The 57,671-nt window shown below is 45.2% G+C and carries 51 protein-coding genes, 6 tRNA genes, 3 rRNA genes and 3 riboswitches (2 of these 63 running past the window's edge); of the genes, 48 read left to right on the forward strand and 12 right to left on the reverse strand.

Annotated elements, in window-relative coordinates:
- A protein-coding gene (locus RUMAL_RS06675; protein ID WP_013498001.1) for a hypothetical protein crosses the window boundary here: on the forward strand, window positions 1-1,369 show its 3' portion. Its footprint begins 74 nt before the window's first position; 1,369 of the gene's 1,443 nt are visible here — the last part of the coding sequence; its start codon lies beyond the left edge, outside the window; its stop codon occupies window positions 1,367-1,369.
- Window positions 1,370-1,436: 67 nt separating this feature from the next.
- Here RUMAL_RS06675 and RUMAL_RS06680 read toward each other — a convergent pair whose 3' ends face one another.
- The 3 genes from RUMAL_RS06680 to RUMAL_RS06690 form a co-directional block, all read right to left on the reverse strand.
- Window positions 1,437-2,216 (reverse strand): ZIP family metal transporter, encoded by a 780-nt coding sequence (locus RUMAL_RS06680; RefSeq protein ID WP_013498002.1) that lies wholly within the window; start codon window positions 2,214-2,216, stop codon window positions 1,437-1,439.
- A 68-nt stretch (window positions 2,217-2,284) separates the two neighbouring features.
- On the reverse strand, window positions 2,285-2,542 hold the full coding sequence (locus tag RUMAL_RS06685) for a heavy-metal-associated domain-containing protein (RefSeq protein WP_013498003.1): 258 nt from the start codon (window positions 2,540-2,542) through the stop codon (window positions 2,285-2,287).
- A 14-nt stretch (window positions 2,543-2,556) separates the two neighbouring features.
- Window positions 2,557-2,925 carry a metal-dependent transcriptional regulator gene (locus RUMAL_RS06690; RefSeq protein WP_013498004.1) on the reverse strand — a complete coding sequence of 123 codons (369 nt, stop codon included), beginning with the start codon at window positions 2,923-2,925 and terminating at the stop codon, window positions 2,557-2,559.
- Between the two features lie 258 nt (window positions 2,926-3,183).
- On the opposite strand from RUMAL_RS06690, the gene RUMAL_RS06695 reads away from it, so the two are divergent.
- The 6 genes from RUMAL_RS06695 to RUMAL_RS21260 all read left to right on the forward strand — a co-directional run bounded on the left by RUMAL_RS06695 (window position 3,184) and on the right by RUMAL_RS21260 (window position 7,575).
- A complete protein-coding gene (locus RUMAL_RS06695; protein ID WP_013498005.1) occupies window positions 3,184-3,765 on the forward strand; it encodes a DUF3793 family protein in 582 nt (193 codons plus the stop codon).
- A 19-nt stretch (window positions 3,766-3,784) separates the two neighbouring features.
- A complete protein-coding gene (locus tag RUMAL_RS06700) occupies window positions 3,785-4,189 on the forward strand; it encodes a flavodoxin (protein ID WP_013498006.1) in 405 nt (134 codons plus the stop codon).
- Between the two features lie 285 nt (window positions 4,190-4,474).
- Window positions 4,475-4,687, forward strand: coding sequence for a FeoA family protein (locus tag RUMAL_RS06705; RefSeq protein WP_013498007.1), 213 nt, complete (start codon window positions 4,475-4,477; stop codon window positions 4,685-4,687).
- Between the two features lie 13 nt (window positions 4,688-4,700).
- Window positions 4,701-4,919 (forward strand): FeoA family protein, encoded by a 219-nt coding sequence (locus tag RUMAL_RS06710; protein ID WP_013498008.1) that lies wholly within the window; start codon window positions 4,701-4,703, stop codon window positions 4,917-4,919.
- Between the two features lie 49 nt (window positions 4,920-4,968).
- Window positions 4,969-7,383, forward strand: a complete 2,415-nt coding sequence (gene feoB / locus RUMAL_RS06715) for a ferrous iron transport protein B (RefSeq protein WP_013498009.1) — start codon at window positions 4,969-4,971, stop codon at window positions 7,381-7,383.
- Window positions 7,384-7,398: 15 nt separating this feature from the next.
- Complete coding sequence (locus tag RUMAL_RS21260) at window positions 7,399-7,575, forward strand: FeoB-associated Cys-rich membrane protein (RefSeq protein WP_013498010.1); 177 nt, start codon at window positions 7,399-7,401, stop codon at window positions 7,573-7,575.
- 118 nt (window positions 7,576-7,693) lie between these two features.
- Here RUMAL_RS21260 and RUMAL_RS06720 read toward each other — a convergent pair whose 3' ends face one another.
- Complete coding sequence (locus tag RUMAL_RS06720) at window positions 7,694-7,975, reverse strand: DUF2325 domain-containing protein (protein WP_013498011.1); 282 nt, start codon at window positions 7,973-7,975, stop codon at window positions 7,694-7,696.
- Window positions 7,976-8,367: 392 nt separating this feature from the next.
- Here RUMAL_RS06720 and iorA point away from each other — a divergent pair, with 392 nt between their 5' ends.
- The 10 genes from iorA (at window position 8,368) to RUMAL_RS06770 (ending at window position 17,639) form a co-directional block, all read left to right on the forward strand.
- Window positions 8,368-10,104: an indolepyruvate ferredoxin oxidoreductase subunit alpha gene (iorA, locus tag RUMAL_RS06725; protein WP_013498012.1), complete on the forward strand. Its 1,737-nt coding sequence runs from the start codon at window positions 8,368-8,370 to the stop codon at window positions 10,102-10,104.
- 15 nt (window positions 10,105-10,119) lie between these two features.
- On the forward strand, window positions 10,120-10,536 hold the full coding sequence (locus tag RUMAL_RS06730; protein WP_013498013.1) for a hypothetical protein: 417 nt from the start codon (window positions 10,120-10,122) through the stop codon (window positions 10,534-10,536).
- Between the two features lie 175 nt (window positions 10,537-10,711).
- The gene (locus RUMAL_RS06735) at window positions 10,712-11,125 is read left to right on the forward strand and encodes a hypothetical protein (protein ID WP_050793311.1); all 414 of its coding nucleotides are present in this window, start codon (window positions 10,712-10,714) and stop codon (window positions 11,123-11,125) included.
- A gap of 61 nt (window positions 11,126-11,186) precedes the next feature.
- Window positions 11,187-11,762, forward strand: coding sequence for an indolepyruvate oxidoreductase subunit beta (locus RUMAL_RS06740; protein ID WP_013498015.1), 576 nt, complete (start codon window positions 11,187-11,189; stop codon window positions 11,760-11,762).
- 226 nt (window positions 11,763-11,988) lie between these two features.
- Entirely contained in the window at window positions 11,989-13,302 is a 1,314-nt protein-coding gene (locus RUMAL_RS06745; protein WP_013498016.1) for a phenylacetate--CoA ligase family protein, read from the forward strand.
- Window positions 13,299-13,802 carry a DUF1877 family protein gene (locus tag RUMAL_RS06750; protein ID WP_013498017.1) on the forward strand — a complete coding sequence of 168 codons (504 nt, stop codon included), beginning with the start codon at window positions 13,299-13,301 and terminating at the stop codon, window positions 13,800-13,802. The genes RUMAL_RS06745 and RUMAL_RS06750 overlap by 4 nt, the downstream gene beginning before the upstream one ends.
- Before the next feature lie 49 nt (window positions 13,803-13,851).
- The gene (locus RUMAL_RS06755; protein ID WP_013498018.1) at window positions 13,852-14,286 is read left to right on the forward strand and encodes an ACT domain-containing protein; all 435 of its coding nucleotides are present in this window, start codon (window positions 13,852-13,854) and stop codon (window positions 14,284-14,286) included.
- 79 nt (window positions 14,287-14,365) lie between these two features.
- Entirely contained in the window at window positions 14,366-15,331 is a 966-nt protein-coding gene (locus tag RUMAL_RS06760; RefSeq protein WP_013498019.1) for a hypothetical protein, read from the forward strand.
- A 360-nt stretch (window positions 15,332-15,691) separates the two neighbouring features.
- On the forward strand, window positions 15,692-15,862 hold the full coding sequence (locus RUMAL_RS06765; RefSeq protein ID WP_013498020.1) for a DUF362 domain-containing protein: 171 nt from the start codon (window positions 15,692-15,694) through the stop codon (window positions 15,860-15,862).
- A gap of 272 nt (window positions 15,863-16,134) precedes the next feature.
- Window positions 16,135-16,233: riboswitch (THF riboswitch) on the forward strand.
- A gap of 134 nt (window positions 16,234-16,367) precedes the next feature.
- On the forward strand, window positions 16,368-17,639 hold the full coding sequence (locus tag RUMAL_RS06770) for a bifunctional folylpolyglutamate synthase/dihydrofolate synthase (RefSeq protein WP_013498021.1): 1,272 nt from the start codon (window positions 16,368-16,370) through the stop codon (window positions 17,637-17,639).
- A 96-nt stretch (window positions 17,640-17,735) separates the two neighbouring features.
- Here the strand turns inward: RUMAL_RS06770 and RUMAL_RS06775 are convergent, their stop codons facing one another.
- Complete coding sequence (locus tag RUMAL_RS06775) at window positions 17,736-19,817, reverse strand: elongation factor G (protein ID WP_013498022.1); 2,082 nt, start codon at window positions 19,815-19,817, stop codon at window positions 17,736-17,738.
- Between the two features lie 346 nt (window positions 19,818-20,163).
- On the reverse strand, window positions 20,164-21,369 hold the full coding sequence (locus tag RUMAL_RS06780) for a cation:proton antiporter (RefSeq protein WP_013498023.1): 1,206 nt from the start codon (window positions 21,367-21,369) through the stop codon (window positions 20,164-20,166).
- A 40-nt stretch (window positions 21,370-21,409) separates the two neighbouring features.
- Window positions 21,410-21,484: riboswitch (Fluoride riboswitch) on the reverse strand.
- Between the two features lie 201 nt (window positions 21,485-21,685).
- On the opposite strand from RUMAL_RS06780, the gene RUMAL_RS06785 reads away from it, so the two are divergent.
- Genes RUMAL_RS06785 through aepY form a run of 3 tightly spaced genes read left to right on the forward strand, consistent with a single transcriptional unit; the run spans window position 21,686 to window position 25,045 of the window.
- Complete coding sequence (locus tag RUMAL_RS06785) at window positions 21,686-21,880, forward strand: hypothetical protein (RefSeq protein WP_013498024.1); 195 nt, start codon at window positions 21,686-21,688, stop codon at window positions 21,878-21,880.
- Between the two features lie 14 nt (window positions 21,881-21,894).
- Window positions 21,895-23,934, forward strand: a complete 2,040-nt coding sequence (aepX, locus tag RUMAL_RS06790; RefSeq protein WP_013498025.1) for a phosphoenolpyruvate mutase — start codon at window positions 21,895-21,897, stop codon at window positions 23,932-23,934.
- Window positions 23,924-25,045 carry a phosphonopyruvate decarboxylase gene (gene aepY, locus RUMAL_RS06795; protein WP_013498026.1) on the forward strand — a complete coding sequence of 374 codons (1,122 nt, stop codon included), beginning with the start codon at window positions 23,924-23,926 and terminating at the stop codon, window positions 25,043-25,045. The genes aepX and aepY overlap by 11 nt, the downstream gene beginning before the upstream one ends.
- Window positions 25,046-25,047: 2 nt before the next feature.
- On the opposite strand, the gene RUMAL_RS06800 is transcribed toward aepY, so the two are convergent.
- Window positions 25,048-25,590 carry an alpha/beta fold hydrolase gene (locus RUMAL_RS06800; RefSeq protein WP_013498027.1) on the reverse strand — a complete coding sequence of 181 codons (543 nt, stop codon included), beginning with the start codon at window positions 25,588-25,590 and terminating at the stop codon, window positions 25,048-25,050.
- Window positions 25,591-25,757: 167 nt separating this feature from the next.
- Here RUMAL_RS06800 and add point away from each other — a divergent pair, with 167 nt between their 5' ends.
- The 18 genes from add to RUMAL_RS06890 all read left to right on the forward strand — a co-directional run bounded on the left by add (window position 25,758) and on the right by RUMAL_RS06890 (window position 43,054).
- A complete protein-coding gene (gene add / locus RUMAL_RS06805; protein ID WP_013498028.1) occupies window positions 25,758-26,768 on the forward strand; it encodes an adenosine deaminase in 1,011 nt (336 codons plus the stop codon).
- Complete coding sequence (locus tag RUMAL_RS06810) at window positions 26,765-28,087, forward strand: ATP-binding cassette domain-containing protein (protein WP_013498029.1); 1,323 nt, start codon at window positions 26,765-26,767, stop codon at window positions 28,085-28,087. Before add ends, RUMAL_RS06810 begins: the two co-directional genes overlap by 4 nt.
- Window positions 28,087-29,025: an ABC transporter permease gene (locus tag RUMAL_RS06815; protein ID WP_013498030.1), complete on the forward strand. Its 939-nt coding sequence runs from the start codon at window positions 28,087-28,089 to the stop codon at window positions 29,023-29,025. Before RUMAL_RS06810 ends, RUMAL_RS06815 begins: the two co-directional genes overlap by 1 nt.
- Window positions 29,026-29,682: 657 nt before the next feature.
- Entirely contained in the window at window positions 29,683-31,149 is a 1,467-nt protein-coding gene (locus tag RUMAL_RS06820; RefSeq protein ID WP_013498032.1) for a DUF1846 domain-containing protein, read from the forward strand.
- A gap of 64 nt (window positions 31,150-31,213) precedes the next feature.
- Entirely contained in the window at window positions 31,214-31,888 is a 675-nt protein-coding gene (locus RUMAL_RS06825; protein WP_013498033.1) for a metallophosphoesterase, read from the forward strand.
- A 678-nt stretch (window positions 31,889-32,566) separates the two neighbouring features.
- Window positions 32,567-34,077, forward strand: a 16S ribosomal RNA gene (locus tag RUMAL_RS06830).
- A gap of 126 nt (window positions 34,078-34,203) precedes the next feature.
- Window positions 34,204-34,279: transfer RNA gene (locus tag RUMAL_RS06835), tRNA-Ala, on the forward strand.
- A gap of 79 nt (window positions 34,280-34,358) precedes the next feature.
- Window positions 34,359-34,432, forward strand: a tRNA-Ile gene (locus tag RUMAL_RS06840).
- A gap of 142 nt (window positions 34,433-34,574) precedes the next feature.
- Window positions 34,575-37,411, forward strand: a 23S ribosomal RNA gene (locus RUMAL_RS06845).
- 67 nt (window positions 37,412-37,478) lie between these two features.
- Window positions 37,479-37,595: ribosomal RNA gene (gene rrf / locus RUMAL_RS06850) — 5S ribosomal RNA — on the forward strand.
- Together the 16S, 23S and 5S rRNA genes with 6 tRNA genes alongside form the textbook arrangement of a ribosomal RNA operon.
- Before the next feature lie 34 nt (window positions 37,596-37,629).
- Window positions 37,630-37,702 (forward strand) — tRNA-Lys (locus RUMAL_RS06855).
- A 27-nt stretch (window positions 37,703-37,729) separates the two neighbouring features.
- Window positions 37,730-37,801: transfer RNA gene (locus RUMAL_RS06860), tRNA-Glu, on the forward strand.
- Between the two features lie 50 nt (window positions 37,802-37,851).
- Window positions 37,852-37,925, forward strand: a tRNA-Ile gene (locus RUMAL_RS06865).
- Between the two features lie 10 nt (window positions 37,926-37,935).
- Window positions 37,936-38,008: transfer RNA gene (locus RUMAL_RS06870), tRNA-Trp, on the forward strand.
- Window positions 38,009-39,001: 993 nt separating this feature from the next.
- A complete protein-coding gene (locus RUMAL_RS06875) occupies window positions 39,002-39,880 on the forward strand; it encodes a tyrosine-type recombinase/integrase (RefSeq protein ID WP_242843405.1) in 879 nt (292 codons plus the stop codon).
- Between the two features lie 73 nt (window positions 39,881-39,953).
- Entirely contained in the window at window positions 39,954-41,198 is a 1,245-nt protein-coding gene (locus tag RUMAL_RS06880; RefSeq protein WP_013498034.1) for an IS256 family transposase, read from the forward strand.
- A gap of 448 nt (window positions 41,199-41,646) precedes the next feature.
- A riboswitch (cyclic di-GMP riboswitch) is annotated at window positions 41,647-41,728 on the forward strand.
- Window positions 41,729-41,938: 210 nt separating this feature from the next.
- On the forward strand, window positions 41,939-42,643 hold the full coding sequence (locus RUMAL_RS20635; protein WP_013498035.1) for a hypothetical protein: 705 nt from the start codon (window positions 41,939-41,941) through the stop codon (window positions 42,641-42,643).
- A 57-nt stretch (window positions 42,644-42,700) separates the two neighbouring features.
- Window positions 42,701-43,054 carry a hypothetical protein gene (locus RUMAL_RS06890; RefSeq protein ID WP_013498036.1) on the forward strand — a complete coding sequence of 118 codons (354 nt, stop codon included), beginning with the start codon at window positions 42,701-42,703 and terminating at the stop codon, window positions 43,052-43,054.
- Between the two features lie 219 nt (window positions 43,055-43,273).
- On the opposite strand, the gene RUMAL_RS06895 is transcribed toward RUMAL_RS06890, so the two are convergent.
- The 3 genes from RUMAL_RS06895 to fic all read right to left on the reverse strand — a co-directional run bounded on the left by RUMAL_RS06895 (window position 43,274) and on the right by fic (window position 45,745).
- Window positions 43,274-43,483: a hypothetical protein gene (locus RUMAL_RS06895; RefSeq protein WP_013498038.1), complete on the reverse strand. Its 210-nt coding sequence runs from the start codon at window positions 43,481-43,483 to the stop codon at window positions 43,274-43,276.
- Between the two features lie 41 nt (window positions 43,484-43,524).
- Window positions 43,525-44,994, reverse strand: coding sequence for an IS5 family transposase (locus tag RUMAL_RS06900; protein ID WP_013483912.1), 1,470 nt, complete (start codon window positions 44,992-44,994; stop codon window positions 43,525-43,527).
- 145 nt (window positions 44,995-45,139) lie between these two features.
- Entirely contained in the window at window positions 45,140-45,745 is a 606-nt protein-coding gene (gene fic, locus RUMAL_RS06905; RefSeq protein ID WP_013498039.1) for a protein adenylyltransferase Fic, read from the reverse strand.
- Between the two features lie 491 nt (window positions 45,746-46,236).
- Between fic and RUMAL_RS06910 the strand changes: the two genes are divergently transcribed.
- From RUMAL_RS06910 to RUMAL_RS06950, 9 genes are all read left to right on the forward strand, one after another.
- Window positions 46,237-46,611, forward strand: coding sequence for a GntR family transcriptional regulator (locus RUMAL_RS06910; RefSeq protein ID WP_013498040.1), 375 nt, complete (start codon window positions 46,237-46,239; stop codon window positions 46,609-46,611).
- Between the two features lies 1 nt (window position 46,612).
- On the forward strand, window positions 46,613-47,491 hold the full coding sequence (locus RUMAL_RS06915; protein WP_013498041.1) for an ABC transporter ATP-binding protein: 879 nt from the start codon (window positions 46,613-46,615) through the stop codon (window positions 47,489-47,491).
- Window positions 47,491-48,258: an ABC-2 transporter permease gene (locus RUMAL_RS06920; protein ID WP_013498042.1), complete on the forward strand. Its 768-nt coding sequence runs from the start codon at window positions 47,491-47,493 to the stop codon at window positions 48,256-48,258. The genes RUMAL_RS06915 and RUMAL_RS06920 overlap by 1 nt, the downstream gene beginning before the upstream one ends.
- A gap of 1 nt (window position 48,259) precedes the next feature.
- Complete coding sequence (locus RUMAL_RS06925; RefSeq protein ID WP_013498043.1) at window positions 48,260-49,006, forward strand: ABC-2 transporter permease; 747 nt, start codon at window positions 48,260-48,262, stop codon at window positions 49,004-49,006.
- Entirely contained in the window at window positions 48,996-49,862 is an 867-nt protein-coding gene (locus RUMAL_RS06930) for a CPBP family intramembrane glutamic endopeptidase (RefSeq protein ID WP_013498044.1), read from the forward strand. Before RUMAL_RS06925 ends, RUMAL_RS06930 begins: the two co-directional genes overlap by 11 nt.
- A gap of 393 nt (window positions 49,863-50,255) precedes the next feature.
- A complete protein-coding gene (locus tag RUMAL_RS06935) occupies window positions 50,256-51,614 on the forward strand; it encodes an MATE family efflux transporter (protein WP_013498045.1) in 1,359 nt (452 codons plus the stop codon).
- 537 nt (window positions 51,615-52,151) lie between these two features.
- Window positions 52,152-53,615, forward strand: a complete 1,464-nt coding sequence (locus RUMAL_RS06940; protein WP_013498046.1) for a cellulase family glycosylhydrolase — start codon at window positions 52,152-52,154, stop codon at window positions 53,613-53,615.
- Between the two features lie 376 nt (window positions 53,616-53,991).
- A complete protein-coding gene (locus tag RUMAL_RS06945) occupies window positions 53,992-54,492 on the forward strand; it encodes a hypothetical protein (RefSeq protein ID WP_013498047.1) in 501 nt (166 codons plus the stop codon).
- A gap of 87 nt (window positions 54,493-54,579) precedes the next feature.
- The gene (locus RUMAL_RS06950; RefSeq protein WP_013498048.1) at window positions 54,580-55,200 is read left to right on the forward strand and encodes a hypothetical protein; all 621 of its coding nucleotides are present in this window, start codon (window positions 54,580-54,582) and stop codon (window positions 55,198-55,200) included.
- A 109-nt stretch (window positions 55,201-55,309) separates the two neighbouring features.
- Here RUMAL_RS06950 and RUMAL_RS06955 read toward each other — a convergent pair whose 3' ends face one another.
- Together RUMAL_RS06955 and RUMAL_RS06960 are read right to left on the reverse strand one after the other, a co-directional pair.
- Window positions 55,310-55,720, reverse strand: coding sequence for a ribosomal maturation YjgA family protein (locus RUMAL_RS06955; RefSeq protein ID WP_013498049.1), 411 nt, complete (start codon window positions 55,718-55,720; stop codon window positions 55,310-55,312).
- A 10-nt stretch (window positions 55,721-55,730) separates the two neighbouring features.
- Entirely contained in the window at window positions 55,731-56,204 is a 474-nt protein-coding gene (locus RUMAL_RS06960) for a hypothetical protein (protein ID WP_013498050.1), read from the reverse strand.
- A gap of 454 nt (window positions 56,205-56,658) precedes the next feature.
- Here RUMAL_RS06960 and RUMAL_RS06965 point away from each other — a divergent pair, with 454 nt between their 5' ends.
- Window positions 56,659-57,671, forward strand: the 5' portion of a protein-coding gene (locus RUMAL_RS06965) for a glycosyl hydrolase (protein WP_013498051.1). The gene runs 799 nt beyond the window's last position; the window shows 1,013 of its 1,812 coding nt (coding positions 1-1,013); the start codon lies at window positions 56,659-56,661; the stop codon falls past the right edge of the window.

Consider the following 57,671-nt stretch of genomic DNA (forward strand, 5'->3'; position numbering starts at 1 on the left):
GAGAGGAGAGTATGTAGATCAGGATTACATACTTCACAAGCTGGGCAGACCTCACAGGAGCATAAGCCTGATGTACTGCTATTATCCGCTGGACAAGGAGTTTCCCGGCAGGATATCGGAAGTGATGAAGGATGCGGAAGTCAAGTTCCAGTGGGACTACCCTTATGATGATTACTTCACCTACAAGGGCGGACTTGAGGGCAACAGGGAGGGTGAACCTTTCACCTGCATGAGGGATATAAGGCGACACGGTCAGGACGTTACTCTCACACTGACTGCCGATCCTAATATATCCGATGAACAGATAAGGGCTATCGCTGAGGATCTGAAGACCTTCGGAAGAGTGTTCCTGAGAGTGAATCACGAGAATACGGGCAACTGGTTCAGCTTTACAAAAAGGACTACCTATCAGGGCGTTGCGGATTTTTACTGCAAGTTCGTGAAGATAGTACATGAGATAGCGCCAAATGTACTGATGGTGCTTTGCACAGGCGGTATCGAGGATCCGAAAGCGGAAGAGATAGTCATGGAAAAGGAGTTCGCACAGTCTGTAAAGGATACGGATATATGGTCGGTGGACAAGTACATGGCACTGCACTGGGGCTGGCCTTTTGATGTGGCGCTGAAAGATCAGAAAGTCAAGAGCTACAAGCGCGACAAGGTAGCACTGACCTACGATATGACCAAGAGGAGCTATGAGCGCTTCAAGGTGATAAACGGCGGTGTCAGCAAGCCCATGGTAATGAGCGAGTTCAACGCTGACGGCGATGTTACGGGAGCTTACGATCAGGCGGTCATGGTAAAGGGCTTCTGCGATATGCTGAAAGAAGATCCCGATGAATGGTTCAGCGGATTTACTTTCTATCAGTTCCGTGACAGAGGCAGACTGGGTCTGGAGATAGAAGACCCCAACAATCAGAATGTGGGTATCGAACAGCCTGTGATGAAGACCTACAGGGAGATATTACATGATGATTTCTTCAAGCCCGAGATGAAGAGGGGCGGAGAGGTAAGTTTTCCTGCGAAGCTCAGATGGGGAAATTCCGAGGACGCTGAAGGTCTGGAGATACCGATACACTTTGAGGGCGACCCACATTTCTGTGAGCTGACCTTTGAGGATGAGAGCAATCTGATGATCGAGATAAACGGAAAGTGGTTCTACAAATCACCGAAAGCGAAGGTCATAGATCTGATGAGCGCATTCTACGATAACAGACTTGAGGGTGAGGCTGACCTGACACTGAGGATATTCGCCCCCCCTGCAAGCGGTGAAAATGATCTCGGTGCGGAGGACGGAATGTTCAACAGCTATCAGACCATTGAGAAGCTGCCTAAGATAAGGATAGAGTATGAGCCTGTGGTGCTCTGATAAATGATAGACCAAGGGGGCTGTTGTGAAGCAGCCCCCTTGGTCTGTTTATATGGTGTTATGTATATCACCCCAGTGCAACGTCAAGCGACATCATAAGGGTGAAGCCTGCTGAGAACATCAGTACGCCTATGTTTGAATGTTCGCCTTCGGACATTTCGGGAATGAGTTCTTCTACTACCACATACATCATGGCACCTGCTGCAAAGCTGAGCAGATAGGGCATCAGCGGAAGTATAAGTCCTGCAGATAGTATGGTCAGGACAGCGCCTGCAGGTTCTACCGCACCCGAAAGCACACCCAGTACGAAAGCCTTGCCGCGTGATTTGCCCTCGGCATGGAGGGGCATGGAGATTATGGCACCTTCGGGGAAATTCTGTATGGCGATACCCAGCGCGAGCGCCAGTGCGCCGCCTGCTGTCATTTCGGCTGTGCCAGACATAAGACCTGCGTAGACTATACCAACTGCCATGCCCTCGGGGATGTTGTGGAGAGTCACCGCCAGTACCATCATAGTTGTACGTGCCAGATGCGAAGGCAGACCCTCTGCCTTGTCGGCATTCATGTGCAGATGAGGTATCACGCAGTCAAGCAGCAGCAGGAAAAGCACTCCTGCCCAGAAGCCTGCAGCGGCAGGTACAAAGGACAGTTTGCCTTTATCAGAAGACATATCCATAGCGGGTATTATAAGGCTCCATATCGAGGCGGCGGTCATAACTCCTGCCGCAAATCCTGTAAGAGCGCGGCTGACATTTCTGCTGAGCTGCTTTTTCATGAAGAATACTCCCCCCGAGCCGAGGGCAGTACCCATAAACGGCAGCAGCAGACCGATAGTAACATCCTTCATAATATCACCCGTCCTTATATTGTATATTATGGTTATACGACTGACATACCAAATCAAATAGTGTTGTATCACTTGTGGAGTCTGCCGAATATTCCTTTTTTGACGTATGGGACACATACGAAGCCTGTTGCGCTGTATCCGCTGTCTGCAAGGGCGGAAGTTATATCATCAAGAGTAATGGGGTCTTCGCTTATGATAACAGCTTCGCCTGCTTTATGGGATGAGGAAACTTTATCAACGGAGAGCTTATTTCGCAAAGCATCATTGATATGGGCTTCACACATTGAGCACATCATTCCGTCTATCTTCACGGTAGTCTTATACATACCGCCACCTCCTGCTATTTTTGTGAAAGTGCATAGCTTACGATCTGTTCTACGGTCTCTTCATCTGCACAGGAAGCTATCAGCATACTTATCTCGCCTGCCTTTTCGGCTGTGAGCCCGATCTTTGATACGAGATGTTCCTGAATGATGACACAGGGTGTAAAAAGACCGTTTGCTTCGGATACTCCTTTCTGGGTAAGGGTTATCTGTCTGTAGGGCTCTTTTATTATAAGTTCTTCTGCGATGAGCTTTTTGCACATTTTAACGGCGCTTGCCTTGGCAACATGGAGATAATCCGCAATATCCGTGGTGCGTACACGTTCACCGTTCTGTCCTAAAAGATATATGGTTATAAGGTATTTTTTCTGTGGTTCTGTGAGCATATATACTTCTCCTTCGGGGATTCATTATCGACGGATATATCATATCACCCTTAAAAAAAGATGTCAACGTTTTTGAAAGAGGTAGTTAGTAAAATCTAACTATTGCACAAAATCAATGGTTAGTTTAAACAAACGCTTTGTCATTCCTACGAAAATCATGATAATGCGAATAATATCCTTGACTTTGGGTAAGATAGAGGGTATAATAAATGCAACAGGTTAGGTTAAGCTAACCTAACGCAAGGGAAGGAGAACAAGATGTCTGCTAAGGAAAGAAGAAAAATAGAGAGCCTTATGGCGTTCCATGCAGCGCCTACACTTATGGGTATCAAGTGCGGAAGTCTGCCTGCGTTCAATGCTAAAGAATACGACCTTCATGAGGTTGAACGTCTTTTTGCGGACGGATATTTCGGCAGCAGGATAAATGCCAGATCGGTCACAAGATCATCGGGACGTATGCTTGTATACGTGTACGATAAGGTACTGCTGGAGAAGACACTTTCCGACAGGGATATAAGAGATTTTCTGGCGGGATGCGGTTATGCTGATTCGTGGGATACCGTACAGTGCATCGACAGGCTTTGCAGCAGGCTTGGTGAGAAGGATTTCCCGCATGAGATAGGTATATTCCTCGGATATCCCCTGGAGGATGTCAAGGGCTTCATCGCTAACTGCGGACAAGGCTGCAAGCTTTGCGGAACATGGAAGGTATACGGCGATGTTGAAAAAGCCAAGGAGATGTTTGAACGCTTCGAGAATTGCAGGCTTCACCTTTGCAGAGAACTGAGAAATGGAAAAAAGCTGCGTAACTGCGCAGCTGATGTCACTGCGGTGGCATAGATCAAGGAGGTACTATACAATGAAAACAGCAGTAATTTATTGGTCCGGAACAGGTAATACAGAGGCTATGGCAAATGCCGTTGCTGAGGGCGCAGGAGTATCCGCAGTGCAGGTATCTGCATTTGACGGTGATGTTTCTGAGTATGATGCACTTGCACTGGGCTGCCCTGCTATGGGTGCAGAAGAACTGGAGGATACTGAGTTCGAGCCTTTCTTCGCAGGTATCGAGGGTAAGATTAGCGGCAAGAAGCTTGCTTTGTTTGGTTCCTATGACTGGGGCGACGGCGAATGGATGCGTCTGTGGGCGGACAGAGTAAAGGCTGCAGGTGCGGAGATCGTAGACGGCGAGGGTCTTATCTGCAACAATACCCCTGATGAGGATGCACTTGCAAAGTGCCGCGAGCTGGGCAAAAAGCTTGCTTAAAGCATACACTCAAACCTTTTTATAGATACTGATGTGAGGGCTGCCGTGATATTGCGGCAGCCTTTGCAGTTTGATATACTGTGTTATACCGCACAATGTCCGGAATGCGGCAGGGTATGACGGCGGTATATCTAAATTATATAGATTGACAAAAAGCAAAGGTTATACTCGGCTAACTTCTTTGTTATTCCGACAAAATCTGTTTATAAGTATTGACATTGAGTTGCCGAAGATGTATCATATTATATGGAGTTAGCGACTCCTAACAAAAATGGGGAGGTAAAGATGATGCCATTATTATCTGCGAATGCAGGCGAAAGTTACACTATTTCACGCATAGGCGGTACTGCCGAAGTGCGCAGGCACCTTGAAGATCTGGGATTTGCTGTGGGAGGAAAAGTAACGGTCATCTCTGTGATGAGCGGAAATCTCATAGTGAACGTCAAGGAAACAAGGGTGGCAGTCAGCCGCGAACTGGCAATGAAGATCATGGTGTAAGGAGGAAGAGAAAATGACGCTGAAAGAAGCAAAGATCGGTGATACCGTTACCGTTAAAAAGCTGACGGGTGAGGGCGCTGTAAAGCGCAGGATAATGGACATGGGTCTTACTAAGGGCGCTTCTGTGACGGTGCGCAAGGTAGCACCTCTGGGTGATCCCATAGAAGTCACGGTACGCGGTTATGAGCTTTCTATCCGCAAGGCAGATGCCGAAATGATAGAAGTGCTCTGATTTTTTTGTATATAAGTTAGCCCGAGCTAACACTAATGGAGGAATAAGTATGAGCATAAAAATTGCGCTGGCGGGCAATCCCAACTGCGGAAAGACCACGCTGTTCAACGCATTGACAGGCTCTAACCAGTTTGTGGGAAACTGGCCCGGAGTTACTGTTGAGAAAAAAGAAGGAAAACTGAAAAAACACAATGATGTCATAGTTACTGACCTGCCGGGAATATATTCCCTTTCACCGTACACACTTGAAGAAGTGGTAGCGCGTAACTATCTGATAGACGAGCATCCCGACGTGATACTCAATATCATCGACGGCACTAATCTTGAGAGAAATCTTTACCTGACAACTCAGCTTACCGAGATAGGTATACCCGTGGTATGTGCTGTTAATATGATGGATATCGTAAACAAGAACGGTGATAAGATAAACCTTACAAAGCTGAGCGAGGCACTGGGCTGCAAGGTCATGGAGATATCTGCACTGAAAGGCGACGGCATATCCGCGGCGGCTGAAGCTGCTGTATCGGCTGCCGAAACAAAACACGGCGGACCTGTACACCGTTTCAATGCTGCTATCGAGCACGCTATCGCACATATCGAAGAAGCCTGCGTTCATGAACTTCCCGAGGAACAGCAGAGATGGTACGCCATAAAGCTTTTCGAGCGTGATGATAAGGTCATAGAGAAGCTGGGCATAAAGGGCGAAAAGCTGGCTCACATCAACAAGGATATCGAAAAGGTGGAAAAGGAGCTTGATGATGACAGCGAATCCCTGATAACCAACGAGAGATACAATTATATAACAAGTATCATCGGCGGATGCTACAATAAGAAGAACAAGGGCGCACTTTCCACTTCGGACAAGATAGACAAGGTAGTTACGAACAGGTGGCTGGGTCTGCCTATATTCGCAGCGATAATGTTCGCTGTGTACTGGATAGCCATGGTAGGTGTGGGCGCACCTCTGACGGATTTCACCAATGATAATATTTTCGGTGAGGACGGATTCCATCTGTTCGGCAGGGGTACGGCTGAGTATGAGGCTGATGCGGAGGAGTACGCAAATGCTCAGCTTATCATAGACGGTTATGACGCTTATGTTGAAGCAAACGGCACAGCCCCCGAAGGTGAATTCACTTACGAAGTTGAAGACGAGGAAACACTGGAGATCTCCGAGGAGACCGCTGCTATTGCCGACTATGAAGATGCGCTGGCAAGTGTAGAAAAGATCGGTGATGAGCCCGATCCTGCTGATTACGGTACTTACATCCCCCCGATACCTGCACTGGCTGAAAAAGCTCTTGACAAAGCAGGTGCAGCCGACTGGCTCAAGGGTCTTATCATAGACGGTATCATCGCAGGTGTTGGTGCGGTGCTGGGATTTGTTCCTCAGATGCTGGTACTCTTCCTGATGCTGGCATTCCTTGAAGCCTGCGGATATATGTCACGTATAGCATTTGTACTTGACAGGATATTCCGTAAGTTCGGTCTTTCGGGAAAATCCTTCATACCCATGCTTGTAGGTGTAGGCTGCGGCGTGCCCGGTATCATGGCGAGCCGTACTATCGAAAACGAGCGTGACAGACGTATGACCATAATGACAACGACTTTCATTCCCTGCGGCGCGAAGGTACCTTTCATCGCTATGGTAGCAGGTGCTATATTCGGCGGTGCTGCATGGGTAGCTACCTCGGCGTACTTCGTTGGTATGGCGGCTATAATCGTATCAGGCATAATGCTGAAAAAGACAAAGATGTTCGCAGGCGACCCTGCACCCTTCGTTATGGAGCTTCCTGCATATCATCTCCCTTCCTTCAAGAACGTTCTTCGTTCCATGTGGGAGCGCGGCTGGTCTTTCATCAAGAAGGCAGGTACAGTAATACTCATCTCGCAGGTAATTGTATGGTTCACAAGCCGCTTCGGTTTTGTTGACGGCAGCTTCGGTATGCTGGAGGAAGAAGAACTCAGCTCATCTATCCTGGCAAAACTCGGCAGTGTTATAGCATGGATATTCGTGCCTCTTGGCTGGGGCAACTGGCAGGCAGCTGTGGCTTCTGTTACAGGTCTTGTGGCTAAGGAGAATATCGTCGGAACAATGGGTACACTTTACGGCGGAGGAGACAGGACTGTATGGCAGGAACTGGCAGTACAGTTCACAAGCATCACAGGATATTCCTTCCTTGTATTCAACCTGCTGTGCGCACCCTGCTTTGCAGCTATCGGTGCTATCAAGCGTGAGATGAACAATGCAAAGTGGACATGGTTCGCTATCGGCTATCAGTGCGGATTTGCTTATGCTGCTGCATTTATGATAAATCAGTTCGGCGGTCTGTTCACAGGAAACGGCAATATCATCGGAGTAATATTTGCAGCAGCTGTTCTCGGCTGCATGGTATATATGCTGCTCCGTCCATACAAAGAGGCTTCAAAACTCGACAGCAAGCTTGCTGCTGCAGGTTCCTGATAAGGAGGAATAATAATGACGGCATGGTTAAGCGCAAATATTGGAAACATAATCGTTATCATAATACTTGCTGCAGTGATAGCTGCAGCAGTGCGCAGTGTGATAAAGGATAAAAGGTCCGGAAAGAGCAGCTGCGGCAGCGGCTGTGCGCACTGTGCACTTCACGATAAGTGCCATGCCGGCAGGAAATAAGCCAAAATATGATCTCCCATATTCTGCAGAGTACCCCCGTATCCTGATCGTGGATACGGGGGTTCTTACATACAAAAAAATGCTGCACAGCTTACCGCCGTGCAGCATTTGTATGTTGTCAGCTTCTGTATTCGCTGAGAAGGTTCTTCAGTGCGCTTGCACTTGATGAATGAAGATGTCTTACAGGTGTGCCCGACTTTTCTGTGTGCTTTTTCACACCGCCGAGCATTTTATGTGAACACGTTCCCGTGAATACAATAACAAGATCGGGTTTGCCTATCTTGTTTTCAAAATCGGCAGGCATCTGGGTGAATACTTTTGACTTGCATTTGTATGAACTGCATATATCCTTGTATCGTCCTGCCATACGGTCGTTGCCGCCTACTATAACTACGCTCATTTTATACTCCTTTCGTTGTGGTTATATAAGACTAACTAAGTACTTCTAAAAACGGTTAGCAGTAACTAACCGACAATATTATAACATAGAGCATCTGATTTGTCAAGAGTTTTATTCAAATTATTTAATCAGCCCGCTGACACGATACATCTGTACTGTAACAGTACATCTCTTTAAAAGCGTACTTATCAAACTGCATCAAATGATTATCGGAGCGTCATTCAATACCGATATGGAATTTTATGGTCTAAAAAACTTATATCATACCTCTTGCAATTCGCGGCTGAGTATGATATAATAAATTTATGTATCTATAAGGTATAATTTATCTTTGACGTATCACACGAAATGAAGGCTGCATAAAGCAGTCCTGCATGAAAGGAAAGAGAGCTATGAAAAAACTGATGCTTGGTAATGAGGCATTTGCCAGAGGTCTTTATGAGGCGGGCTGTAAGGTCGTTTCTTCTTACCCGGGTACACCCTCTACCGAGATAACCGAGGCTGCTGCTAAGTATGATGAGATATATGCTGAGTGGGCACCGAATGAGAAAGTCGCTATGGAGGTGGCACTGGGCGCTTCCATCGCAGGTGTAAGAAGCTTCTGCGGAATGAAGCACGTTGGTCTTAACGTTGCTGCCGATCCGCTGTATACCGCAGGCTATACAGGCGTTACAGGCGGTATGGTCATCGCTGTTGCTGATGACCCCGGTATGCATTCTTCACAGAACGAACAGGATTCCCGTCATCACGCTGCGGCTTCAAAGACAATGATGATCGAACCCTCCGATTCTGCTGAGTGCAAGGAGTACACAAAGATGGCATTCGAGCTTTCCGAAAAGTTCGATGTGCCTGTTATAGTAAGAATGTCCACAAGAGTGGCACATTCACAGTCTGCAGTTGAACTCTGCGACAGGGAAGAGCGCGAGCCTATACCTTACGAGAAGAACGCTGCCAAGTACGTTATGATGCCCGGCAACGCTATCCGCAGACACCCGATCGTTGAGGACAGGATGAGAGCTATCGCTGAGTACGGCGAGAACTGCCCCCTCAATACAGTTGAGTATAATGATACCGAGATCGGTGTTGTTACCGCAGGTATCTGCTACCAGTACGCAAAGGAAGCACTGGGCAACAAGGTAAGCTACCTGAAGCTGGGTATCGTTAACCCCATGCCTGTGAATATCATCAAGGACTTCGCTTCAAAGTGCAAGAAGATAATCGTTATCGAGGAACTCGACGACGTTATCGAAACACACTGCAAGAAGAACGGTATCGAATGTCAGGGTAAGGAACTCTTCGGCTGGCTGGGTGAGATCAATCAGGTCATCATCAGGGATAAGGTACTGGGTATCAAGCCAGAGTTCGATACATTCGAGGACACTGTTCCCGTTAGACCCCCCGTTATGTGTGCAGGCTGCCCTCACAGAGGTTTGTTCTACTGCCTGAGCAAGCTGAAAGTGACTGTATCGGGCGATATCGGATGCTATACACTGGGTGCTACCGCTCCTCTGTGCGCTATGGATTCCACTATATGCATGGGCGCTTCCATATCCGCACTCCACGGCTACAACAAGGCACTGGGCGCTGATGCTGAGAAGAAGTCTGTTGCTGTTATCGGTGATTCCACTTTCATGCACAGCGGTATGACAGGTCTTGTTAATATAGCTTACAACGCTACAAATTCCACAGTTATCATACTGGATAACTCCATAACAGGTATGACAGGTCATCAGCAGAACCCCACCACAGGCAAGAACCTCAAGGGCGACCCTGCTGCTGCTGTAAATCTTGAAGAACTCTGCCACGCTATCGGCATCAAGAGCGTACGCGTAGTTGATCCTTATCACATGGCTGAAACCGAAGCAGTCATCAAGGAAGAACTTGCAAAGGAAGAACCTTCCGTTATCATTTCAAGAAGACCCTGCGCTCTGCTGAAATACGTTAAGCACAAGCCCGCACTCCACTGCGATCAGGACAAGTGCGTAGGCTGCAAGCAGTGTCTGAAGATCGGATGTCCGGCAATATCTATCCACGACGGCAAGATGGTCATAGACCATACTCAGTGCGTAGGCTGCGGTATCTGCACCGAGATGTGCAAGCTGGGCGCTATCAAGGGAAATGAAGAATAACAGTGAGGTAAATATATGGATTTTGATAATGATGACAGCAAGGTAGCCGGTACCGTCGGTGCTTTGATAGGTGCAGCACTTGCAATAGGTCTGTGGTGTCTTATAGGGCTTCTTGGCAGAGTGGCTGTGATCGGTGGTGTTGCACTGTTTTTAGGTGCTTACGGCGGATATTATCTGCTTGGGAAAGGTATGAGCAAGGTAGGACTTATAATCTCGACAGTAATAGTTTTGATATCTGTGTACGTGGCTACAAGACTTAACTGGGCTATATCCATTTCAAGAGCAACCGATATGTCGGTCTCAGAGTGCTACAAGATGCTTCCGAAGCTTATCAAATTGGCTGCAGCATCCGGATCTTTCTATAAGGATCTTGTTGTTGGATACCTGATAACCTTTTTCGGCGGAGTCGTTTTGATGGCAAAGATGAGATGAACTTAAATACTGTTACCGGAATTAAGAGTGAATGATGTATATGATCTATACTGCAGTATCCGGATCGGTACCTATGGGCAGTCATTGATATAAATGTCTGCTTTGCGGGATCTGAATGTATTTCGGCGATACATACAGAACGGATCTGCATTGGAAAAAATATGAGGATATTAAAATGTATGATAATAAAATAAAAGGGACGATAGGCGCACTTATAGGTGCATTCCTTGGAATGGGTGTTTGGTGTCTTATCGGTGCCCTCGGCATTATGGCTGGTCTTGGCGGAGCAGCTATATGTATATGTACCATAATGGGGTACAAGCTGCTGGGCGAAGGTATGAGCAGGATAGGTGCAGCAATTGTATTCGTGATAATAGTTGCCACGGTGTATTTTTCCACACGTATGAACTGGGCGATAGAGCTCCATAAGCTTGCACCCCAGTATTCTCTTGGCAAGTGCTTCAATAAGGTGCTGCGTCTGCTGAAGATGTTCGGCATTGAAGGACGTTTCTATCTTGACCTGCTCGTAGGTTACATACTTACGATATTAGGTTTCTTCTGGGCAAGAAGAAAATTCCCGAGTCTGTGATATGCGGAACCAAGACGGCGATATTAAGATAATATACGTTAACTATAAGGAGTTGTAATAAATGGAAACTAAGTCTATTATGATAGTCGGCGTAGGCGGACAGGGTTCGCTGCTGGCTTCAAGGATATTAGGTAATGTACTGCTCTCGCAGGGCTTTGATGTAAAGGTCAGCGAGGTACACGGCATGAGCCAGCGCGGCGGCTCGGTAGTTACCTATGTAAAATACGGCGATAAGGTGTATTCACCAGTTGTTGAAAAGGGCGAGGCTGATATCATCATCAGCTTTGAGACACTTGAGGCTGCAAGATATGTGCAGTACCTGAAAAAGGGCGGTCATATAGTAACCTCTACCCAGCAGATAGACCCAATGCCCGTTATCAACGGTACTGCTGTATATCCCGATGATATCATCGGCAAGCTGAAAAAGCAGGGTATCAGCGTTGTTGACGTTGATGCGCTGACACTGGCTGAACAGGCAGGTACAGCTAAGGCTTCAAACGTTGTGCTCATGGGTGTTGTGTCCATGAAAATGGACTTTTCCGAGGACGTATGGCAGGCAGCACTGGAAAGCTGCGTTCCTGCTAAGTTCCTGGAGCTTAACAAGAAGGCTTTTGCTCTCGGCAGAGCAGCAGTCTGAAAATAATCTATCGGATAAGTGCAGCCGTTGCACGTAACGGCTGTCAGAGTGAACGGCATAAGTTTCATGAGATCAGACCGTCTGGCTGAACTATAGGGATTATGTCGTTTACTAAAAACCAAAGCGATTTAGCGGTTTAAAATATCAAATTTACAAAGGAAAATATCGGTAATATATGGTATGGAATGGATATTCGTACATATCTTACCAGAAGGAGTGTGAGCCAATGGCTGAGAAGATCTATTGGAACAAGGATATCGAGACTATGGAACTCGATAAGATGAAAGCTCTCCAGAGTGAGAGGCTTGTCAAGCAGGTAAGACACGTATGGGATAACGTTCCTTACTACCGTCATCTGATGGAGGAAAAGGGAGTTACTCCCGATGATATCAAGGGTATCGACGATCTCCACAAGCTGCCTTTTATCTCTAAGGCTGACCTGAGAGACAATTATCCTGACGGTCTGCTGGCAGTGCCTAAGTCAGAATGCGTTCGCATACACGCTACCAGCGGTACTACAGGCAAGAGAGCGATTGCTTTCTATACCCAGAACGATGTTGATCTGTGGGAGAACTGCGTTGCCCGCGCTATCACAGCAGCAGGCGGTACAAAGGATGACGTTGTACACGTAGCATACGGCTACGGACTTTTCACAGGCGGTCTGGGAGTTCACGGAGGTTCTCATAAGGTGGGATGTCTGACACTGCCTGTATCCTCAGGCAATACCGAAAGACAGATACAGTTCATGCAGGATCTTGGTTCTACCATACTCTGCTGTACACCTTCCTATGCGGCATACATAGGCGAAACACTGCAGGAAATGGGACTTACTCCCGATGATATCAAGCTCAAGGCAGGTATCTTCGGTGCTGAGCCCTGGACAGAGGAGATGCGCAAGCAGATCGAGCAGAGCCTGGGCATAAAGGCTTATGATATCTATGGTCTTACAGAGACTTCCGGTCCCGGTGTGGCTTTTGAATGTGAAGAGCAGACAGGTATGCATATAAACGAGGATCACTTCATCGCTGAGATAATAGATCCCGAAACCGGTGAAGTTCTTCCCGAGGGCGAAAAGGGCGAGCTGGTGTTCACAAGTATCACCAAGGAAGCATTCCCCCTGCTTAGATACCGCACAAGGGATATATGCATACTCAACCGCAAAAAATGTTCCTGCGGCAGAACACTCATCAAGATGTGTAAGCCTATGGGCAGAAGCGATGATATGCTGATAATCAAGGGCGTAAATGTATTCCCGTCCCAGATAGAAACTGTACTGCTGAAGGACTTCAAGGCACAGCCCAACTATCAGATCGTAGTTGACAGAATAGGTAATGCTGATACCTTTGAGATCAAGGTAGAACTGACAGACGATATGATCGGTGATACCATAAAGTCCGTATCCGAGCTTGAAAAGAAGCTAAGCGCTGATATCGTACAGATACTCGGCATAAAGGCTAAGATAAGCCTTGTTGAGCCTAAGAGCATCCCGCGTTCCGAGGGCAAGGCTGTAAGAGTTATCGACAAGAGGAAACTGGTATGAGTTGTCTTGGTGTGCTTTTTGCAGTTCCCGAAGATGTTGTCAGAAAACTCGGAGATATGCCGCTGGAAGAACGTCCCGGATATATATCCGAGGAACTGGAAGATGAGTATTTTGAGGAATATCCCGAGCGCACATACGAACTTGACAAGTCATGGGACGCTATGCACCGCCTGCTGACAGACGGTACGCTTTGCTTTGGCGGTGAAGGACCTCTGGCAAAGGCTGTTCTCGGCGGTGAGGTGCTGTACTTCGATGATGACCACGATGATTACATCATAACAGCGAAAACTCCGGACGAAGTCAGAAAAGTCTATGAAGCTTTACTTGGTCTTGAAGACAGTGATATCAAGCGCAGGTACTTTGCTATACCTGCCGATGAGTACGAAGACAAGGGCGAAGAAGACTTTGAGTATACTCTGGAATATCTGCAGGATAGTCTGAGTTTCTGGAGATATGCGGCTGAACATGGTCTGTGGGTGCTTTTTACGGCCGACCAATAGAAAGAGATACTTACACAAGTAAACGATAAATAAGAAAGAAGGTCAGAAAATGACAATAAAGCAGTTATCTATATTTGTTGAAAACAAGCCCGGCAGAATGTCGGACGTTACACATACACTTAAAGACGGCAATATAAATATACGTGCGATAACTACTGCTGACAGCAGTGATTTCGGTATTTTAAGACTTATCGTTGACGATACCGACAAGGCTATCGAGTGCCTGAAAAAAGCAGATTATCTCGTCAAGATGACAAACGTTATAGCCGTTACTGCTGAGGACAAGCCCGGCGGAATGGCAGCTATAATGAAGACCCTCTACAAGGCTAACATAAGCGTTGAGTATATGTACTCCGCATTCCTTAATCCCTCTGATGTTACAGCCTGCCTGATACTTCGCGTTGACAGCAACGAAAATGCTATCGAGGCGCTGACCGATGCAGGTTTCAAGCTGCTTTCTGCTGATGATCTGGCAAAGTTCTGATAAATAGACGATATGCGCTGCTGATACTGCTTATAATAGCAGCTTTGGCAGCGCTGTTTTCATATAACGGAGACAAAAAATGAGAGACAGAAAACTTGATAAAGCCTGCGCCATAAGTGCACTGGCTGTAATGCCGTTTGTTATGTTGCTGTTTATCGCAGAGTCCGTTGTTAAGGACAAATTTGCACCCAAAACACTGATAGGTGCAGATGGTCTTTTACAGATGAAAAAGTACTGCGTAACGCTGATAGAATATCATGCAGCAGGCGCGGTGTTTATCTTCATACTTACTATGCTTGCGGCATGGTTATTTCGCAAGTTAAGCGGCAGCAAGAACAATTCGCGGCGCAAAAGTATTATCGCAGCAGTTCTGCTTGCGGTGGGTTGGCTGCTTTTATTCCCGATTTATACGGGCTGTGATGTTCAGGCAGAATCCGCAGGCTGCAAGGGCGTTCCTATATTTCGTGTGGCAGATCTGCTTACGAAGCTGAACGCAGATATAGATTCTGAGGAAGTTGAAATCGGGTATACGGGTAAGCCCATGTTCGCAAATTATTCCTATAGATACTCAAGAAACCAATGGCCCGAAAACGAATACGCCTTTGTTACCCTATCCAAGAAGACCATTGGTCAGATATCACATGAGGACATGAAAAAACTCAACAATGGTATCTACCGCTATGCCGATCACGAATTCAAGGTCTACAGTAATTCCAGAATTATCGCAAATATTGACGGTGTCGGAAATGTGGATGATATATCGCAGGAGGTCATAACTCTGGAGTTCGATCCCGAAACACGTATGATATACCGTGATCTCATCTGTGATGACGAATCCGAATTGCCTATGATGTACTATATTTTCAGAAAAAACGGCAGGTTTGTAGCGGAATGTCCTGCTAATAACGATACCGATTGTTATGTATCGGGTGCATACAATAGCAATTTGGAGATATGGATAGAAGCACGCGACCTTGTACGCGACAAGACGGTCCGTGTCAGTAATGTCATCACCTGTGAACATACCGAACACATTGAGGAATAATAGTACTCGGAAGTCTGTGAATAAAATGTTAACCAAGGCTAACAACAAAGCTTGCCATATACCCTATATCCGACAGGATATATAGGTCAATGAAAAATATACATCAAATCGGAATAAGTAAAAAACAACGTATTTACTGACTATTTCTTACATTCACAGGTGAAATGCGGAAGAGGGAAAACAATTAGTGAAGACTAACTGTTGAATTAGTTAGTTGTAACTAATCGTTTATTAATATTTCATTAAATTTTCATAAAAGCCCTTGACTATTTGTGAAAATGTGCTATTATAGAATACGGAGAGAACGAACCGCATCAGCGGTCAGTATCTCTTTCAAGGACTATAAGGAGGTATTTTACTATGGCTTATAAGATTAGTGACGATTGCATCGGTTGCGGCGCTTGCGCTGCTGAGTGCCCTGTAGGTGCTATTTCCGAGGGTGACGGCAAGTACGTTATCGACGCTTCTGCTTGTCTGGATTGCGGTGCTTGTGCAGGTACATGTCCTGTTGGCGCTCCTCAGGCTGAATAATTTTTAGCAGACACGATATCCGTTCCTTTATGGGGACGGATATTTTTTTGCCTTCGTACTGAATGCTATGTTTTGTATATCAATAAAAGTACCGGCTTATACAGTCGCATCAAGTGATATGCTGAAGGAACTGCCATGTAATAAAATATACTAATTTCAGAAATAAAATATATAAAAAACAATATTGACAAAGCTGCTGCTATGAGGTATAATATTAAGCATATTAAGCTGTATAATTATGGTAAAATAAACCAGTATACAGTTTACTAAACTGAAGAGTAAAAATACGTTCGTTAAGTGTTGGCTGAACGGGGAGTTGTCAGTCAGATGAAAAGCATGAGCTTGCGCTTCGTATTTTGCATCCCGCTTCATAGGACAAAATAAAGCACTGTGCCTTCTTTTCTGTCGTATGAGTGAGGAAAAGGAGGCCTTTTTATGCACGCAAACGATCCGATAACTGCATTAAAGGCTTATAAAGTCTGTTACGGAGGATAAGGGTGAGAAAATGACTTACGAAGAATCACTGGAATATCTGAAGCTTGCCTCGGGAAAAGGCAGCGTGTTCGGACTTGAACGGGTAAAGGAACTGCTCAGGCGGCTGGGTGATCCACAGGAAAATGTGGCGATAATACACGTATCGGGAACTAACGGCAAAGGTTCATTCGGGGCTATGCTGACATCTGTGCTTTCCGAACAGGGCTATATCACAGGCGGATTTTCTTCACCTGCCATAACCTCGGTGACCGACAGCTACCGTATAAACTGCACCGAGATAAGCGAGGAGGTATTTGCCGATATCATCGGTATAATTGCTCCCATGGCAGATGCTATGGAGGATAAGCCCACTGAGTTTGAGATGCTTGCTGCAGCGGCATTCGTTCTGTTTGCCAAGGAAAACTGCGATATCGCCGTTGTTGAATGCGGCATGGGCGGAGATACGGATGCTACTAATGTTATGACCTCACCTTTGCTGTCTGTAATAACCAATGTACAGTCCGATCACTGCCGTTTCCTGGGAAATACCCTGGCAGAGATAGCATCTCACAAGGCAGGTATAATCAAGCGCTGCCGTCCTGTGTATTTCGGCGGTGAAAGCAGTGAAGCCCTTGATGTCATCAGGCGCAGGGCTGAGGAATATGATGCACCCCTTTCGTTAAAAGACCCTGACTGTATATCGGATGTAAGCTGCAGTCTTGAGGGTATCAGTTTGGTATGGAAGGATCATCGGCTGAAAACTTCCTTGTGCGGAAGTTACCAGACTGATAATATCCTGAATGTACTTCACTGCGTGGATATACTCAGGGATATGGGGCTGGAGATAAGCGATACAGCCCTTGAAAACGGTCTTGCAAAAACTGAATGGCACGGCAGGTTTGAAATACTCCGCCGTGACCCTTATGTTATATTCGACGGTGCACATAACCCCGACGGCATACGTTTCGCGGCTGATACCATATCACGCTTTTTCACTGAAAAGGCAGCGATACTCATAGGTGTAATGGCTGATAAGGAATACGGGCTGTATGCCGATATGCTTGGCAGATATATAGATAAGGCATTCACTGTAAGACCCGATAATCCCCGTGCCCTCCACAGCAGTAAGCTTGCTGAGGTATTCACCGCTAATGGTATAAAAGCTGAAAGCTTTGAAGTCCTCTCAGACGGTGTAGAAGCGGCATATTCCTACGCAAAGGAAAAGGATATCCCACTTATCGCACTGGGCTCGCTATATATGTACCGCGAGTTCACAGTATGCCTTGACAGGATATCCCAATAATAAATATACTGAAAACCATGCCCGGCTTTAAAGCCGGGCATTTTTGTCAGCCATAAAAAAGCTGTGTGACAGCGGGTCACACAGCTTTTGGTATCATCAATCGGTCACTGCATTCTTAGCGATTACATCAGCCACCAGGTTTGCGGGGAGGGGTTCGTATCTTACCTTCTCAAATGTGAAGCTTCCTCTGCCCTGTGTCATCTGTCTGAGGGTCAGGGTGAAGTCCTGCATCTCTGCCATGGGAACTTCTGCTACTATCTCGGTCAGACCGTGTTTATCGGTGGGGTTCATGCCGAGGACTCTGCCGCGGCGCTTATTCAGCTCGCCCATCATGTCGCCTGTATTGTCATCGGGTACAATTAAGTTCAGCGCACCTATTGGTTCAAGGAGTATAGGTTCAGCCTGTCTCAGACCCTCCTTGTAAGCTATGGAAGCTGCCATTTTGAATGCCATTTCGGAAGAGTCAACAGGGTGGTAAGAACCGTCAACCAGTATAGCTTTAAGTCCCACAACAGGGAAACCTGCCAGCACGCCCTTCTTTACGCTCTCCTGAAGTCCCTTTTCAACTGCGGGGAAGAAGTTCTTGGGCACAGCACCGCCGAATACCTTCTCCTCGAATATCAGATCGTCAGATACACAAGGCTCGAACTCTATCCATACATCGCCGTACTGTCCGTGACCGCCCGACTGTTTCTTGTGTCTGCCCTGTACCTTGACCTTCTTGCGGATAGTCTCGCGGTAGCTTATCTTAGGCGATACCACGTCCATATCCACACCGAAATCACTCTTTAGTCTGCCCTGTACGGAATCAAGATGCAGACCGCCCAGTGTTGAGAGTATCATCTCATTAGTAGAGGGATCAAGCTCATATTTAAGAGTAAGATCCTCCTCCAGCAGCCTTGCTATAGCTGCGGATATCTTGCTTTCATCACCCTGCTTTGTAGCCTTTACAGCCATTTTGTAGCAAGGCTTCGGGAATTCGATAGCCTCGAATTTTACAACTCTCGATGCATCGCAGATAGTGTCATTGGTGTTGACGTTCATCTTGCTTGCAACAACGATGTCGCCTGCGCCTGCTTCGGTTATATCTATCTGCTTCTTGCCAACCAGGGTCATCAGCTTGCCGACTTTTTCGGTGCTGCCGGTGGTAGCGTTTACTATCTCCATATTGGGCTTCAGTACACCTGCAAATACCTTGATGAACGACATCTTGCCAACGAATGGATCCGCAACTGTCTTGAATACGAATGCTGCCAGAGGATCCGATTCCTTGCACTCTACTTCGATCGTATCACCGCTTGCAGTTTCGCCTACCATAGCATCCTTCTCCGAGGGAGGAGGCAGCAGCAGGTCGATCTCTTTCAGCAGCATATCAACACCCGAAAGATCGGTGGAGGATACACAGGTAACAGGAGTGATGACACCGGAGTTCATACCTCTGTGTATACCGTCAATGAGTTCCTTTTGTGTGAAGGATTCGCCCGAGAAGAACTTGTCCATAAGTTCCTCATCGGTCTCGGCAACAGCCTCGGATACAGCCTCAATCAGACCGTCGATACGGTATTCCATTTTCTCGGATACCTCAGCTGTGGGCATATCTGTTTCAACAGCCTTGCCGTCCACGTATTTGTATGCCTTCATCTCGATGAGATTGATGTAGCTTACTATCTTTCTGTCAGCGATGACGGGTACGACAACAGGGCAAACGGTAGGACCGAATTCGCTCTTTAACTGTGTAAGCACGTTGTTGAAGTTAGCGTTCTCGTCATCTATCTTTGTTACAACGAACATGGTGGGCTTGCCGAATTTCTTAGCGCACTCGTAAGCCTTGTGAGTGCCGACCTTTACGCCCGACTTTGCCGATACGGTTATCAGCACACATCCGCTTGCGTATATGCCCTCTACCATGCCGCTCTCGTAGTCAAACAGACCGGGAGTATCAAGCAGATTAACTTTCAGATCACTTGTTTCCATAACGGAAAGGGAAGTGTATACCGAGCATTTTCTCTTTATCTCGTCTGCAGTGTAGTCCGAAACGGTGGTACCGTCGAGTACCTTGCCAAGTCTGTCAACTGTTCCGCTCTTATATAACAAAGCCTCTGTCAGTGAGGTCTTACCTGACCCTGCGTGACCTGCAACGGCAATATTCTTGATCTTTGTACTGTCAAACTTTTTCAATGTGATTCGCTCCTATCTGTGACTTTACGTCTTTATATTTTCAGTGTGAGTTTTGCGATGGTGAATATACACAAAAACCTCAACTGCATAACATAATTATATATTATTTTAGTCAAAATAGCAATAGCATTATCGAAAAAAGTTTTCGTGATTATGAACAAAATTTAAAACAGATATTTTACATTTGGGTCAGAAACGTGTCTTTTTGACATATTTTCAGGAATTTCACTCTCCCGAAAGCAGTTTTTAATATGTCCCTCCGAACCATGTTCAGTCCTTATGGAGATGTCATTATAATGCATAATACCGCTGACATCGCCGTACTGTTTGTCAGTTCCGACATATCTCAGGATCTTCGGTCATCGGAAAGCAGCCTGTCACAAGTCATATCTATACCTATCGCACCCAGGGGCGCAGTCAGTATTATACCCATTACCGCCACCGAAAGTATGGTCTTTCCGCAGGACAGCCCCGCAGCCATAGGTACTGAACCTATAGCTGCCTGTACTGTAGCTTTCGGAAGGTAGGCTATAACGCAGAAAAGCCTTTCCCTGATATCAAGCTTAGTTCCTGCTGTGCATATCACAACGCCCACGGCGCGGAATATCAGGGCTATGAATATCATAGCCGCCGCAGAAGCCCCTGCCGAAAGGGTGTACCTTATATCCACAGCAGCCCCAACCATCACAAAGAGTATAACTTCTGCTGCTATCCATATTTTACCAAACTTTTCCGAAAGCCCTTTCGTAACAGATACCTCGCTTTTCAGCTTCAGCACGCAAGCCATAGCCACCACAGCTAAAAGTCCCGAAACTGCTGCGTAAGGCTTGGCTGCACTCTCAGCGGTCATCAGCAGAAAAGCTGCCGAAAGCAGTACTATCGCTTTAATGCTGCCGCGGATCTTCATGCCGCGCCTGAAAGAATATTCAAACAGCATATACACCATGATGCCCGCACAAGCCCCCAGCAGAAGTCCCAGTGCTATCGAAACAGGAATGTCCAGCAGCCCCGAAAGTTTCGCACCACCCCCCTGCGCCATTGTCAGGAAGGTCGAGAACAGCACTATCACAAATACATCATCGCATGATGCCCCTGCAAGTATCATCTGCGGTATGCCCTTTTCGGTGCCGCGCTTTTTCTCGATAAGAGATACCATGCGCGGAACTACCACCGCAGGGGATACAGCGCTTAGTACAGCACCCATCAAAGCCGAATCAGTCAGCGAAGTCCCGAGAAGAAAGGGCGCGAATATAAGATACCCCGTCATCTCAAAACAGGCAGGAAGAAAACTCATCAGCACCGCCGACCGTCCGACTTTTTTCAGGTCTGAAAGATCAAGTGCCAGTCCTGCCTTTATAAGGATTATGATGAGCGCCGTCTGACGGAGTTCACCTGATACCGACAGCACCTTGTCATCGAGAAGCCCCAGTACAAAAGGTCCCACGACTATCCCCGCAGCCAGCATACCTATGACCCTCGGTAGTTTCATCATCTGAAAAAGCGCCCCTGCGCCAAGTCCTGCAAGAAATATCACAGCAAAAGAAAACAGCATAAATACACCTCCGAAAAAATAAAAAAGCCGACAGCATCCGCGTATTGCAGATGTCATCAGCTCAGAATAAGCAGTTCAGGTAAAACCTCGGGAGACTATCATTCCCATACGATATATTATCAATATACCACAGTTCACCGGCTTTGTCAATATGTTTTTGTTATCCCTTCGGGACACTGCCGCATAAACCAATATAAATTCGTACACTCGGGGTGTGATGTATGAACGTGATGATTTTTCCGAATTGACAATGTTGACAGAATGTGATATCATAATCAGTAAGTTATTAACATATCAAAACGGAGGTATGGATATTATGAAACATATCATTAAAGATCTCATTGAACCTGATAACGGATGTGAGGGCTTTGCCGAGGGCGAGGAACCTATGGTGACACTTATACTCGATAACGGCAGGAGTGTAAAGGTGCCTGATATGACCGCATACCGCCGCGGCTGGGATACGGGTGCGGAGATATCCGATGAGGATATAGCTGAGTTTGCAAAATAAGACGGAGAGAATATATGACACTGCTTATACTTGATTCGGGCAGGGGTTCCCGAATGGGTGGAATGACTGATACTCACCCTAAATGCATGACAGAGATATCGGATAAAGAGACTATCCTCAGCCGACAGCTGTCCCTTGCGGCTTCTGAAGGGCTGAAAAAAGTGGTCATCACTACGGGCTATCTTGCCGATGTGCTGGAGGACTATGTAAGAAGCCTTGATATGCCCCTTGATATTACGTTTGTACACAATGATGAGTTTGATAGAACAAACTATATGTGGTCAATATACTTAGCACGTCATATTCTCGATGACGATATCATACTCATGCACGGCGACCTTGTTTTTGACAGCCTTGTTCTCCATGAAGTCATAGCCCATGAGGGCAGCTGCATGGCTGTATCCTCATCTGTACCTCTGCCTGAAAAGGACTTCAAGGCAGTTATTGAAGACGGTAAGATAGTCAGGGTGGGTGTGGAGTTTTTTGATAACGCAGAAGCTGCACAGCCCCTTTATAAGCTGACGAAGCAAGACTTCCGCACATGGCTTGATAATATCACAGCCTACTGCGAAAGCGGTATTGACGAAAAGCGCACCTGCTATGCGGAGAAAGCACTGAACGAAGTTTCGGGTGAATGTGATATACGTCCCCTTGATGTGGATGAACTGCTTTGCAGTGAGATAGACAATGCTGATGATCTTGAAAAAGTGTCCCGAAAACTGGATAGCATAAAGCACAGAAACGTGTATATGTGCTTTTCGACCGATATAATACATAACGGTCATATATCTATAATAAAGAAAGCTGCAGAGCTTGGCAGGCTCACGGTAGGTGTGCTTTCAGATGAAGCAGTAGCAGGCTACAAGCGGTTTCCGCTGCTGCCCTTTGAGGAGCGCAGGACCATGTTTGAGAATATAAGCGGAGTAGACTGTGTGGTGGGTCAGCAGGAACTTTCGTACCGTGAGAATATAATGCGGCTGCGCCCCGATATAGTTGTACACGGTGATGACTGGCGCACAGGTGTTCAGAAGCCCATACGTGAGGAAACGATCTCCCTTCTTGCGGAGTACGGCGGCAGGCTGGTGGAGTATCCCTATTCTTATGATGAAAAATACATCGGGCTGGAGCGCCGTTCTCTGGCAGAACTTTCCACTCCCGGTATAAGGCGCAGCAGGCTGAAAAAGATGCTGGGCATAAAAGGTCTTATAACCGCTATGGAAGCCCACAGCGGTCTTACGGGGCTTATAGTTGAAAACACTTCCGTATGCGAGAACGGCGGAATAAAGCAGTTCGATGCCATGTGGATAAGCTCCCTGTGTGATTCCACCGCGAGGGGCAAGCCCGATATCGAGCTGGTGGACATGACCAGCCGTTACAGGACAGTTGATGAGATAATGGAGGTCACTGCCAAGCCTATAATATTCGACGGTGATACAGGCGGTATCGCGGAGCATTTTGTATATACCGTCCGCACCCTTGAACGCATGGGCGTATCAATGGTGATAATAGAGGACAAGACCGGGCTTAAAAAGAACAGTCTTTTCGGAAATGAAGTCGTGCAGACGCAGGCTGATATAAAGGACTTCTGTGCCAAGATAAGCGCCGGCAAGCGTGCGCAGAAGACCTCCGATTTTATGATATGTGCAAGGATAGAAAGTCTTATACTGGAAAAAGGTGTTGAGGACGCGCTTGAAAGGGCTTTTGCCTATACCGAAGCAGGTGCTGATGCAATAATGATACACAGCAGAAAGAAAGACCCTGCTGAAGTTTTTGAGTTTGTTGAAAGATTCAGGGCGCAGGACGCTGACACACCTATCGTTGTAGTGCCTACGGCTTTTGATTCTGTTACGGAGGAAGAATTCAAGGCGCGTGGCGTGAACATTGTGATATATGCAAATCAGCTTACGCGAAGCGGTTTTCCTGCCATGAAAAAGGCGGCGGAGATGATACTGAAAAATCACCGCGCACAGGAATGTGATGAAATATGTATGCCCTTCGGTGAGATAATAAGACTGATACCGGATGATATAAAGGAAGATAATTATGGACGTTAAATTACTTGAACATATGATAGGGGCTGACTTCTATACAGGAGTACCCGACAGCCTTTTAAGACCGCTTTGCGACTATATTATGGATACTTATTCCACTGACCCCTCACATCATATAATAGCGGCAAACGAGGGCAACTGCACAGCCATAGCCGCAGGGTATCATCTGGCAACTGGGAAAGTGCCTGTGGTTTATATGCAGAATTCGGGGGAGGGGAATATCATCAACCCTGCCGCAAGTTTGCTGAACAGAAAGGTATATGCCATACCCATGCTTTTCATAATAGGCTGGCGCGGTGAACCCGGAGTACATGATGAACCCCAGCACATCTATCAGGGAGAGGTGACTTTGAAACTCCTTGATGATATGGATATTGAAAGCTTCGTTATAAGCAGTGATACCGCCGAAAGTGATATACGCACTGCACTGGAAAGATTTAGGAAAGCCTTTGCTGAGGGCAGACAGGCGGCTTTCGTTGTGCGCAAGGGCGCACTGACTTATGATAAGAAGATATCCTATAAAAACGACTATACAATGTCACGCGAGGAGGTCATCAGACATATAGTATCATTTACAGGGGATGACCCTGTGGTATCTACCACGGGAAAAGCAAGCCGCGAACTTTTCGAGATAAGAGAACAGAATGGTCAGGGTCACGGCAGAGATCTTCTCACTGTGGGTTCAATGGGACATACTTCATCTATCGCACTGGGGATAGCACTTCAGAAGAAAGATAAAACGGTATGGTGTATAGACGGTGACGGTTCAATGCTTATGCACATGGGAAGCCTTGCTGTAACAGGGCAGATATGTCCCGAGAACCTTGTACATATCGTGATAAATAATTCTGCCCACGAAACTGTGGGCGGTATGCCGACAGCTGCGGGGCAGACGGATATAACAGGTATAGCCCGTGCCTGCGGATACCTCAGGGTATACACAGCGGACAGTTTTGAAGCCCTTGACAAAGTTCTTGCCGAAGTGCGTAACGGCAGGGGGCTTGCTTTTGTTGAAGTGAAATGCGCACTGGGTTCACGCGCAGACCTTGGCAGACCCACCACCACTGCCATAGAAAACAAGGAGCATTTTATGGCACATCTTGCAAAGGACTGATATCAGAGTAAATCAGCTATTTTTTCGGTAACATCGAGGAGTGTACGGATATCGGTGAAAGTATCGCCTGTTTCAAGGGAATGGTTTGCGTTTTCATACTCATGGAGCGGCACAAGATGCTTTATGCAAAGCTTGCGGATAGCTTCGGTGTCAGCCCATTGGTCGGCTGTGCCGTGGAAAGCTGTACAGCGGTGAGATAGGCTTTCAAAAGTCATGGCAAGGGGTGTCAGAAGTATGCAGGAGGCATTTGTACCGTATCGCTCCCTGTAAGCAAGGCAGGCTATCGTGCCTATGCTTTTGCCGATGAATACTATTTTTTCGTATTTTGAGAAATCGGTGTCAGTCAGCTGTGCTTCTGCCTGTTCAAGGGCGTGTGCGGCAGCGGCTGACATTTTTTCTTCGTTGCCCTTTGTTGAATTATCGAATCCCGAAAATTTCAGAGGTATCACATCATAGCCCTTGCTTTTGGCGAGTTTTGCCGAATAGTACAGCAGGGGCTTTTCGCAGTGGTAGCCTATGCCGGGAAAAATCACACATAGCTTCATATAAGTTATCTCCTTTCGCTGATATATTGATTATAGCACAAGCATTATGGCAAGTCAATCTTAATATTTGGTGACAATAAGCAAAAACTGAGTTGACAAACCCTGTCAGTGGTAGTACAATATAATAAATGACATTTGTTTTAACCAATGAAAGGGAGTCATTTATTATGGATAGAACAGGAAGATATTTTCCGGACAGATATATAGATCTGCATCTGCATCTTGACGGGGCTGTGACAGCGGATATAGCAAAACGTCTTGCGGATATGCAGGGCATGATACTGCCTGCTGAGGGCGAAGCGCTTGAAAAGCTGCTTTCGGTGGGGGAGGACTGCAGGGATCTCAATGAGTTCCTTGAATGTTTTGAACTGCCCCTGAAGCTTTTGCAGACGGCTGAAGCCCTAAGCGAGTGCGCATACCTTGTGGCTGAAAATATGCGTGAACAGGGAGTTATCTATGCTGAGATAAGGTTTGCGCCGCAGCTGCACTGTGAGAATGGGCTTAGTCAGCGTGATGCTGTTGAGGCTGTAATGGAAGGACTTTCGCGCAGTGAACTTAAAACAGGGCTGATACTATGCTGTATGAGGGGAAAGGATATTGAGGACAAGAATCTTGAAACGGCTGAACTGGCGGAGGAATATCTCGGCAAAGGGGTATGCGCTCTTGACCTTGCAGGTGCGGAGGGGCTTTTTCCCACGGCGGATTTTGCGGAGCTTTTTGAAAAAGTCCGTGAGAGCGGTGTACCTTTCACCATACACGCAGGAGAAGCAGACGGCGCAGAGAGTGTCAGAAAAGCGATAGAATTCGGGGCGGCACGTATCGGTCACGGGGTACGGATATACGAAGACCCTGAACTGGTATCTGTGATAGCCGAACGCGGCATACCTCTTGAGATGTGCCCTACGAGCAACAGGCTTACTCATGCGGTGGAGGATATGGAAAATTATCCCTTTACGGAATATCTCAGACGAGGGATAAAAGTGATGATAAACACTGATGATCCTGCTATCGAGCGTACCGATATCGCGGCGGAGTTCAGGTATATGGAGCGACGTTTCGGGCTTACTGCGGAACAGGAGAGAGAAGTTCTGCTTAACGCGGCAGATGCGGCTTTTGCGTCCGATGAGGTCAAGGAATGGATGAGGGCTCAGCTTATCCGGGGGGTGAATGAACCATGATGGAGTACAGGGATACGATACTTGCCGTATTGGCGGTATCAGAAATACTGGAGATAATCGGTGCTTACGGCATATTCAAAAAATGCGGCATAAGACCGTGGCTGGCATTCATACCCTTTTTAAGGCATGGCAGGATGGGTAAATGCGCCTGCAGAGAGCAGGAAGGCAGTTCGATGATGCTGCTGAGCTTCGGCATAGTGCTGACCACGGTGACATGGTGTGTATACAAGACCAATTCACTGCAAAGCATGATATCAGTATTCTTGCTGATGCTGCTGATGATACCATTTACCATATACAGCATACGTGTATATTTCGGACTTGCTGCAGCCTTCGGGCGCAACAGGCTGTGGGTAATACCGTGGGTACTGCTGAGGGGTCCCATAGCTATTTTGTGGGGATATGGCAGACATTTTGATACTGTAGATGAATACCCCTTCGATGCAGAGGAAGCGGCACCTGAGGTCAGCGGTATAGAAGCTGAATCCTCGGGCGGCGGACTTTCGATAAACATAAACAAGCGTACAGCTATGAACTTTCTGCAGAGAAAGGTACTGCTCAGGGATATACACCTGAGTGTACCGAAAGGTCATATGGTTCTGCTGCTTGGGGGCTCGGGTTCGGGCAAGACTACTTTTCTGAATGCTGTTACGGGCTATGAAAAGGCAAAGGCTGTTATCAAGCTGGGCGGAAACAATATCTACAAGGACTACAAGAGCATGAAGTACGATATAGGTTTCGTGCCCCAGCAGGACCTTGTACGCGGAAGTGATACGGTATACAGGACACTTTCGGATGCGGCGCTGCTGAGGCTGCCTTCGGATATGAAATACGACGAAAGAAGAAAACGCATAAACAGCGTACTTGACACATTCGGTCTTACACCTGTAAAGGGAAGCCTTGTGGACAAGCTTTCGGGAGGACAGCGCAAAAGGCTTTCGATAGCGATAGAGTATATCTCAGACCCCACACTTTTCATACTGGATGAGCCCGATTCGGGACTCGACGGAGTAATGGCGAGAGCGCTTTTCGAGAAGCTTCGCGCTATTGCGGACAGCGGCAAGATAGTTATTGTGATAACACACACACCTGACCGTGTGGCTGATCTGTTCGATGATGTTATAGTAGTGGCAAAGGACGCAAACCGTACAGGCAGACTTGCTTACTATGGTGCGAGAGAGAAGTCTTACGGATTTTTCGGGAAGAAGTCAATGGAAGAGATACTTATGTCAGTAAACCGCCGCGAAGAAGGCGGCGAGGGCAAGGCTGACGAATTTGTAAGGAAGTACGCAGCTGCTGCGGCAGGAGGTGAGCTTTGATGGATACTGCTGTAAAGCACACAGGCAGGATGGGACAGACCTTTGTATATCTGGGAAAGCTGTTCCGTATGTTCATATTCAGGAACGACTGGAAGGTACTGCCAATGGCTGCTGTTATATCGGGGCTTGTATCCTTTGTTGTGGGCAAGAAGATGAACGTATCCATGGAGGGTACTCTCAGGGGTGCGTTCGCATTCTCCTGTATATGTATCTGGAACGGATTTTTCAATTCGATACAGGTGGTATGCCGTGAAAGAGCCATAATAAAGCGTGAGCACCGTTCGGGACTGCACATGACATCATACGTATTCGCACATATGATATATCAGGCTTTCCTATGCGGAAGTCAGGCGCTGATAACCATATTCGTCATGATGGTGGCAAAGGTTCGTATGCCGTCGGAGGGATTCGTATTCGGGGCAGGATCTGATCTTTTTGTGACCATGTTCCTTATAACCTACGCGGCGGATATGATATCGCTTTTCATATCCTCGGTGGTGAAGAACACCACTACTGCCATGACCTTTGTACCGTTCCTGCTGATATTCCAGCTGATATTCTCGGGAGGATTCTTCTCGCTGACGGGAAAGGCTTACAAGATGTCATACTTTACGGTATCAAAATGGGGGCTGACCTCACTTTGTGCGCAGGGCAATTACAACAATCTGCCCATGACCTCACTGTGGACTTCAATGAGTAAGATGAGAAGTCTGGAGGTGGAGGGTGAAAAGCCTGTAGATGAAATGCTGGACTATATAACAGCTTCAAACCGCAAAGACGAACTGATGCTGAAATGCGGAAGCAACAATCAGGAAAAGAAGTACGAATCATCGACTAAGAACGTGTTGAAGTGCTGGGGAAATCTCGGTATATTCATAATCGGGTTTGCATTTCTTTCCATTGTGTCACTGGAGTTTATAGATCAGGACAGGCGATAGCTACATAGTGTATGAGCGGAGAACGGCAGCTGTCGTTCTCCGCTTTTTAGTATGCGGATATTTTTCGCGTATGCCTTTGGAAAAAATATGAACTCGCATAAAATGGCGAGGATTGTCAAGATGCTGTCCTCTGTACAGTATAGCACGTCGCTTCGTATCCCGTAGTCATAGTCAGCGTCAGCCTGCCATCGTGCGTACAGAGTCGGATATATATAAACGACACTTTTGGTGCCGGGATCTTTGGTTCAATAAAAGGAGGTCGATTTAAGATGTTTCTACATTTGTCAAAAGATGATGGATCGGTCTGCATGAATGACCCCTTCTATATACAGCGAAAAACTGCCAAAAGTTGTACGTTTTTGTACAACTTTTGCAGAAATATGTCCGAGTTAAAAGAAAAAACGTATATTTGTACAGAGCGTGTAGATCGGTAATGTGGGATATGCACAAAGGATCGACATGACTTTTCAGCGGCGGTGGGTGACGGCGGAAGACAGAAAAATCTGTGGGGATCAATGTATTTTTTCGTATTTTTTTATTGACAATATCTGAGCAAAGTGGTATAATTACAGGGTATGAAAGAACGATAAGGAATGAATAATACAGTTCCTGCGGCTGCAGCTGCAGCCAAAGCTGTATAAGGAAAAGGGTTGTTTTATGAGTAATAAGATAGGGTTCGATAATGACAAATATTTGAAGATGCAGTCTGAACGCATACGCGAGAGGATAGCGGATTTCGGCAGCAAGCTGTACCTGGAGTTCGGCGGTAAGCTTTATGACGATTTCCACGCTTCGAGAGTTCTCCCGGGATTCAAGCCCGACAGCAAGCTGCAGATGCTTTTGCAGCTGAAGGATGAGGCTGAGATAGTCATCGTTATAAACGCTGGTGACATCGAGAAGAACAAGATAAGAGGCGATCTGGGCATCACCTATGATGTGGACGTATTAAGACTTTACAATGTATTTACGAAGATCGGGCTTTATGTAAGCTCGGTAGTGCTGACGAGGTATGAGGGTCAGCGTTCGGCGGTGGCATTCCAGAAAAGGCTGGAGGCACTGGGTGTAAAGGTATATCATCATTACGCTATCGAGGGCTATCCTGCTAATCTTCAGCTTATAATGAGTGATGAAGGCTACGGCAAGAACGACTATATAGAAACTACACGCAAGCTGGTAGTAATTACTGCTCCAGGTCCCGGAAGCGGAAAGATGGCTACCTGCCTTTCACAGCTCTACCATGAGCACAAGAGGGGCGTAAATGCGGGCTACGCGAAGTTCGAGACTTTCCCGATATGGAACATACCACTGAAACACCCTGTCAATCTGGCATATGAGGCTGCGACCTCAGACCTGAATGACGTTAATATGATAGACCCGTTCCATCTTGAAGCATACGGGCAGACCACAGTCAACTACAACCGTGATGTGGAGATATTCCCTGTGCTGAATGCGATGTTCGAGAATATCCTGGGTTCATCGCCCTATAAATCACCTACAGATATGGGCGTAAATATGGCAGGCAACTGCATAGTAGATGATGAAGCAGTACGTGAGGCTGCAAAGCAGGAGATAATCCGCCGTTATTATACAGCCCTTTGCGACAGAAAGAAGGGCATGGCTTCGGAGGAGGATACCTACAAGCTGGAAATGCTGATGAATCAGGCGAAGGTGAGCACTGCTGACAGAAAGGTTGTGGCTGCTGCACTGGCTAAGGAGGAAGAAACAGGTTCTCCTGCGGCTGCTATGGAGCTTCCTGACGGTACTATTATCACCGGTAAGACTTCAAATCTGCTGGGTGCTTGTTCGGCACTTATACTCAACGCGCTGAAATACTTCGGGGAGATAGACGATGATACTCTGCTGATGTCGCCCCATGTTATCGAGCCTATACAGAATCTGAAGATAAATCATCTCGGCAATAACAACCCAAGGATACATACGGATGAGACCCTGATAGCCCTTTCTATCTGTGCTGCTACTGATGAGAATGCAAAGCGTGCCATGGATCAGCTTGAAAAGCTGCGCGGCTGCGAGGTGCATTCGACGGTAATACTCAGTGCTGTGGATGAAAGGATATTCAAGCGTCTGGGAATAAATCTCACCTGCGAACCCAAATTCAATTGATGAGCTTTGAGAGGACTGTGATACAGTCCTCTTTTTTGTACTATAGAACGCCTTAGGAGGAATTATGATATATATAACGGGAGATACTCATGGTGAATATAATGATACGGTGAACAGATTCGCACAAATGGGGCTGAAGAAAGGTGATACAGTAATAGTGTGCGGTGATTTTGGATTCGTCGGACGCATAGGGGGAAAGCATCAGTACTATCTGAAAAAACTGGCTGCGGAGGAATACGCGATACTGTTTGTTGACGGAAATCACGAGAATTTCGATATGCTGGAAACATACCCCATAGTAGAATACTGCGGAGGCAAGGCGCACAAGATAGCTGAGAATATATATCATCTCATGCGCGGACAGATATTCGACATTGAAGGGAAGAGGTACTTTACCTTTGGCGGTGCATATTCAATAGATAAATATATGAGAAAAGAAGGAAGAAGCTGGTGGAAGCAGGAGATCCCGACTTCGGAGGATTATAATGAGGCGGCGGATAATCTTGAAAAGGCGGGGTATAAGGTAGATTTTGTGGTGACACATACGATACCTGATTCGATGATATACCGTATAGGTAAGAATACAGATGTACATGATGCTGAATTGACAGGTTATTTTGAATGGCTTTACAGAAAACTGGATTTTGAAAAATGGTTCGCAGGACATTGGCATATAAACAGATGCTTTGATGATAGGTTCTATATATTATACGATGATATGATAGAGGTGGGTGGATAGAAGTAAAGATACAGCGCTCGTCAAAATACACATAAATTCGACAAATAGTGGAAAATGATTTTACTTGACAAAACGTGAAAATGATGCTATAATAATTAAGCTGTCAACGAGAGAGCGAGCGAAAAGAGCGAAAAACCGCAGGAAACTTAGGGATAAGAGAACGAGCGGGGGAGTAGTTCAGAAAAAGCGAACTTGAAAAAAGGCAGAAAAAAATATCACAAAAGGTCTTGACAAAAGCGAGAAAATGTGATATAATAAAAAGTACCGCACGAGAGAAAAGTTCAATAAAAAAAGAACTGCTCAGAAAAAGCTTCAAAAAAGTTCTGAAAAAGACTTGACAAACGAAGAAAAATGTGGTATAATAGAAAAGCTTATAACACACAAAAATCTCTAAAAAAGAGATGAAAAAAATCTTCAAAAAACTTCTGAAAAGGGGTTGACAAATGAAGAAAAGTGTGGTATAATAAATGAGTTGTCTGACAAAAGACAGACAACGAAAAGGCATCTTGAAAATTGAACAACCAAGAATACGAAAACCCTTGAAAATACTTTGAGTGATTGAGGTATTAACGATGAATGAATTCATCGAAGTCAAGTACAAGACTAAGAAAATGTACAAACGTTCAGTGAAACGAAACTGAGATCATAATTACTCTGAGAAGAGTATTAGGATACAACTTTATTAAGAGTTTGATCCTGGCTCAGGACGAACGCTGGCGGCACGCTTAACACATGCAAGTCGAACGAGCGAAAGAGTGCTTGCACTCTCTAGCTAGTGGCGGACGGGTGAGTAACACGTGAGCAATCTGCCTTTCGGAGAGGGATACCAATTGGAAACGATTGTTAATACCTCATAACATAACGAAGCCGCATGACTTTGTTATCAAATGAATTTCGCCGAAAGATGAGCTCGCGTCTGATTAGGTAGTTGGTGAGGTAACGGCCCACCAAGCCGACGATCAGTAGCCGGACTGAGAGGTTGAACGGCCACATTGGGACTGAGACACGGCCCAGACTCCTACGGGAGGCAGCAGTGGGGAATATTGCACAATGGGCGAAAGCCTGATGCAGCGATGCCGCGTGAGGGAAGAAGGTTTTAGGATTGTAAACCTCTGTCTTTGGGGACGATAATGACGGTACCCAAGGAGGAAGCTCCGGCTAACTACGTGCCAGCAGCCGCGGTAATACGTAGGGAGCGAGCGTTGTCCGGAATTACTGGGTGTAAAGGGAGCGTAGGCGGGATTGCAAGTCAGGTGTGAAATTTAGGGGCTTAACCCCTGAACTGCACTTGAAACTGTAGTTCTTGAGTGAAGTAGAGGTAAGCGGAATTCCTAGTGTAGCGGTGAAATGCGTAGATATTAGGAGGAACATCAGTGGCGAAGGCGGCTTACTGGGCTTTAACTGACGCTGAGGCTCGAAAGCGTGGGGAGCAAACAGGATTAGATACCCTGGTAGTCCACGCCGTAAACGATGATTACTAGGTGTGGGGGGACTGACCCCTTCCGTGCCGCAGTTAACACAATAAGTAATCCACCTGGGGAGTACGGCCGCAAGGCTGAAACTCAAAGGAATTGACGGGGGCCCGCACAAGCAGTGGAGTATGTGGTTTAATTCGAAGCAACGCGAAGAACCTTACCAGGTCTTGACATCGTACGCATAGCATAGAGATATGTGAAATCCCTTCGGGGACGTATAGACAGGTGGTGCATGGTTGTCGTCAGCTCGTGTCGTGAGATGTTGGGTTAAGTCCCGCAACGAGCGCAACCCTTACTGTTAGTTGCTACGCAAGAGCACTCTAGCAGGACTGCCGTTGACAAAACGGAGGAAGGTGGGGATGACGTCAAATCATCATGCCCCTTATGACCTGGGCTACACACGTACTACAATGGCTGTTAACAGAGGGAAGCAAAACAGTGATGTGGAGCAAAACCCTAAAAGCAGTCTTAGTTCGGATTGTAGGCTGCAACCCGCCTACATGAAGTCGGAATTGCTAGTAATCGCGGATCAGCATGCCGCGGTGAATACGTTCCCGGGCCTTGTACACACCGCCCGTCACGCCATGGGAGTCGGTAACACCCGAAGCCTGTGTTCTAACCGCAAGGAGGAAGCAGTCGAAGGTGGGATTGATGACTGGGGTGAAGTCGTAACAAGGTAGCCGTATCGGAAGGTGCGGCTGGATCACCTCCTTTCTATGGAGAACCGAAGTTTAAAAAACTTCAAAAAAATCTCCGGTCAGCAAGTGGTGGAAACAGCTGGTTGTTCAATTTTGAGGATGCCGCAAGGTATCTTTAAAAGAGCATAAGAGTCCCTTAAACGGGGGTGTAGCTCAGCTGGGAGAGCACCTGCTTTGCAAGCAGGGGGTCAGGAGTTCGATCCTCCTCATCTCCACCATGGGACGAGGACGCAATCACACAGCTGAACTGAGACGAGAACTAAAACTCGTTGCCAAAACATCGCTTTAGCGATTTTTGGGCGCATAGCTCAGGTGGTTAGAGCGCACGCCTGATAAGCGTGAGGTCGGTGGTTCGAGTCCACTTGTGCCCACTGAGGACAAAAGTCCTCTGACAGTAACTTGAAAATTGAATAATGAAGCAATATTAAAAGTAATGCAAATGAGGAAAACGACTAAAAGAAATTAGTCGGGAAAACTACAATCAGCATAACATTAAGGATAACATAATTCTAAGGTTAAGCTAATAAGAGCGTAGGGAGAATGCCTTGGCATTAGGAGCCGATGAAGGACGTGATAAGCTGCGATAAGCTGCGGGGAAGAGCAAGTATCTAATGATCCGCAGATTTCCGAATGGAGCAATCCGCATGAGTATGCTCATGCACTGTACAGTGAATAAAATAGCTGTATGGGGGGAACCGCCTGAACTGAAACATCTAAGTAGGGCGAGGAAGAGAAATCAACCGAGATTCTGTGAGTAGTGGCGAGCGAAAGCGGAAGAGGCTAAACCGAGAGTAGCAATACTTTCGGGGTTTTGGACAGCATTTAGTATTGAAAGGATTTAGTTGAATCGTGTGGGAAAACGAACCGAAGAGTGTGAGAGTCACGTAAGCGAAAAGTCTGATCAGCGAGCTGTATCCGGAGTACCGCGGGACACGTGAAACCCCGTGGGAAGATGGGGGGACCATCCTCCAAGCCTAAATACTACCTAATGACCGATAGCGAATAGTACTGTGAAGGAACGGTGAAAAGAACCCCGGGAGGGGAGTGAAATAGAACCTGAAACCCTATGCTTACAAGCACCGAGAGCTCGTCAATGAGTGATCGGGTACCTTTTGTAGAATGGTCCGGCGAGTTATTGTATGCGGCAAGGTTAAGTGCTTAAGGCACGGAGCCGAAGACGAGAGCGAGTCTGAATAGGGCGGCAAAGTCGTATGCAATAGACCCGAAACCGAGTGACCTAACCATGTCCAGGCTGAAGTGGAGGTAAAACTCCATGGAGGGCCGAACCCACGTCCGTTGAAAAGGCCGGGGATGAGGTGTGGTTAGCGGTGAAATTCCAATCGAACTCGGATATAGCTGGTTCTCTCCGAAATAGCTTTAGGGCTAGCCTCATGACAGATTACCGGAGGTAAAGCACTGAATGGGCTAGGGGTCGAAAGATTACTGAACCTTATCAAACTAAGAATGCCGGATAATCGATTCATGGGAGTCAGACTGTGTGAGATAAGTCTCACAGTCAAAAGGGAAACAGCCCAGACCCACAGCTAAGGTCCCAAAGTATGTTTAAGTGGAAAAGGATGTGGGGTTGCATAAACAACCAGGATGTTGGCTTAGAAGCAGCCACTCATTAAAAGAGTGCGTAATAGCTCACTGGTCGAGTGACCCTGCGCCGAAAATTCAACGGGGCTAAAACATACACCGAAGCTTGGGATTCATACAATAGTATGAGTGGTAGGAGAGCGTCGAATAAGGGGTGAAGTCAGAGCGTAAGCGCTGGTGGACTTTATTCGAGTGAGAATGCCGGAATGAGTAGCGAGAATTATGTGAGAATCATAATGGCCGAAAATCTAAGGTTTCCTGAGGAAGGTTCGTCCGCTCAGGGTAAGCCGGGGGCTAAGGTCAGGCCGAAAGGCGTAGCCGATGCACATACGGTTGAAATTCCGTAGCCACCGAAAGATTTAAGTATAGGGACGCTTCGAAAGTGATGTAGCCGGGCGATGGTTGACCCGGTCGTAAGGGATCGAAAATAAGTAGAGAAGGCATCATAGACGGAGACAAGAAAAGCTATATGAATATCTTAGGTGCCCGTACCGCAAACCGACACAGGTAGATAGGAAGAAGATTCTAAGGCCAACGGGAGAAGGGTTGTTAAGGAACTCGGCAAGTTGACCCCGTAACTTAGGGATAAGGGGTGCTTGAGTGATCAAGCCGCAGAGAATAGGCCCAGGCGACTGTTTAGCAAAAACACAGGTCTCTGCTAAATCGAAAGATGACGTATAGGGGCTGACACCTGCCCGGTGCCGGAAGGTTAAGAGGAGATGTGAGAGCATCGAATTGAAGCCCCGGTAAACGGCGGCCGTAACTATAACGGTCCTAAGGTAGCGAAATTCCTTGTCAGGTAAGTTCTGACCCGCACGAATGGTGTAACGATCTGGGCACTGTCTCAACAACCCGCCCGGCGAAATTGTAGTACCGGTGAAGATGCCGGTTACCCGCGACTAGACGGAAAGACCCCATGGAGCTTTACTGTAGCCTAATATTGGATTTCGGTATTTCATGTACAGGATAGGTGGGAGACTGGGAAGCATTGGCGTCAGCTGATGTGGAGTCACTGTTGGGATACCACTCTTGAAGTGCTGGAGTTCTAACCTGCGGCTTTGAATCAAGTCGGGGGACATTGTTAGGTGGGCAGTTTGACTGGGGCGGTCGCCTCCTAAAGAGTAACGGAGGCGCTCAAAGGTTCGCTCTGCATGGATGGAAACCATGCGTCAGAGTGTAAACGCAAAAGCGAGCCTAACTGCGAGAATGACGGTTCGAGCAGTAACGAAAGTTGGAGTTAGTGATCCGGCGGTATGTGAATGGAAATGCCGTCGCTCAACGGATAAAAGCTACCCTGGGGATAACAGGCTGATCTCCCCCAAGAGTCCACATCGACGGGGAGGTTTGGCACCTCGATGTCGGCTCATCGCATCCTGGGGCTGAATTCGGTCCCAAGGGTTTGGCTGTTCGCCAATTAAAGCGGTACGCGAGCTGGGTTCAGAACGTCGTGAGACAGTTCGGTCCCTATCTGTCGTGGGCGTAAGATATTTGCAAGGAGCTGTCCCTAGTACGAGAGGACCGGGATGGACGCACCTCTGGTGCACCAGTTGTCACGCCAGTGGCACAGCTGGGCAGCTATGTGCGGAACGGATAAACGCTGAAGGCATCTAAGCGTGAAGCCGCCCTTAAGATAAGATATCTCATCCTTTATGGAGTAAGACCCCTTGAAGACTACAAGGTTGATAGGCACAAAGTGTAAGTACAGTGATGTATTTAGCTAGCGTGTACTAATTGGTCGAGGGCTTGTCCTAAATTATGTTAATCCTTAAATTACCCTTCATTATTCAATTTTGAGGTTACTGTTACCTCTAATTTATAGTCGGTGATCATTGAGATGAGGTCACACCTGTTCCCATGCCGAACACAGAAGTTAAGCTCATCTTCGCTGAAAATACTCGGCGGGCGACCGCCCGGGAAAATAAGTTGTCGCCGGCTCTCCCAAAACACTCTTCGGAGTGTTTTGGTCTATGCACCATTAGCTCAGATGGTAGAGCAACTGACTCTTAATCAGTGGGTCCTGGGTTCGAGTCCCCGATGGTGCACTTTATAACGCTGAAAACCAGCGTCAAGGCCCGTTGGTCAAGCGGTTAAGACTCCGGCCTCTCACGCCGGCGACGGGAGTTCGATTCTCCCACGGGTCATATTTCCCAAGACCGCAAGCTGTTTCTTCAGTTTGCGTTTTTTTGTACATGGACCATTAGCTCAGTTGGTCAGAGCAACCGGCTCATAACCGGTGGGTCCGGGGTTCGAGTCCCTGATGGTCCATTTCTTTTTTAGGGGTATAGCTCAGCTGGTAGAGCAGCGGTCTCCAAAACCGCGTGTCCCGAGTTCGATCCTTGGTGCCCCTGCTATCTCCGTGAGGGAAGAAATTCCCTTGCGGGGGCTTTTCATATATAAAGTGTGTCTATAGACACAGTGTATGCAATTCACTTGCTGGCACAAGTCCATTGATCTCAGTGAATTTGTGCCAACAAGCGGTACTTGCTATACCAGCCTGTTGGTTTATTTATAACCGCTGTAGGATAGCGGAAATAATTTTGTGGATTGCCTTGAAAGTTTTCCTTTTGACGCAGATCAGTTAGATCACCTAGTCATCAGTGTATTCTGAGGAGTGACAAACTCTTTTAGCAAATACACCTTGCTGTCGGCTGCGCCCTTTGCATAGTCGATACAGACCATGACTTCCCGATTACCTCCCCGGTAGCTCACACCACAGTGTTTATACTCGCTGCACTTACTGTCACTAAGTGGTCACGGCGCACATTGAGGTAGCTGCCATAAGGCAGGTTTGCAAATGCAAACTGTTACAATGCAGCTGAAATCTTTCAGCAGTTATTGAGGTCTCGTCGTGGTTGCTTTCTCTCTCTGGCTATTCAGTTCAACTGGAGTCAGCCGTAGGATCCGTAAGTCTTACGGGAAAAAAGAAAAGAGTTCTCAGCACTACTCACAAAAGCATACTGAAAACTCCTTGACAAATATATCAAAACCATGCTATAATATACAACATGGACATTGATGCACTCATCTGTAAAAGTCTCACATCTGCTTTCTGAGAGCATTTGTGCTGATGGCTTACTTGAATTGGCGTTCATTTAAGCCACAGGTGGGTGTTTTGTTGTTCGCACTCACTGTATGTATTATAGCACATCGTTTTTTATTTGTCAAGCCTTTTTTAAAAATAATTTTGAATAAATTTTAATTTGTTTATTCTTTTTCTCACGGATATATATTGATATATCGTATATATTTTGAATATTATAGATTGACGAATTATCCTCTTTTTGGTATTATAGTTCTTGTGCTTTTGCATACAGGAATATATACTTTGGAGGATATTTTTAATGTTATTCGAGAAACAGAACAACAACACAGTCGAGGAGTACATGACAAAATGGCTTATTAATACTAAACGCCCATCATTAAAGCGTTCTTCGTATGATAGGGTAGAACAAAGTCTAAATTATCAGATCTTCCCGGCTATAGGCAAAATAAAGTTAAAGAAACTGACTGCTGATGATATTCAAATGATGTTGAACAATCTTTCAGAACGTTCTTCTTATAGTACAACTAAAAAAGCATACGTTAATCTGAAGAGTTGTCTTGATCTTGCGGTTTTAAAAGGGGATATAAAGAAGAATCCTATACTTTCGGTTGTTCTTCCCAAAAATAATAAATCTGATGAAACGGTAGTATATTACTCTCCCGAACAGGCGAGGGCGATTGCTGCCGAAGCTATTTCAACTTATAATAATGGCAGTTTTAAGTATAGGTACGGTTATTTCATCGTGTTTATGCTAAATACCGGTCTGCGTGTTGGGGAGGCTCTTGCACTTAGTTGGTCTGATGTAGATTTTACAAATAAAATAGTTTACGTACATAACAGCGTTTCGTCGGTAAAAACAAGAGGGGACAGCAGCATGAAGTATGAAAAGATAGTAAATTCTCCCAAATCACGAAATTCTGTTCGTTATGTTCCACTCAATAAAACAGCACTTGATGCTTTAGTAAAGATACACGCTATAATGGGTGATAATGATAGGATAGTTGCCACGGAGAATGGTCTGTTAGTTGATCCAAGCGCTATTCATCGCACTATGTCGCGAGTCCTTAAAAACTGCGGAATCAACGGTAAGAAAGACATTGTTCACGCTCTACGCCATACATTCGCAACGCTATTGCTCAGACAAGGGACTGATATTAAGGTCGTTTCCGAATCCTGAGTCTATCCTAAAATTTGTGTAAACCTCTGAAGTAGTGTATAATAGAAGAGACACTACTTTGGAGGTTTTAATTATGAGCAGAAGACGAAGAAATGAAACAGAAGAGCAGCGAGCAAGAAGAGAGCTAATAAGTGATTTTCTTTCGGCAGCGAATATTCAGAGCATGGACGATATTCAGGAACTTTTCAAGGAGGCACTTGCCGGATTTATGGAAGGTAGCCTTGAATCAGAGCTTGATTCCGAGCTTGGATACGAGCCGTATGACGTTAAGAACAAGGCTACCGACAACAGTCGTAACGGTCACAGCAAGAAAACTCTTCGTACCAGTATGGGTAAGGTTGATATTGAAGTTCCTCGTGACAGAAACGGCGAATTCGAGCCTAAGATACTGCCCAAGAATCAGACAAGCATATCTCAGGATATGGAGAACAAGATCATCTCAATGTATGCCAAAGGTATGTCAACGTCTGATATTGAGGATCATATTCGTGACATTTACGGTCTTGAGATATCCGATACTACTGTCAGCCGCATAACCGATAAAGTGCTTCCCGCAGCCAAGGAATGGCAGCAAAGACCACTTGAAAGCATCTATGCAGTCGTATTTCTTGATGCTATCCACTACCACGTTCGCAGCGAGGGACAGATCATCAAAAAGGCTGTCTACATAGCGATAGGCGTTAATATGGACGGCAGGAAGGACGTTCTCGGTATGTGGGTAGGCGAAAATGAAAGTGCCAAATTCTGGGCAGGCGTTCTGAATAGTCTGCGTAACAGAGGCGTTGATGATATTCTTATCGCCTGCACTGATAACCTGACAGGTTTTTCTCAGGCGATAGAGGCTGTATTTCCGAAAACTGATATCCAGAACTGTATCATTCATCAGCTCAGGAATTCAAGCAAATATGTCTCCTACAAGGATATCAAGGCGCTTATGACCGACCTGAAAAAGGTCTATACTGCCGCCACTGAAGAAGCTGCTCTGGACGCTCTGGACGAATTTGCCGCTGTCTGGGACAGCAAATATCCCAAGATCTCAAAGTCATGGTACGAAAACTGGCCTAATCTCAGCACATATTTCAAGTTCCCGCAGGAGCTTCGGAAGCTGATCTATACCACCAATGCAATCGAAGGATTCAACCGTCAGCTTAGGAAAGTGACCAAAACAAAATCCGTATTTCCTACAGATGACAGCCTTTTCAAGATGCTGTATCTGGCTATGAAGGACATCACGAAAAAGTGGACTGGGCGTCGTCAGGACTGGAGCAGTATCTATGCTCAGCTTGTGATCTATTACGGAGACAGAATACCCGAATAATACTTTTATCTTGACAATCATATAATCATGTGCTAATATGCTGATAAGACCGACTGCTTTCACAATCGGTCTCATCATACACTTTTCTATTGCACTATTTTGCGTTTACACAGAATTTGGGATTGACTCGAAATCCTAGGGCATTCTGACATTTCGATAACGATGAAGTTCTATTATCATGTTATAGAGGAACAGAAAAAGACTGCTATGACAAAGCTTGATGAGATTTATTAAAGTGTGTTGTCTTTAGACATAGTTTGATTTTCCCCTTCTCGATTTATTCTAGTGGGGAATTTTATTTGTATTCTTTATAAAAAGCTTAAAACCTTTTATTGTTTTGTTAATTCTATACCTTATCTTTTGTGAAAATGGTAGAAATTATTCGTCTGATTTTCTAATATAGTTAATAATATTGACAATGAATCAATAAAAAGGTATAATATAATTAATAGTAAAAAAGCAAAACTACTGAAAAGCAGTGACGCAAAGCCAAGGGTCTAAGCCGAAAGGTATGACAGCCGGTTGCCATGCAGTTGTGCATGAAAAATGGTTGACAGTTAAGCAATGCGTTGTCGCATTGCTTTTTTGTTTATGTAAAAAAGGAGGTCGGTCTTATTATGTTGAAGAAAAGGTTTTTTTCATTTGTTTTGACTTCTGCTTTTACTTCTATATACAGCGTCTTCTAAGAAATCAAAGACAGAATAAAAAGACAAGTAAATACAAAGGACGGAGGAATGACTATGAAAAACATCGCAAGATTTATCGCTTTTACAGCAGCTGTTTACCTGACATTTACTGCCTGCGGAACAACAGAAGGTAATCAGACCAAGGAAAAACCGACTAGTGCCGAAACATCGGCTGTTATTACAGAAGCAGCTGAAACTTCTGAAAAGGAAGAAATCGAGACTGAAGCCCCAAAAGAAACGACGTCTGCCAAAATATCCGAAACAGAACCGACACAGGACAGAGTTCACCTTGACTACGGTGATGAGGAAGCATTTGAAGCTGCTCTTAATTCGGGCGATGATCTTAACGGAAAAACTGTAAGTATTATAGCTCAGGAACTTCATCCGGAATCAATATACGGTTACAATATCTGGGCTGGTATTCATCTTAATTTTGTTTCACCGGATGACCCGAATGTTCAAGTCGGTGATGTTCTGACAGTCAGGATAACAAACGCTGAACTTGTCGATCAATCGTGGATAATCAGGTACGATATGGTTGAAAATGCAGTTGAGGACGAATATACAATCACAGCGGAAAATCTTCCCGAAACTAATGAAGAACCCGAAGAAGACACGCCTAATGCTTATGAGAGCAATAAGTATTACGAAATAATCGATGCAGCAAGCTGGATAAATTCTATCGTGAACACGGTGATAGTTCACAAGATACAGGCAAAACAGGATGTTTCGATCTCAGCTTCTCTGATCGCATATTAGGAAGACGGAAGCGTTGTCGGCAAAGGCAGTGATGATATCACGCTGACAAAGGGGCAGGTGAACTATTTTGAATATCACTTTAGCGGAGATATTTCCGGCACGAAGCTTCGTGCTAATGCTACTGCAAAGAGTGACGGGCTTTTCACAGGGGCACGTAATGTGGTAGAACTTGTACAATGTGACACTGCCGGCGAAGAAGTTTTTCTTACTTTCAAACAGACGGCAGACGAGTTGGGCGGTTTTGCAAAATTCAAGCTGCTTCTCTATAAAGACGATCAGATCGTCGGAACTAAAGATGGGCATTTCGATGTTTATGCAAAAAATCTTAATGGCAAAGGAGCTACTGATGTGGCTGATATAACGGTTTATGAAACAGATTTCGACAGGGTCGAAGTTATCATTGAACCATAAATATGGAAAAACAGCACTCGGGATAATTCCGGGTGCTGTTTTATATATCCGTTGGTTGTCAGCTTGGTGTGACGGTTAACGATACTGTAAAGGCGGCAGGCTACCATTAGTTCGTTACGGGACAGCTCCAGCAGTTTATTTGGTATTTTCATTTTACACCTCGATTAATTATTTTTGCAAATAAAAAACGGTAGACAGGTGGTATCTGTCTACCGTTTATTATACAGTATTAAATACTGTATGCCAAGAGTTTTCCTCAATATATTTATCTACAAATTCTTTGAATAGAGCATTGGGAGTTGTATTATTTTTATACGCAAGTTCTTTAAACTTAGCAGCCTTTTCTTTCCGAAGTCTGACTGCTAGATTAGTTAAGTTCTCTTTGCCACATTTGATGTCGGCTTTCTGATGAGCTTCTGAAACAGCCATTGTGTCACCTCCGGTTTAAATAGTCTCTCCTCAACAAGCCTCTAAAATCCACGGCATACCGGCTGGCGATATGAGAAGCGAATATTTATCACTATTTTCCAGAAGCGTAAAAGCATCGCCGCCAGGCGGTCGATGTTCATTGCGATGACGCTGAGAACTATCGATGCTCTTGTTGTGTCTTCTCTTTTTGTGAGCAGCAGACCAAGACCGAATTTGCGCTTTGCAAGACTGAACTTACGCTCCACTTCGATCCTGTCGGTATTATCTTTATATGCTGCCTTCTTTTCAGCCTTGCTGTCGGCGTCATTCTTCGGTCTTCCGAGTTTTTTGCCTGAAATACGTATGCCGTGACCGCTGCAAAACGAGATGTTTTCACGGTTGCGATATATCTGATCAACAAGAACTCGCTCCGGATAATGACCTGTGCGCTGCTTGTAGTTTTCAATTGCTGTTTTCAGAACTGCACTTTCGTTGTAAGCATTAAAGGATAGCTTCTCGATCCTGCACATCCCGGTCTCATCAACTGACAGATCGAGCTTAGCTCCAAACTCAACAGGAGATTTTGCTTTACCTCTTACGATCGGTCGGATGTACGGCTGGCTGATGCTGACAATACGGTCTTCAACAGAATGAGTGTTGCTTTCAAACATATACCGCTGCTGATCGTAAACGGTCATGAGAATATCAAGAAGCTCCTTATCGGAAACGGACAGCACAACGCCGTTGTTTTCGATAAGATTATCGATATATCCAAGGTCACGGCGAATATATTGAAGCTGCTTTTTGATCGCTTTTCTGATCTTTTTCGCACCGCGCTTTCTGCATTTGGCAAGTGCAAGATAGTCTTTTCTTGCCTTTTGATGGTACATTCTCGGTCTGTAAAATCCGTATTTATCGGAGACTCTGCACAGCATATCTTCAAGCTTTTCACGAACTTCATTCAGCAGCTCAATGTCCTGAGGATACTTGATATTCTGCGGCGCACAGGTCGCATCAAGGATCAGTGTGCCAGAGTTTTCAGTTTTTTCTTCGGAATCATTTGCTGGATCTTGCTGATCGGGCTGACCTCCGTTTCCACTCACGTCATCAGAATCGTCATTGTCTTGCTGCGAGTTGTACTCGATGATCATTTCATTGATCTCGTTGAGAACATCCTCCGATAGTCTTTTGCGGAATTCCACGAGAAGCGAAGGTACGAACGGAATCTTATCCTCATATCCGGGCAGCCCGATGAAATACTGGTAGTACGGGTTCTCTCTGATCTGTTCGACGAGTTCTTCGTCCGGATAATGATATTGCTTCTGTATCAACAGCGAACCGAGTGCCATGCGGAGAGGCTTTGCGGGCATACCGGTATGGCTCGGGAACAGCCTGGCATATTCAGCTTCAATTGTTTCCCAAGGGATCATTTCTGCTTTCTTTACCCAGCGGTTATCCGGGTTCATTTGCAAACCAAGCGGTTGATTGAAATCTGTGAATGAAATCTGTTTTTCTTTCTTGAACTTATACATGGCATCCTCCGAAGTGCAAGCTTTTTTCTCGTTTTGATTACTTTTTCTTGCACTTCTATTATACCATATTGGGTTGGATTTGTCGATATTTCGTCGCTTTATTGCTGTGTGAGGAGAGACTAAATAGATTGTTATACGGTGATAGTCACCTCAGATCGTTGATGTCAAATGCTGTGTAGCCCTCATAGTAATAGCTGGTGTCAATGCCTTTCATGAATACTTCACGATCTTCTGTTTTATCTGTAAGGGCATTTTTGAGCAGTATATTTATCTCTGTAGAGCGAATAGGACTTCTCTCCATAGCAAGTAGATAGTCCTCCTTATCTATTAAGCTCCAGTCAACGACTTTTTTCAGTTCGTTCTTGAAAATGTGGTCGAGCCATATCCTTGTTGCTCTTCCGTTTCCCTCACGGAATGGGTGACAGATATTCATCTCAACGTATTTTGCAACGATATCATCAAAAGTTGTTTGCGGCATCTGTTCTACTGTTTTCAATGACTGATCCAGATACATAACAGGTGCAAAACGAAAACTGCCTTTTGCGATATTCACGGTGCGGATCTTTCCTGCAAAGTAGTAAATATCCTCAAAAAGTGTTTTATTGATGAACATGAGTGTATCAATTGTACCTGCCTTTTTTGTGGCAAGCATATTCTGTTCAAATAGTGTAATTGCTTTCTGTTTTGAAATGCGTTCTTCTTCTCTTGCCAGCTCCGCCGAGCTTTGTGCATTTATCTTATTTTCAAGCATTATTGCACCTCTTCGTGATCCGTGAGCAAGGTATTTCCTATTTCTATTATAGTATATCCGAAACAGGAGTGTTTGTCAACCCATTACACATTGTGAGCGTTATCTATGTGCTTACGTATTTCTTCACGCTCTGTCATATCCAGCTTGCCGCGCCTGATAGTCATTTTTATTATTTTTTCGACTTCGCTCAGATTATTGTTTTTATACTCGTTAGTGAACTGTCCTCCCGACAGATATCCTCTGTTTTTATATATTCACGGAGATACTCTGAATAAGCTTCTGATAGGGCAGATAATAATATATGGTGGTATATGATGTGTTGAATGGATATACGTATATTGTATATAGAGCTCATATACAATTTTGTTAAGATACTACAACAACGAAAGATATATTTTGGTAATATTTCGTGAATGGCGGGGTTGACAAGCATGTATATGTCTGATATAATGTATATATCAAATATATACGCATGAAGGTGAGTACTCATTATGGATATAATTATATCAAATTCAACAGGCGAGCCTATATACGAACAGATAGTTTCACAGATAAAGGCTCAGATAATGTCAGGCGAACTGAAGGCAGGGGACGCTCTTCCTTCGATGAGAGCACTGGCGCAGGCGCTTCGCATAAGCGTGATAACCACAAAGCGTGCATACGAAGAACTTGAAAGAGACGGTTTTATCGAATCTTACACAGGCAAGGGCAGCTTTGTAAAAACGCAGAACGCGGAGCTTCTGAAAGAGGAATATCTCAGGAAAGTTGAAGCACTTCTCGGTGAAGCCTGCGATACTGCAAAGATGTGTGATATTTCTCTGGAGGAAATGATCTCCATTGTAGAAATGATATACGGAGGTAACTGATATGAACGACTATGCAAATGCAATAGAGATAAACGGGCTGACCAAAAAATATGACGGCTTCACACTGGACAAGCTTAGCTTTAATGTCCCGAAAGGGAGTATAATGGGATTTATCGGGCAGAACGGTGCGGGAAAATCCACAACGATAAATACGATACTGAATATCGTCAAAGCGGACGAGGGCAGCATTAAAGTCATGGGGCTTGACCACATCAAAGACGAGAACGAGATAAAGCGGAACATCGCAGCGGTGTTCGATGAACTGCCATTCAATGAACAGCTGAACGCTAATGATATCGACTTTATATTTCAGGACTTGTTTGAAAACTGGGATAGTGAAACTTATTTCGGATATCTGGACAGGTTCGCGCTGCCGAGAAAGAAGAAATTTGGGCAATTCTCAAAGGGGATGAAGATGAAACTGCAGATAGCTTCTGCGCTTTCACACGGGGCTAAGCTGCTGATAATGGACGAAGCCACAACAGGTCTTGACCCTGTGGTGCGTAACGAGATACTTGATATATTCCTGGAATATCTTCAGGACGAGGACAACTCTATACTGATGTCATCCCACATAACATCTGACCTTGAAAAGATAGCGGACAGTGTTACATTCATCGACAAGGGAAAGCTTCTGCTGACAGGCTACAAGGACGATATACTTGACAGTCACGGTATTCTCAAATGCACTAAGAAAGACTTTGCCGAGATAGAAAAGTCTGACTTCATCAGCGCAAGACTGACGGATTTCGGGGCTGATGTAATGGTCGCAGACCGTCGTGCCGCTGCAAAGAAGTATTCCGGCATAACGATAGACAAAACTACTCTGGAGGATATAATGCTGTTCTACGTCAGCCGCGGGAAAAAGGAGTGGAGATAATGAACAGAAGATATTTCGCCATGTTCAAACATGATGTGATACTGGCAAAGAAAACGCTGATACTGTCGGCAGTGGGATATATCTCTATGCTGATACTGTCCGTACTGGTATTTATGAGCGCGAAGTACGGCAACCTTGCTAAAAATGCGGCAAAGGATGATGTTATGCCAATATTCAGATCGATGATGATATTTATTGGTATTTCCGCTTCTATGATACCGATGTTATGCTTTGATAACAACACTCTTATCTCGGATATTAAATGCGGCTGGCAGAAATTCACCTACACTTCTCCACTATCCGTAAATGAACAGCTTAGATACAGATATGGCTTGAAAATAGCAGGGTTGCTGTTATCACACGTATTTTCAGCTATACAGATAGGAACGATAGTTATGGCTGACGGCAAGGGGCTTACAAAGACCGATGCGCTTATTACAGTATTTATATACGGGTATTTGTACATAATGGAAATGATTTCGATACCGCTTTATATAAAATTCAAAAACAGCGACAAGGCAGGAATGGCAAGTATGCTGCTTATCATGGTTCTGATGATACCTGTAGTATTCCTGTTCAAGGATAAGGGCGATAAACTTAAAGAAATATCAGAGGTCAACGGCGGCGTGATCAGATTTAACGAGATGGTCGACTTGTTGGGTATTGATTTACCACTTATCGCCGCTGCTACAGCTGTGCTTATGGCGGTATCTCATATAGTATCCTATATGTGTACCAAAAAACTGTTGGAAAAGAAGGTGTGCTGATATGCTGGGACTTATATATAAAGACTTTAAGATATATCGTAACACCTTTCTGTGCCTGCTGTGTGTGCTGCTGTTATCTAAAGGGTTCATAATGCTGCCTGTGGCTGTCGGCACTGAGGAATTCAAGGACGCTATGAACTCAATGCCTGCATTATTCGGTATGATGTGCGCAGGCGGTACGGTGATATCATTCTATATCGCAGGTATGTTCCAGGAGAGTCTTATCTCGGGAGATGAGCAGAAAAAATGGGCGTACTTCATCACTTCAACAGATGACGGCATAAAGCGCATGGTTGGCAGCAAGTATATCATAATACTGATATACTCGATGATGACTGCATTCATGTGCAGCTTTATGAACAAGCTCTGTGCCGATATCATAGGGCAGGATGCGCCCGATAACACCAATCTTATACTTTTGCTTTTCTTTGTACAGCTGATGTGCAGGGGATTCAGTGTACCGTTCTTATTCGCATTCGGTTCAAAGAAAGGCAACACGGTAAGGCTTACAGCTGTTATAACTGTGATAATAGCAGGGCTTATCTACGGGCTTTTCGGTGACCTGAGCATTATAAATCCGGAAAAGATATGGGAAATGCTGATGGATATGATGACAGACCTTTCGCAGAACTGGAAGCTGATGCTGGGACAGGCGATGTTCTTCGTGATAGTAATCGTTATGTATATAGTATCGTATAAGCTGTCTTGCAGATATTATCTGAAAGGGGTGGAGCACTATGACAAGTAATGAAAAAAAGCTGACATTAAAGCGGATAGCCATATTCATAATGCTTTGCTACATCCCCAACTATGTGCTGGAGATAGTTTTTTCAGACCACAATGGCGGAATGACCTCTGCGGCGGCAGGCTTGACGATAATGCTTTATCCTGCTATAGCTAATATCCTCACACGTATCATAACGAAAGAGGGCAAGGGCGAACACTATCTGAAAGCGCATTTCAAAAAGCACAAGGGGATATACATCGCGGCGGCTGTTTCACCGCTGATTATGGGTATCATCAATCTGCTTGTTTGCCATTTCGTATTGGACAGCCAAACCGATATGGGTGATATGCTGAACCAGAACCTGTACGGGTCGGGTTTAAGGACGCTGATACCACTCATACTTTTATCATATATGGTTTGTATACCATTCATCGTAATGGGATTTGGTGAGGAATTCGGGTGGAGGGCTTACCTTACACCTAAGCTTGAAAAGTTCATGCCGAGATTTCCTGCCTGCTGTATCACAGGCGTGATATGGGCAGTATGGCACGCGCCGCTTATATGGTACGGGTACGATTTCGGCAGGGATTACCCCGGATTCCCTTATGTGGGAGTTATCGCCATGTGTGCGGTATGCATACCCCTAAGTTATGTACTGACATGGATGACAGAGAAAACGAAGTCGGTATACCCTGCGGCTATATGTCACATGGTGATAGATAATGTGATGAACATACCGGCGCTGACGATGATATCTGAAAAGACAATAAAAGACAATTCTCTGCTTTTCGGTATACTTGCGCTGGGACTTGTGCCTGCTGCAGCAACTATAGGGATAATGATAGCTGAAAAGATCAAGTCTGAAAAAGCGGCATAAAACAAAAGTCACTTAAAAGCCAAAAGACATAGAGGTGCTATTGCAGCTTGTATCCACTTAACTTTTCTTGCGGTATCACGACTACCACCGGCAGGTCTATCGATCCGATAGACATTATAATTTGCACAAAATATTCGCAAAATATCCGAAGATTTTTAATTGTGTAAAAATTGAATTTTTTTGCCATATTGAATGACCTGAGCGGTTAGTGAAGTTTGGCATCAACAAAAAATGACCATTTTTCAGGGCTTTATGCAGATACATCATTATATGATGCGTGATAATTGGTCAACGTTGAAAAATCGGGCAAAATGTGGTATAATAATACAGTGATATTCTGATAAGCTGCGGTTGATATCAGCCGCAGCTTGTTCATGGTATGGAGATGTTAAAATGAATAAAAATATGGATATGCTTCACGGAACCATCGGTGACAAACTGATGACCTTTGCACTTCCGTTGGCTGCAACCGGTATTTTGCAGCAGCTTTTCAATGCAGCGGATATCGCGGTGGTAGGGCGCTGTGTCGGGAAAAATGCGATGGCAGCTGTGGGCAGCAACACCCCTGTAACAGCGCTGATACTCAGCCTTTTCACAGGTATCTCGATAGGTGCGAATGTCGTGATATCAACGCTTATCGGTCAGCGGAAACCAGAAAAAGTCAACAAAGCGGTACACACCGCACTGCTGTTTGCATTTGTGGGCGGTGTGATATTTGCATTGATATGTGAACTTCTGTCGCGGCAGATCCTCAGCCGTATGTCGATACCCGATGAAGTATTCAGCATGGCGCTGCTATACTTCCGTGTTTATGTGGCAGGAATGCCCGTAATACTTTTGTACGACTTTGCCTCGGCGGTATTCCGAAGTCACGGCAATACCCGCACACCGCTGATATGTCTGCTGACATCGGGTGTAATAAACGTTCTGCTTAACCTGTTTTTCGTGCTGGTGCTGGATATGACGGTCAACGGCGTGGCGCTGGCAACTGTTATATCAAACCTGATAAGTTCGGTACTGCTGATATATTTTCTCATACGTGAAAACTCGGAGATACATTTCTCTTTTAAAAAACTCGGTATCGACAAAAAGCAGCTTAGCATGATGATAAACATCGGACTGCCAGCAGGCATTCAGGGCATGGTATTCGCCATATCCAACATAATCATACAGTCCTCGATAAACAAGCTGGGCAGCGATGTTATGGCGGCATCATCTGCGGCATTCAACATCGAGATATTCGCCTACTACATACTAAATTCCTTCGGGCAGGCATGTACCACATTCGTGGGACAGAATTACGGTGCCAAGCAGCCGGATAGGTGCATAAAAGCCACAAAGATCGCGCTGGTACAGGACATGGTCATCACAGTGGTGTTTTCGATGCTGATACTTCTGGCAGGCAGACCGCTGTTACACATTTTTAACTCGAATGAAGCAGTAATATCCGTCGGCATGATACGCATTAAGTATGTACTGCTGAGCGAGGGAATAAATGTCATCATCGAGATAATGTCGGGCTGTATGCGCGGCTACGGACGTTCATTCATACCTGCGCTGATATGCACAGTCGGCATCTGCGGAGTGCGAATAACATGGGTGTACAAGGTGTTCGCTTACCACAAAACGTATGCCACACTGCTAAAAGCCTACCCACTCAGCTGGGCAGCGACCTGTGCGGCACTGGTAATAGCATACACTATACTGCGAAGAATTACGATGAAAGATTTCTTTGAGAGAAAATCAGCCTGAGTGATCACAACCAAGCCATTGTATAACAAATATAACGTTCGGCATACCTGCTATGTGTGGGTATGCTGATTTTTTTTATGGTTATTCCTCTGACACACCAAATTAAATGGTGTTATATCGGAACTTGAAATACTTGGCGGATATCCTTTCCCCGCCTGCGGCGGTGGAAGGATAACATCAACAGGATGTTCTGTTATTATTCAGCACTTTGTGGTGGTGTGCTGAATGGATACCCATGTATTTTTTACAGAAAAAGCATAAAGAAGCAGATACGGTCGGGTGCATTTGGGGGCGGTCTTTTACCCGATGTAGTATAAATTTATCGGTGCAAGATAGTTATATTTGCAAAAACTTTGTATCAATTAACAAATTATAATACTATGATTTGTTTATGCCTACAAAACTCAAAGCGTGTATACGTTTACATTTAATAAATCCATTGACTTAAATTTAATCGTGTGTTAGAGTAAATTTAATGAAACGTTTCAGAAACACAAGTAAACGATTTATCAAGAAAACCGAAAGGAAGCGAAAACAATGGTCAATATGCAGACGAATCTCAAGGCTGTGAAACGCACAGCTGCAACAATGCTGTCAGCGATGCTGCTGGCATTATCCATGCCCGCAGTCCCGGCAGATGCGGCATCAAAAGGGTTTTATGTCAGCGGTACAAGCATCAAAGATGCTAACGGAAATACCTTCGTTATGCGCGGCGTAAATATTGCACACGCATGGTACAGTTCATACACCTCGACCTCTATCAAGGGCGCAGCTGACAACGGCGCAAACACCGTAAGGGTAGTTGTTGCTGACGGCAAAAAGTGGTCAAAAACTTCAAAGAGCGACCTGCAAAGCATAGTAAACGAATGCAAAAAGAACGATCTTGTATGCATACTGGAAGTGCACGATGCCACAGGCAGCGACAGCACATCAGACCTCAAAGCAGCTGTTGATTACTGGATTGAGAACAAAAGCGTACTTCAGGGCAACGAGAAGTATGTAATACTCAACATAGCTAACGAGTGGTACGGCAGCTGGAACGGCTATTCATGGGCTGAGGGCAACAAGTCTGCTGTGAAGAGCATAAGAAATGCAGGCATTGATAACATGATAATGGTCGATTGTGCGGGCTGGGGACAGTACCCAGATTCCATCAAGGACTACGGCAAGTCGGTGTTCAATGCTGACTCGCAGAAAAACACAGTGTTCTCAATACATATGTACGAGTACGCAGGAGGAAATTCAAGCACTGTCAAAAAGAACATCGACAATGCTCTTGGAATAGGTGTGCCTGTTGTGATAGGCGAATTCGGAGGTCAGCACACTAACGGTGATGTTGATGAAGGTACTATCATGAGTTACTGCACACAGAAAAATGTCGGCTATCTCGGCTGGTCGTGGAAAGGCAACGGCTCTGACCTTTCATATCTTGATATCTCAAACAATTGGTCAGGCACTTCACTTACCTCCTGGGGCAACACTCTGATAAACGGCAGCAACGGCATAAAGAAGACCTCAAAGAAATGCTCGGTATTCACCGGAAGCAGTTCTTCATCGAACAGTTCATCGTCGGGAAATACCTCGTCATCAAGCAGCAGTTCGTCATCAAGCAGCGGTGACCCTTATGTTTCGCTGTTCTGGGGACAAAGTTCGGCAGGTGCATGGGGTCAGCCTGTATCCGTCATGACCACGAAGAACGGCGGCAGCTTTGATGCATCCAACATCAAGAAAAAAGGTTACTTCTATGTTGAATACACCAACAGCAACCGTAATCAGATAGAACTTATACTGCAAAGCTGGAGCGGCGGCAGCGGATGGGCAAAAGTACAGGCTTATGAATTCGGCAGTGCGAACGGTCACAGCTATGCCAAGTTCTCTTATAACGACTGTGTAAACGCTTTCGGTACAAGCAATTTCAGCAGTTACCTCGACCAGGTTCACGTGGGCTGTATGAAGAACTCCACCACGGTATACTCGGTTTGCTACTGCTATCCGAATTGATCTTATAAAAGCGGTTCTGTACAGAGCCGCTTTATTATGCATATAAAACGTTGTTGATACATCAGTTTTCATCAACAAGCCGCATTATGTATGCGAATGCTTGCTGTGCGGTAAAACCTTTACTACCTTGCCGCTGAGATGAGGGCTGCGTATAAGATCGGTTTCAAGGCGGTGTGATTTGATGAGAGATATTCAGGATCAGCTTGTTAGGAAGATCGGTATATCCCTGTAATACGGGGATAAATCATTTTTGTCCATTGACATTCACAATATTGAGTGGTATAATATTTGTACAGATAAGGCATTTTGTTTGCTTGAAAAAACGGTGATTTGCCTATCTGATTATTTTTAGAATAGGCGATTTAGGAGTTTGTTTATGATTGATCACATTTTTGCTTATTTGGCGGTATTGTTTTTTGTAGTTATCGGACTAGTGGCTATATTTAAGGGTATATTCGGATTTTTGCTGTATCACAAGAAAGTACAGGCAAGAGGCAAATCCGGAAAAAGATATGTCGTAACCAATGCCAGGACGAGAATCGAAAATGAATCAAGAGGTCTTTACGGAAAGCCGGATGGACATGTTTATACTAAATCAGCAGTCTTTACTTATGAAGAAAACGGAAAAGGAGTTATGGCAACAGCTGTAAATCTTTTGGGCGAAGATAACTCATATATAGTCAATAACAAGATCTACACGATAAAAGTGTCACCTTTCGATCCTCACAAGTGTTATTTTCCTGCATACCAGCTTTATCAGGGATGCAGCATTCCCGTGAAGATATTCATTTTTGTGATGAGAACATTACCACGGGCCGGCGGTCTTATGTTTATTGGAGTTGCCTGGTTTATTTATACCAGTTTTATTGTCAGATAGTATAATATAGTCGTAAATTCCGGCAAATGCGATGCATGGTTTTCGGTGCATCGTTCAAATATAATTATAATATAAGGAGATAGCATTATGGGATTTTTTGACAGCTTATTGAATGGAGCAAAGGAAATAATTGACGGCACAAAAACAGCGATCGATAAAATACAGATGGACGTGGATCAAGAAAAAAATAATACAGTGAATAATGAAAGATTCAATGCTCCGTCAGAACCGCTTCCCGCTGTTGCGGTACAAACCGGATTACGTGGATACAACGTGCAGTTCATGCTCTCAAGTGATTTTACCGAGCACGCAGGATATGTCGCTTCAACGGTTTCACTAAAATACAATCCGGAACATCTTGGCGTTCTGGAGTATGATGATGAGGGAGAGATAACTGTTTCATTACATGAGGGAATAGGCGATTTTTACGAAATCGGCGAGTGCATTGAAGAATATATTTCAAGCGGAACATTATCAGGTGCAGAACTATTTGAAGCTTTCCCTGACGGAATATATAAGTTCAAAGCTAGAATTTCCGCATCGGACTATATGATGTATTTTTATGTTTTAAGAAGTAATGCTTCCGACCCTTGTGATCACGATATTTTATTATTGTTTTACCCGGCTGATGTTCATAATACTAATTTAGAGAAAAAATTGGTATATTGTTTTGATGAAGCCGCAAGAACGTTAACTATTCAACCATAATAAAAAAAGAGTATATTGGTGTACCTGAAAACCAAATAATCAGATAAGAATACAAAGCGTCTGACACAGCCTTTCGGTGAGTGTCTGACGCTTTTTTAGAAAAGTATGATTATATTTGTGATGTCGGAACAGTATATGCTTTAAAGGCAGAGTTCAGGCAGATCAAAGCGGTCATGTTGAGCAGGCTTCCCACGCCGTAAGCCAGGATATCTTCCCACGCAAAGCCGGTGCCGATTAAAATTGCAGGCAGACTTCCGCGGGCGAAACCGAGGACTTTATAAAGCTCAAAATACTGTGACACTTCAACTGCGCAGGCAAAGATGAAGAGTATCAGCGGGAGGGTGCGCGGAAACTTATCGGTGAATATGCGCACGAAGAAGTACATTGTGGGCATAACGAGAACGTCTCCGATGTATGCGCGGATAAATCCTTTGGCGTACAAGCCTATCAGTATCTCGGTGATGAGCATGACGGCGAAGAGCGCAGTGTATATAAGCTTAAGTTTCGTAGTATGTTTCATAGTTTTCTCCTTAATCAATGTAGTTTAAATGTACCCGGTATTTATCTTCATACGGCTCTATCCTTATATGGATGATTCCGGTTGCGTACTTGTTGTATTTGTAATCATCTCCGCTTGAGGGATCAGCTTTTTCGATATCGCACGTTATGTTGTTTTTCAGAAATACTTCCGGATCATTGACTTCAACGATAAGCTCGCTGTCTATAACGCATAGAAAGCTTCTGTCACAGTAGCTCACAAGTTTAACGTCATCGGTGAGGTCGAGGTTGAATTCCTCGCTTACTTTCTCACGGTCGATAAAAAAGTGGTAGGTGTGCGGCGAGAAAATAAATAGTATCGCCAGGTAGCCCAACAACGGAAGCCATACAATCAGAATAACGATCCAGATCCACAGGTTGCTTTTTTGGGATCTTTGGTCCATATCATCAACGTCAAGTCTGCTGTCAGTATTCGGGAAAGCATCGGTGATCATATTTTTTTCCATATAAGATAAACTCCCATAAAATATTATTGTGACATCATTATATCACATAAGAAACTGTTTGTCAATAGAAAATTATCGAAAAACAATAACTTTTTATTAAACATCAGAAAATTTAGCAGAGGCTTCGTCTTCGATCCGAGATCTGTATAAAAGTGTATTGGCATAGAAAGATCATATAAGCTTCTTTATCGTTTATTTTATATAGTATCTTCCGATTGTTTCATTCATCAAAAAAACCAATAATGTAGGATGTTTATTTTTAAATCAGCAATATTAATTATTTAAATTTTTTGTTGAAACTATTGCATTTTTCTTGAAAACGTGATATATTATTGGTGGTGAGTTTACACAATATTCTAATTGTCAATAATATGCATATATCTGCTTCGTTATTGACGATTTGCACAATTAGGGTTTATTATAGGGTAAATATAATGAAAGAAGGATGAATGAAATGAAAAGATGTGTACTCAATGTAATGTCCGCTGCTGCAGCGGTAATACTTGCTTGTTCTGCGGTTACTCCTGCGGTCACCGCTTTTGCTGAGAATTCCTCAGGCAGTGCGCAGGTGTATGAATTTGAAAACGGCAGGACTTCGGGCGGCAAGATATTTGCCAATGGTACAGAAGGTCTTAAACGCGGCGGAGATTGGAGCGATGATACCGACCTTTCAAATTTCTCGGGAAAGGGTTTCTCATATCTTGATCAGAAGGGAACTACTGTCAGTGTCGAGGTTGAGGTCCCTGCGGATGGTCTGTATCAGCTTACTTTCTGCTACTGCCAGCCCAGCGACAGAAACAAGAAGGTGCAGTATCTCAATGTAAACGGTGTCAACCAGGGGGAGGTCAGCTTCCCTTATAATGAATCGTTTGCAGAGACATCGGGCGGTATCGTCCTGCTGAATAAGGGTAAGAATACCATTGAGCTCGAAGGCTACTGGGGCTACACCTATTTTGATTATCTAAAGATAGCACCTGCGCCTGAGCATATATCAAAGCTTAGCCCGACTGCCGAGCTTTCAAACCCCAATGCTTCTGATTCTGCTAAGCGGCTTTACAGCTATCTCCGTGACCAGTATGGTAAGCATATAATCGCGGGTCAGCAGGAATACTGCGGTTCACATAACTACAATTCATGGAACAGCCCTGATGTATTCATAAAGGACAATGAAGCTGAATTTGAGTATATCCTCGATAAGACAGGCAAGCAGCCTGCTATACGCGGAATAGACCTGCTGGCATACAACACTACATCTTCATGGCGTGACAATGCTCCCGAGCGTGCTATCGAGTGGACGAACAAGTATCACGGCATCGCTACCCTGACATGGCACTGGAACGTTCCTTGTGAAAAGGGAAGTACAGAAACTGCTTTCTATGTTAAGTCTGCAAGTGCTACATACACTACTTTCAGCATAACCAATGCCCTTGAAGAAGGCACATGGGAGAATGAAGTGCTGATGGCTGA

Source organism: Ruminococcus albus 7 = DSM 20455, from assembly GCF_000179635.2.
Taxonomy (GTDB): domain Bacteria; phylum Bacillota; class Clostridia; order Oscillospirales; family Ruminococcaceae; genus Hominimerdicola; species Hominimerdicola alba.

Coding starts and splice junctions, on each gene's coding strand:
- RUMAL_RS06825 (WP_013498033.1), top strand. CDS start 31,214: ATGATATATATAACGGGAGATACTCATGGTGAATATAATGATACGGTG.
- RUMAL_RS06780 (WP_013498023.1), bottom strand. CDS start 21,369: ATGCTGTTTTCTTTTGCTGTGATATTTCTTGCAGGACTTGGCGCAGGG.
- RUMAL_RS06880 (WP_013498034.1), top strand. CDS start 39,954: ATGAGCAGAAGACGAAGAAATGAAACAGAAGAGCAGCGAGCAAGAAGA.
- RUMAL_RS06910 (WP_013498040.1), top strand. CDS start 46,237: ATGGATATAATTATATCAAATTCAACAGGCGAGCCTATATACGAACAG.
- RUMAL_RS06955 (WP_013498049.1), bottom strand. CDS start 55,720: ATGAAACATACTACGAAACTTAAGCTTATATACACTGCGCTCTTCGCC.
- add (WP_013498028.1), top strand. CDS start 25,758: ATGGATAGAACAGGAAGATATTTTCCGGACAGATATATAGATCTGCAT.
- fic (WP_013498039.1), bottom strand. CDS start 45,745: ATGCTTGAAAATAAGATAAATGCACAAAGCTCGGCGGAGCTGGCAAGA.
- RUMAL_RS06925 (WP_013498043.1), top strand. CDS start 48,260: ATGCTGGGACTTATATATAAAGACTTTAAGATATATCGTAACACCTTT.
- RUMAL_RS20635 (WP_013498035.1), top strand. CDS start 41,939: ATGAAAAACATCGCAAGATTTATCGCTTTTACAGCAGCTGTTTACCTG.
- aepY (WP_013498026.1), top strand. CDS start 23,924: ATGGACGTTAAATTACTTGAACATATGATAGGGGCTGACTTCTATACA.
- RUMAL_RS06700 (WP_013498006.1), top strand. CDS start 3,785: ATGAAAACAGCAGTAATTTATTGGTCCGGAACAGGTAATACAGAGGCT.
- RUMAL_RS06710 (WP_013498008.1), top strand. CDS start 4,701: ATGACGCTGAAAGAAGCAAAGATCGGTGATACCGTTACCGTTAAAAAG.
- RUMAL_RS06940 (WP_013498046.1), top strand. CDS start 52,152: ATGGTCAATATGCAGACGAATCTCAAGGCTGTGAAACGCACAGCTGCA.
- RUMAL_RS06895 (WP_013498038.1), bottom strand. CDS start 43,483: ATGGCTGTTTCAGAAGCTCATCAGAAAGCCGACATCAAATGTGGCAAA.
- RUMAL_RS06810 (WP_013498029.1), top strand. CDS start 26,765: ATGATGGAGTACAGGGATACGATACTTGCCGTATTGGCGGTATCAGAA.
- RUMAL_RS06760 (WP_013498019.1), top strand. CDS start 14,366: ATGAGAGACAGAAAACTTGATAAAGCCTGCGCCATAAGTGCACTGGCT.
- RUMAL_RS06705 (WP_013498007.1), top strand. CDS start 4,475: ATGATGCCATTATTATCTGCGAATGCAGGCGAAAGTTACACTATTTCA.
- RUMAL_RS06680 (WP_013498002.1), bottom strand. CDS start 2,216: ATGAAGGATGTTACTATCGGTCTGCTGCTGCCGTTTATGGGTACTGCC.
- RUMAL_RS06900 (WP_013483912.1), bottom strand. CDS start 44,994: ATGTATAAGTTCAAGAAAGAAAAACAGATTTCATTCACAGATTTCAAT.
- RUMAL_RS06735 (WP_050793311.1), top strand. CDS start 10,712: ATGTATGATAATAAAATAAAAGGGACGATAGGCGCACTTATAGGTGCA.
- RUMAL_RS06950 (WP_013498048.1), top strand. CDS start 54,580: ATGGGATTTTTTGACAGCTTATTGAATGGAGCAAAGGAAATAATTGAC.
- RUMAL_RS06740 (WP_013498015.1), top strand. CDS start 11,187: ATGGAAACTAAGTCTATTATGATAGTCGGCGTAGGCGGACAGGGTTCG.
- RUMAL_RS06960 (WP_013498050.1), bottom strand. CDS start 56,204: ATGGAAAAAAATATGATCACCGATGCTTTCCCGAATACTGACAGCAGA.
- RUMAL_RS06800 (WP_013498027.1), bottom strand. CDS start 25,590: ATGAAGCTATGTGTGATTTTTCCCGGCATAGGCTACCACTGCGAAAAG.
- RUMAL_RS06730 (WP_013498013.1), top strand. CDS start 10,120: ATGGATTTTGATAATGATGACAGCAAGGTAGCCGGTACCGTCGGTGCT.
- RUMAL_RS06720 (WP_013498011.1), bottom strand. CDS start 7,975: ATGAGCGTAGTTATAGTAGGCGGCAACGACCGTATGGCAGGACGATAC.
- RUMAL_RS06785 (WP_013498024.1), top strand. CDS start 21,686: ATGAAACATATCATTAAAGATCTCATTGAACCTGATAACGGATGTGAG.
- RUMAL_RS06820 (WP_013498032.1), top strand. CDS start 29,683: ATGAGTAATAAGATAGGGTTCGATAATGACAAATATTTGAAGATGCAG.
- iorA (WP_013498012.1), top strand. CDS start 8,368: ATGAAAAAACTGATGCTTGGTAATGAGGCATTTGCCAGAGGTCTTTAT.
- feoB (WP_013498009.1), top strand. CDS start 4,969: ATGAGCATAAAAATTGCGCTGGCGGGCAATCCCAACTGCGGAAAGACC.
- RUMAL_RS06915 (WP_013498041.1), top strand. CDS start 46,613: ATGAACGACTATGCAAATGCAATAGAGATAAACGGGCTGACCAAAAAA.
- RUMAL_RS06690 (WP_013498004.1), bottom strand. CDS start 2,925: ATGCTCACAGAACCACAGAAAAAATACCTTATAACCATATATCTTTTA.
- RUMAL_RS06755 (WP_013498018.1), top strand. CDS start 13,852: ATGACAATAAAGCAGTTATCTATATTTGTTGAAAACAAGCCCGGCAGA.
- RUMAL_RS06685 (WP_013498003.1), bottom strand. CDS start 2,542: ATGTATAAGACTACCGTGAAGATAGACGGAATGATGTGCTCAATGTGT.
- RUMAL_RS06750 (WP_013498017.1), top strand. CDS start 13,299: ATGAGTTGTCTTGGTGTGCTTTTTGCAGTTCCCGAAGATGTTGTCAGA.
- RUMAL_RS06765 (WP_013498020.1), top strand. CDS start 15,692: ATGGCTTATAAGATTAGTGACGATTGCATCGGTTGCGGCGCTTGCGCT.
- RUMAL_RS06815 (WP_013498030.1), top strand. CDS start 28,087: ATGGATACTGCTGTAAAGCACACAGGCAGGATGGGACAGACCTTTGTA.
- RUMAL_RS06920 (WP_013498042.1), top strand. CDS start 47,491: ATGAACAGAAGATATTTCGCCATGTTCAAACATGATGTGATACTGGCA.
- RUMAL_RS21260 (WP_013498010.1), top strand. CDS start 7,399: ATGACGGCATGGTTAAGCGCAAATATTGGAAACATAATCGTTATCATA.
- RUMAL_RS06770 (WP_013498021.1), top strand. CDS start 16,368: ATGACTTACGAAGAATCACTGGAATATCTGAAGCTTGCCTCGGGAAAA.
- RUMAL_RS06930 (WP_013498044.1), top strand. CDS start 48,996: ATGACAAGTAATGAAAAAAAGCTGACATTAAAGCGGATAGCCATATTC.
- RUMAL_RS06945 (WP_013498047.1), top strand. CDS start 53,992: ATGATTGATCACATTTTTGCTTATTTGGCGGTATTGTTTTTTGTAGTT.
- aepX (WP_013498025.1), top strand. CDS start 21,895: ATGACACTGCTTATACTTGATTCGGGCAGGGGTTCCCGAATGGGTGGA.
- RUMAL_RS06745 (WP_013498016.1), top strand. CDS start 11,989: ATGGCTGAGAAGATCTATTGGAACAAGGATATCGAGACTATGGAACTC.
- RUMAL_RS06875 (WP_242843405.1), top strand. CDS start 39,002: ATGTTATTCGAGAAACAGAACAACAACACAGTCGAGGAGTACATGACA.
- RUMAL_RS06695 (WP_013498005.1), top strand. CDS start 3,184: ATGTCTGCTAAGGAAAGAAGAAAAATAGAGAGCCTTATGGCGTTCCAT.
- RUMAL_RS06935 (WP_013498045.1), top strand. CDS start 50,256: ATGAATAAAAATATGGATATGCTTCACGGAACCATCGGTGACAAACTG.